General features: G+C 72.5%; 51 protein-coding genes and 1 pseudogene (1 of these 52 only partly in view). 30 read left to right on the top strand and 22 right to left on the bottom strand.

Going from position 1 to position 56,370, the window contains the following annotated elements; all coding sequences use genetic code 11:
* Positions 1-83: 83 nt before the first annotated feature.
* Positions 84-1,574: an MFS transporter gene (locus tag ACZ7HQ_RS16670; protein ID WP_470989961.1), complete on the bottom strand. Its 1,491-nt coding sequence runs from the start codon at positions 1,572-1,574 to the stop codon at positions 84-86.
* Positions 1,575-1,659: 85 nt separating this feature from the next.
* On the opposite strand from ACZ7HQ_RS16670, the gene ACZ7HQ_RS16675 reads away from it, so the two are divergent.
* Positions 1,660-2,055, top strand: coding sequence for a MarR family winged helix-turn-helix transcriptional regulator (locus ACZ7HQ_RS16675; RefSeq protein ID WP_470989964.1), 396 nt, complete (start codon positions 1,660-1,662; stop codon positions 2,053-2,055).
* Between the two features lie 7 nt (positions 2,056-2,062).
* On the opposite strand, the gene ACZ7HQ_RS16680 is transcribed toward ACZ7HQ_RS16675, so the two are convergent.
* Together ACZ7HQ_RS16680 and ACZ7HQ_RS16685 are read right to left on the bottom strand one after the other, a co-directional pair.
* Complete coding sequence (locus tag ACZ7HQ_RS16680) at positions 2,063-2,803, bottom strand: maleylpyruvate isomerase family mycothiol-dependent enzyme (protein WP_470989966.1); 741 nt, start codon at positions 2,801-2,803, stop codon at positions 2,063-2,065.
* A 53-nt stretch (positions 2,804-2,856) separates the two neighbouring features.
* The gene (locus ACZ7HQ_RS16685; RefSeq protein WP_470989969.1) at positions 2,857-3,108 is read right to left on the bottom strand and encodes a hypothetical protein; all 252 of its coding nucleotides are present in this window, start codon (positions 3,106-3,108) and stop codon (positions 2,857-2,859) included.
* A gap of 40 nt (positions 3,109-3,148) precedes the next feature.
* Between ACZ7HQ_RS16685 and ACZ7HQ_RS16690 the strand changes: the two genes are divergently transcribed.
* Entirely contained in the window at positions 3,149-3,379 is a 231-nt protein-coding gene (locus tag ACZ7HQ_RS16690) for a hypothetical protein (protein ID WP_470989971.1), read from the top strand.
* Between the two features lie 355 nt (positions 3,380-3,734).
* Here the strand turns inward: ACZ7HQ_RS16690 and ACZ7HQ_RS16695 are convergent, their stop codons facing one another.
* A complete protein-coding gene (locus ACZ7HQ_RS16695) occupies positions 3,735-4,913 on the bottom strand; it encodes an MFS transporter (protein ID WP_470989973.1) in 1,179 nt (392 codons plus the stop codon).
* A 119-nt stretch (positions 4,914-5,032) separates the two neighbouring features.
* The gene (locus ACZ7HQ_RS16700; protein WP_470989976.1) at positions 5,033-5,566 is read right to left on the bottom strand and encodes a helix-turn-helix transcriptional regulator; all 534 of its coding nucleotides are present in this window, start codon (positions 5,564-5,566) and stop codon (positions 5,033-5,035) included.
* A gap of 194 nt (positions 5,567-5,760) precedes the next feature.
* Here ACZ7HQ_RS16700 and ACZ7HQ_RS16705 point away from each other — a divergent pair, with 194 nt between their 5' ends.
* The 8 genes from ACZ7HQ_RS16705 (at position 5,761) to ACZ7HQ_RS16740 (ending at position 14,690) form a co-directional block, all read left to right on the top strand.
* Positions 5,761-7,005 carry a hypothetical protein gene (locus tag ACZ7HQ_RS16705; RefSeq protein WP_470989978.1) on the top strand — a complete coding sequence of 415 codons (1,245 nt, stop codon included), beginning with the start codon at positions 5,761-5,763 and terminating at the stop codon, positions 7,003-7,005.
* Positions 7,006-7,051: 46 nt separating this feature from the next.
* Entirely contained in the window at positions 7,052-7,861 is an 810-nt protein-coding gene (locus tag ACZ7HQ_RS16710; RefSeq protein ID WP_470989980.1) for a hypothetical protein, read from the top strand.
* On the top strand, positions 7,848-9,251 hold the full coding sequence (locus ACZ7HQ_RS16715) for a hypothetical protein (protein ID WP_470989982.1): 1,404 nt from the start codon (positions 7,848-7,850) through the stop codon (positions 9,249-9,251). The genes ACZ7HQ_RS16710 and ACZ7HQ_RS16715 overlap by 14 nt, the downstream gene beginning before the upstream one ends.
* 4 nt (positions 9,252-9,255) lie before the next feature.
* Positions 9,256-9,513 carry a hypothetical protein gene (locus ACZ7HQ_RS16720; RefSeq protein WP_470989985.1) on the top strand — a complete coding sequence of 86 codons (258 nt, stop codon included), beginning with the start codon at positions 9,256-9,258 and terminating at the stop codon, positions 9,511-9,513.
* A gap of 18 nt (positions 9,514-9,531) precedes the next feature.
* On the top strand, positions 9,532-11,226 hold the full coding sequence (locus ACZ7HQ_RS16725; protein ID WP_470989987.1) for a hypothetical protein: 1,695 nt from the start codon (positions 9,532-9,534) through the stop codon (positions 11,224-11,226).
* 101 nt (positions 11,227-11,327) lie between these two features.
* A complete protein-coding gene (locus ACZ7HQ_RS16730; protein ID WP_470989990.1) occupies positions 11,328-12,554 on the top strand; it encodes a hypothetical protein in 1,227 nt (408 codons plus the stop codon).
* 13 nt (positions 12,555-12,567) lie between these two features.
* Positions 12,568-14,100: a M20/M25/M40 family metallo-hydrolase gene (locus tag ACZ7HQ_RS16735; RefSeq protein WP_470989992.1), complete on the top strand. Its 1,533-nt coding sequence runs from the start codon at positions 12,568-12,570 to the stop codon at positions 14,098-14,100.
* Positions 14,101-14,294: 194 nt separating this feature from the next.
* Entirely contained in the window at positions 14,295-14,690 is a 396-nt protein-coding gene (locus tag ACZ7HQ_RS16740) for a luciferase domain-containing protein (protein ID WP_470989994.1), read from the top strand.
* Positions 14,691-14,725: 35 nt separating this feature from the next.
* On the opposite strand, the gene ACZ7HQ_RS16745 is transcribed toward ACZ7HQ_RS16740, so the two are convergent.
* A complete protein-coding gene (locus tag ACZ7HQ_RS16745; protein ID WP_470989996.1) occupies positions 14,726-15,505 on the bottom strand; it encodes a DeoR/GlpR family DNA-binding transcription regulator in 780 nt (259 codons plus the stop codon).
* Positions 15,506-15,623: 118 nt separating this feature from the next.
* Here ACZ7HQ_RS16745 and ACZ7HQ_RS16750 point away from each other — a divergent pair, with 118 nt between their 5' ends.
* On the top strand, positions 15,624-16,505 hold the full coding sequence (locus tag ACZ7HQ_RS16750) for an SIS domain-containing protein (RefSeq protein WP_470989999.1): 882 nt from the start codon (positions 15,624-15,626) through the stop codon (positions 16,503-16,505).
* Between the two features lie 24 nt (positions 16,506-16,529).
* Entirely contained in the window at positions 16,530-17,390 is an 861-nt protein-coding gene (locus ACZ7HQ_RS16755; RefSeq protein WP_470990001.1) for a class II fructose-bisphosphate aldolase, read from the top strand.
* Here ACZ7HQ_RS16755 and ACZ7HQ_RS16760 read toward each other — a convergent pair whose 3' ends face one another.
* Both ACZ7HQ_RS16760 and ACZ7HQ_RS16765 read right to left on the bottom strand, forming a co-directional pair.
* Positions 17,391-17,723: a transposase gene (locus ACZ7HQ_RS16760; RefSeq protein ID WP_470990004.1), complete on the bottom strand. Its 333-nt coding sequence runs from the start codon at positions 17,721-17,723 to the stop codon at positions 17,391-17,393. It abuts the gene before it with no gap.
* Between the two features lie 145 nt (positions 17,724-17,868).
* Positions 17,869-19,002 (bottom strand): methyltransferase, encoded by a 1,134-nt coding sequence (locus ACZ7HQ_RS16765; RefSeq protein WP_470990689.1) that lies wholly within the window; start codon positions 19,000-19,002, stop codon positions 17,869-17,871.
* A gap of 80 nt (positions 19,003-19,082) precedes the next feature.
* Between ACZ7HQ_RS16765 and ACZ7HQ_RS16770 the strand changes: the two genes are divergently transcribed.
* The 5 genes from ACZ7HQ_RS16770 to xdhC all read left to right on the top strand — a co-directional run bounded on the left by ACZ7HQ_RS16770 (position 19,083) and on the right by xdhC (position 26,610).
* Positions 19,083-19,727 carry an alpha-ketoglutarate-dependent dioxygenase AlkB family protein gene (locus ACZ7HQ_RS16770; RefSeq protein ID WP_470990006.1) on the top strand — a complete coding sequence of 215 codons (645 nt, stop codon included), beginning with the start codon at positions 19,083-19,085 and terminating at the stop codon, positions 19,725-19,727.
* A 36-nt stretch (positions 19,728-19,763) separates the two neighbouring features.
* Positions 19,764-21,002, top strand: a complete 1,239-nt coding sequence (locus ACZ7HQ_RS16775; RefSeq protein ID WP_470990009.1) for an ROK family protein — start codon at positions 19,764-19,766, stop codon at positions 21,000-21,002.
* An 883-nt stretch (positions 21,003-21,885) separates the two neighbouring features.
* Entirely contained in the window at positions 21,886-23,355 is a 1,470-nt protein-coding gene (locus ACZ7HQ_RS16780) for a xanthine dehydrogenase small subunit (RefSeq protein WP_470990011.1), read from the top strand.
* Complete coding sequence (xdhB, locus tag ACZ7HQ_RS16785; RefSeq protein ID WP_470990013.1) at positions 23,352-25,799, top strand: xanthine dehydrogenase molybdopterin binding subunit; 2,448 nt, start codon at positions 23,352-23,354, stop codon at positions 25,797-25,799. Before ACZ7HQ_RS16780 ends, xdhB begins: the two co-directional genes overlap by 4 nt.
* Position 25,800: 1 nt before the next feature.
* On the top strand, positions 25,801-26,610 hold the full coding sequence (gene xdhC / locus ACZ7HQ_RS16790) for a xanthine dehydrogenase accessory protein XdhC (RefSeq protein WP_470990015.1): 810 nt from the start codon (positions 25,801-25,803) through the stop codon (positions 26,608-26,610).
* Positions 26,611-26,687: 77 nt separating this feature from the next.
* On the opposite strand, the gene ACZ7HQ_RS16795 is transcribed toward xdhC, so the two are convergent.
* The 3 genes from ACZ7HQ_RS16795 to ACZ7HQ_RS16805 are packed head-to-tail and all read right to left on the bottom strand — an operon-like array spanning position 26,688 to position 28,809.
* Positions 26,688-27,599, bottom strand: a complete 912-nt coding sequence (locus ACZ7HQ_RS16795; protein WP_470990018.1) for a phosphotriesterase family protein — start codon at positions 27,597-27,599, stop codon at positions 26,688-26,690.
* Positions 27,596-28,180, bottom strand: coding sequence for a DUF4865 family protein (locus ACZ7HQ_RS16800; protein ID WP_470990020.1), 585 nt, complete (start codon positions 28,178-28,180; stop codon positions 27,596-27,598). Before ACZ7HQ_RS16800 ends, ACZ7HQ_RS16795 begins: the two co-directional genes overlap by 4 nt.
* A gap of 29 nt (positions 28,181-28,209) precedes the next feature.
* Positions 28,210-28,809 (bottom strand): TetR/AcrR family transcriptional regulator, encoded by a 600-nt coding sequence (locus tag ACZ7HQ_RS16805; RefSeq protein WP_470990022.1) that lies wholly within the window; start codon positions 28,807-28,809, stop codon positions 28,210-28,212.
* 167 nt (positions 28,810-28,976) lie between these two features.
* Between ACZ7HQ_RS16805 and ACZ7HQ_RS16810 the strand changes: the two genes are divergently transcribed.
* Genes ACZ7HQ_RS16810 through ACZ7HQ_RS16820 form a run of 3 tightly spaced genes read left to right on the top strand, consistent with a single transcriptional unit; the run spans position 28,977 to position 32,571 of the window.
* Positions 28,977-29,267 carry an SHOCT domain-containing protein gene (locus tag ACZ7HQ_RS16810; RefSeq protein ID WP_470990690.1) on the top strand — a complete coding sequence of 97 codons (291 nt, stop codon included), beginning with the start codon at positions 28,977-28,979 and terminating at the stop codon, positions 29,265-29,267.
* A complete protein-coding gene (locus ACZ7HQ_RS16815) occupies positions 29,264-30,013 on the top strand; it encodes an ABC transporter ATP-binding protein (RefSeq protein WP_470990025.1) in 750 nt (249 codons plus the stop codon). The genes ACZ7HQ_RS16810 and ACZ7HQ_RS16815 overlap by 4 nt, the downstream gene beginning before the upstream one ends.
* Positions 30,010-32,571 carry an ABC transporter permease gene (locus tag ACZ7HQ_RS16820; RefSeq protein WP_470990027.1) on the top strand — a complete coding sequence of 854 codons (2,562 nt, stop codon included), beginning with the start codon at positions 30,010-30,012 and terminating at the stop codon, positions 32,569-32,571. The genes ACZ7HQ_RS16815 and ACZ7HQ_RS16820 overlap by 4 nt, the downstream gene beginning before the upstream one ends.
* 136 nt (positions 32,572-32,707) lie before the next feature.
* Here the strand turns inward: ACZ7HQ_RS16820 and ACZ7HQ_RS16825 are convergent, their stop codons facing one another.
* Both ACZ7HQ_RS16825 and ACZ7HQ_RS16830 read right to left on the bottom strand, forming a co-directional pair.
* The gene (locus tag ACZ7HQ_RS16825; protein ID WP_470990031.1) at positions 32,708-33,307 is read right to left on the bottom strand and encodes an ATP-binding protein; all 600 of its coding nucleotides are present in this window, start codon (positions 33,305-33,307) and stop codon (positions 32,708-32,710) included.
* Between the two features lie 228 nt (positions 33,308-33,535).
* A complete protein-coding gene (locus ACZ7HQ_RS16830; RefSeq protein ID WP_470990034.1) occupies positions 33,536-33,859 on the bottom strand; it encodes a hypothetical protein in 324 nt (107 codons plus the stop codon).
* 366 nt (positions 33,860-34,225) lie between these two features.
* Between ACZ7HQ_RS16830 and cds1 the strand changes: the two genes are divergently transcribed.
* Positions 34,226-35,350: an L-cysteine desulfhydrase Cds1 gene (cds1, locus tag ACZ7HQ_RS16835; RefSeq protein WP_470990037.1), complete on the top strand. Its 1,125-nt coding sequence runs from the start codon at positions 34,226-34,228 to the stop codon at positions 35,348-35,350.
* Positions 35,351-35,362: 12 nt separating this feature from the next.
* On the opposite strand, the gene ACZ7HQ_RS16840 is transcribed toward cds1, so the two are convergent.
* On the bottom strand, positions 35,363-35,824 hold the full coding sequence (locus ACZ7HQ_RS16840; RefSeq protein WP_470990039.1) for an SRPBCC family protein: 462 nt from the start codon (positions 35,822-35,824) through the stop codon (positions 35,363-35,365).
* Between the two features lie 68 nt (positions 35,825-35,892).
* Positions 35,893-36,735 (bottom strand): DeoR/GlpR family DNA-binding transcription regulator, encoded by an 843-nt coding sequence (locus ACZ7HQ_RS16845; RefSeq protein ID WP_470990042.1) that lies wholly within the window; start codon positions 36,733-36,735, stop codon positions 35,893-35,895.
* 292 nt (positions 36,736-37,027) lie between these two features.
* On the opposite strand from ACZ7HQ_RS16845, the pseudogene ACZ7HQ_RS16850 reads away from it, so the two are divergent.
* Both ACZ7HQ_RS16850 and ACZ7HQ_RS16855 read left to right on the top strand, forming a co-directional pair.
* Positions 37,028-39,401: pseudogene (locus tag ACZ7HQ_RS16850) on the top strand (hypothetical protein).
* Positions 39,402-39,585: 184 nt separating this feature from the next.
* Complete coding sequence (locus ACZ7HQ_RS16855) at positions 39,586-40,257, top strand: DUF4097 family beta strand repeat-containing protein (protein ID WP_470990045.1); 672 nt, start codon at positions 39,586-39,588, stop codon at positions 40,255-40,257.
* A 28-nt stretch (positions 40,258-40,285) separates the two neighbouring features.
* Here the strand turns inward: ACZ7HQ_RS16855 and ACZ7HQ_RS16860 are convergent, their stop codons facing one another.
* The 4 genes from ACZ7HQ_RS16860 to ACZ7HQ_RS16875 all read right to left on the bottom strand — a co-directional run bounded on the left by ACZ7HQ_RS16860 (position 40,286) and on the right by ACZ7HQ_RS16875 (position 45,046).
* Complete coding sequence (locus tag ACZ7HQ_RS16860; RefSeq protein WP_470990048.1) at positions 40,286-42,724, bottom strand: right-handed parallel beta-helix repeat-containing protein; 2,439 nt, start codon at positions 42,722-42,724, stop codon at positions 40,286-40,288.
* Positions 42,725-42,949: 225 nt separating this feature from the next.
* Positions 42,950-43,555, bottom strand: coding sequence for an Rv1733c family protein (locus tag ACZ7HQ_RS16865; RefSeq protein ID WP_470990051.1), 606 nt, complete (start codon positions 43,553-43,555; stop codon positions 42,950-42,952).
* A 110-nt stretch (positions 43,556-43,665) separates the two neighbouring features.
* Positions 43,666-44,565, bottom strand: a complete 900-nt coding sequence (locus tag ACZ7HQ_RS16870; protein WP_470990054.1) for an MOSC domain-containing protein — start codon at positions 44,563-44,565, stop codon at positions 43,666-43,668.
* A 43-nt stretch (positions 44,566-44,608) separates the two neighbouring features.
* Positions 44,609-45,046 carry a DUF6643 family protein gene (locus ACZ7HQ_RS16875; RefSeq protein ID WP_470990057.1) on the bottom strand — a complete coding sequence of 146 codons (438 nt, stop codon included), beginning with the start codon at positions 45,044-45,046 and terminating at the stop codon, positions 44,609-44,611.
* Between the two features lie 277 nt (positions 45,047-45,323).
* On the opposite strand from ACZ7HQ_RS16875, the gene ACZ7HQ_RS16880 reads away from it, so the two are divergent.
* On the top strand, positions 45,324-46,643 hold the full coding sequence (locus ACZ7HQ_RS16880; protein WP_470990060.1) for a TerD family protein: 1,320 nt from the start codon (positions 45,324-45,326) through the stop codon (positions 46,641-46,643).
* 6 nt (positions 46,644-46,649) lie between these two features.
* Here ACZ7HQ_RS16880 and ACZ7HQ_RS16885 read toward each other — a convergent pair whose 3' ends face one another.
* Complete coding sequence (locus tag ACZ7HQ_RS16885; RefSeq protein ID WP_470990692.1) at positions 46,650-47,813, bottom strand: glycosyltransferase; 1,164 nt, start codon at positions 47,811-47,813, stop codon at positions 46,650-46,652.
* Positions 47,814-47,882: 69 nt separating this feature from the next.
* On the opposite strand from ACZ7HQ_RS16885, the gene ACZ7HQ_RS16890 reads away from it, so the two are divergent.
* On the top strand, positions 47,883-48,671 hold the full coding sequence (locus ACZ7HQ_RS16890) for a glutamate racemase (protein ID WP_470990063.1): 789 nt from the start codon (positions 47,883-47,885) through the stop codon (positions 48,669-48,671).
* 106 nt (positions 48,672-48,777) lie between these two features.
* Complete coding sequence (locus ACZ7HQ_RS16895; RefSeq protein WP_470990066.1) at positions 48,778-49,323, top strand: hypothetical protein; 546 nt, start codon at positions 48,778-48,780, stop codon at positions 49,321-49,323.
* 111 nt (positions 49,324-49,434) lie between these two features.
* Here ACZ7HQ_RS16895 and ACZ7HQ_RS16900 read toward each other — a convergent pair whose 3' ends face one another.
* Positions 49,435-50,406 carry an O-antigen ligase family protein gene (locus tag ACZ7HQ_RS16900; RefSeq protein WP_470990069.1) on the bottom strand — a complete coding sequence of 324 codons (972 nt, stop codon included), beginning with the start codon at positions 50,404-50,406 and terminating at the stop codon, positions 49,435-49,437.
* A 402-nt stretch (positions 50,407-50,808) separates the two neighbouring features.
* Between ACZ7HQ_RS16900 and lnt the strand changes: the two genes are divergently transcribed.
* From lnt to ACZ7HQ_RS16920, 4 genes are all read left to right on the top strand, one after another.
* On the top strand, positions 50,809-52,419 hold the full coding sequence (gene lnt, locus ACZ7HQ_RS16905) for an apolipoprotein N-acyltransferase (RefSeq protein WP_470990072.1): 1,611 nt from the start codon (positions 50,809-50,811) through the stop codon (positions 52,417-52,419).
* Positions 52,420-52,551: 132 nt separating this feature from the next.
* Complete coding sequence (locus ACZ7HQ_RS16910; RefSeq protein WP_470990074.1) at positions 52,552-53,031, top strand: NUDIX hydrolase; 480 nt, start codon at positions 52,552-52,554, stop codon at positions 53,029-53,031.
* A gap of 54 nt (positions 53,032-53,085) precedes the next feature.
* Positions 53,086-53,901, top strand: coding sequence for a 3-hydroxybutyrate dehydrogenase (locus ACZ7HQ_RS16915; protein WP_470990077.1), 816 nt, complete (start codon positions 53,086-53,088; stop codon positions 53,899-53,901).
* 100 nt (positions 53,902-54,001) lie between these two features.
* Positions 54,002-55,921, top strand: a complete 1,920-nt coding sequence (locus ACZ7HQ_RS16920) for a helix-turn-helix domain-containing protein (protein ID WP_470990080.1) — start codon at positions 54,002-54,004, stop codon at positions 55,919-55,921.
* Between the two features lie 48 nt (positions 55,922-55,969).
* On the opposite strand, the gene ACZ7HQ_RS16925 is transcribed toward ACZ7HQ_RS16920, so the two are convergent.
* Positions 55,970-56,370 carry the end of an MFS transporter gene (locus ACZ7HQ_RS16925; RefSeq protein WP_470990084.1) on the bottom strand. The gene runs 976 nt beyond the window's last position, so 401 of the gene's 1,377 nt are visible here — the last part of the coding sequence; its start codon lies beyond the right edge, outside the window; it ends in the stop codon at positions 55,970-55,972.

The following is a 56,370-nucleotide window of genomic DNA, read 5'->3' on the forward strand; positions in this document are numbered from 1 at the left end:
TGCCGCTGCGCCCCCCCCCCCCCCCCCCCCCCCCCCCCCCCCCCACCCCCCCCCCCCCCCCCCCCGCCGTTGGAGGCTTCCCCCTAGTCACGGACCGCCACGCGCTCCGCTTCCGCCTCCTCCACGGTGGACCTGGCGACCACGAGGGACCGCTGGATACGCCGGCCGCGCAGGCCGGTCAGGGTGATCAGCAGGCCGACCCCCGCGATGCCCGTGACGACCAGGAAGCCGGGCCGGTAGCTGTCGAGGACGGCCTGCGGGGTGGCGTGGGCGGGAGCGCCCGCGGTCACCACGGCCGTGACCACCGCCAGGAAGATCGCGCCGCCCACCTGGACCGAGGTGTTGAGCAACCCGGAGACCATGCCCTGCTCGTGGTCCTCGACCCCGTTGGTCGCCTGGATGTTGAGCGACGGGAAGACCAGCGCGCAGGCCGCGCCGATCAGCAGCATGGACGGCAGGACCACGGCCGCGTACACCGGGTCGAGGTCGACCCGCAGGAACAGCGCGTACCCGAGGACCATGAAGGCGAAGCCCGCCGCGATCAGGCGCGGGGTGCCGAACCGGTCGACGATCCCGCCGACCTTCGTGGAGGACACCGCCACCAGCGCGCCCGCCGGCAGGAACGCCAGTGCCGTGTGCAGCGCGGACCAGCCGAGCAGCGACTGCATGTAGAGCGTCGTCAGGAACTGGAAGCCCACGTACGAGCCGAAGAACGCGACCGCGCCCAGCTGGGCCCGGACCTGGCTGCCCGAGCGCAGGACGCCCAGCCGGATCAGCGGGCTCGGCGAACGCCGCTCGACCAGGACGAACGCGGTCAGCAGGAGGGCGGCGGCGAGGAAGGACAGCAGCGTGCGGGCCGAGGCCCAGCCGGCCTCGGGGGCCTGGACGACGGTGAAGACCAGCAGGAGCATCGACGCGGTGCCGAGGACGGCGCCGGGGATGTCGTAGCCGTCGTGGTTCTTCTCGCGGGAGCTGCGCGGCAGCAGGCGCAGCCCGGCGAGCAGCGCGAAGAGTGCGATCGGCGCGGGCAGCAGCATGGTGAACCGCCAGCTGGCCTCGGTGAGCAGGCCCGAGAGCACCAGGCCCATGGAGAAGCCGGTGGCGGCGCAGGTGGTGTAGATGGACAGGGCGCGGTTGCGCAGCGGGCCCTCCGGGAACGTGGTGGTGATGATCGACAGGCCGGCCGGTGCCGTGAAGGCCGCGCTCAGGCCCTTGATGAAGCGGCTGGCGATGAGCAGCGGACCCGAGTCCACGAGTCCGCCGAGCAGCGAGGCGAGCGCGAAGACGCCGAGGGCGACGAGGAACACCTGACGCCGGCCGAGCAGGTCGGCGGTGCGGCCGCCGAGCAGGAGCAGTCCGCCGTAGCCCAGGATGTAGCCGCTGACGATCCACTGCAGCGTCGACGTGGACAGGTGGAGGTCGGAACCGATGGACGGCAGCGCGACGCCGACCATGGACACGTCCAGGGCGTCCAGGAACATCGCCGCGCAGAGCACCAGCAGGGTGCCCCACAGCCGGGGGGTCCAGCGCACCGCCGGGGACGGGGACGTGGAGGTGGTGAGCGGAGAGGTCATGCCGACGACACTACATGCATGTGCATGAGATGCAAACGCATTTAATTCCGATGCAATAATCTCGTTCCTCTGCTACGGTGCGCTCATGGCGTCGAACAGGGCCGAGCAGGCGCTCGTGGAGCAGTGGCGGGACATCCTCGCCCTGCATGCGCACACCCAGTGCGAGCTGGACCGGGCACTGGGCGGACACGGCCTGTGCGCCAGCGACTTCGAGGTTCTCGACCTGCTGGCCGAGGGTGCCGCGGACGGCGGCTGTGCCTACCGCGTGCAGGAGATCTCCGAGCGTGTCCACCTCAGCCAGAGCGCGCTGTCCCGGCTGATCGGCCGCCTGGAGAAGGACGGCCTGGTCGAGCGCGCCATGTGCGCCGAGGACCGGCGCGGAGTGCGCGTGGCGCTCACGGCGAAGGGGCGCGCGCTCCACGGCGAGGTGCAGCCGCTGCAGCGCGCGGTGCTGGCCCGGATGCTGGCCGACACCGACTGATCCAGCGTCAGATACCGCCCTTGTCCCGCCACAGCGCGGCGAGCGAGTGATCACCGGACACGCACGGCACGGGCCTCCGGTTCCACAGGGCAAGGTACAACTCGTCGGCAGCACCGGACAGTTCGGCCTCGCCCTGCCTGCTCTCCGCCCGCAGGGTCACCGGCGGCCCCGCCGTGAGCCGTACGGTCCACACCGCCTCCGGCCCCGCGTCCAGCGCCCGTATCCGCAGCACGCGCGGCTCCTCGGTGCGCAGGCGACTCCGGGAGCGGGCGTGGAAACCGCGCAGCAACTCGTCGATGCCGTCCACCGCGAAGTCCGGCGCGATCGGCGACGCCGTACCGCCGCCCGCGGACTCGGCGTCGTAGCGGTGGACGGTCGTCTCGTGCGCCTGCCGGCGGGTCCAGAACGCCAGCGGCGAAGGGCTGGGTGCCGGATGGAAGGTCCAGCAGCGTACGTCGGCGGGCGCGGCGGCCAGGGTGTCGACGAGCAGGCGGTGACTGTCCCGGTACCAGTCCACCAGCCCGGCGCCGTCGAGGTCCGGTGGGTCGAGGAGGGGGCGAGGGTCCGGGTGCCCGTCGGCGACGAAGGCCGCGGCCCAGCGGTGCACCGCGCCGGTGTGCCGCAGCAGGTCGCGCACCTTCCACTCCGGGCAGGCCGGCACCCCGGCCTCCGTCCCCGCCGCCGCGGCGGCCGCCGCGAGCAGCCGGCCCTCCCGGTCCAGGGTCTGAAGGAAGGCGGCAGTGTCCACGGGACCGAGCATGCCGGACGAAGTGGTCTCGCGTCCCGCCTTTTGCGGAGCCTTCAGTAACGCTGCGCCTTGACGAGGACGGGCGTCAGTTTCGGCTCCGGCGGCTCGTGACTGAAGGCGATGGGCTGTTCCTTCTTCCCGGGCCCGAGGTGTTCCGCGCCGACGAACCGTGTCTCGACCGCCTTGCCGGCTGAGTTCTCGAAGTCGACCTGTACGGCGTACGAGGCCGCGCTGCTGGTCTTGTTGGTGATCGTGACCAGGACAGCGAGCACTCCGCCGGTCTGCGCTCTCGGCAGCCCTGTCATGGAGACCTCGGAAAGGGCGTTGCCCCGGCCTTTGACCTGTTTGAGCTCCTTCTCCGCCGCCGCGCTTCGGCGCTGGGTCTCGGCGTCCACCGAAGCTTCGAACTCGGAGGCGCGGGCCGAGGCGGACGATGCCGCCGCGGAGGCGGAGGCCCGGGCCGAGCTGATCGCCGCCGAGGCCGAGGACGCCATGGCCGACGGCGGTGTGCCGGAGAACGACGAGGCATTCGGCGTACTGGTGGTGCCGGCCGGTGGCGTGGTGGCGGTGCTCTGACCGCTTCCACTGCCGCAGGCGGCCAGCCCACCGGAAAGGAGGAGACCGCCGAGTGCGCTTGCCAGCACGGTCTGGCGGCGGGCCCTTCCAAGGCCCCGGAGTCGGGTCGAAGGCATGGTGCCGTCCAAGGGGTCGATGGTCCTGTTCAGTCATCGTCACGTCCCGGTTCGGCGTGCGCGAGTCGGCAGGCCCTCGTGGCCATATGGCGCGGAGGGTCGCGCCCAGGCTGCCGACCTGCGGGGACGGGACCTCGCGGTTCGCCGGCTCACATCCCCCCGCGCTGGCGCACCCGTCCCCGGTCCCTGATGCGGAAGGGGGTGGATCCCGTGGCCCGGGCGCCGTTCAGGCTGCCGCCTCAGGCACCCATCGGCCGTCGTGTGGACACGCCGATGACCGCGGCGACGGCGGCCAGCACCGCGACGCTGGTGAGCGCGGCCGGGAGGGAGAACCAGTCGGCCATGAACCCGATCGCGGGCGGCCCGAGGAGCATGCCGCCGTACCCCAGGGTCGACGCGACGGCCACACCGGACGGACCGGTCAGCGCGCCGGCCCGCTCCACGGCGACCGGGAAGAGGTTGGCCAGCCCGAGACCGGTGACGGCGAAGCCGATCAGGGCGGCCCACACAGAGGGTGCGAGCGAGCCGAGCAGCATGCCCGCCGCGGCGACGCTGCCGCCGGCGATCACCGTACGGGCGCGGCCGAGACGCTCCAGCAGGGTCGTGCCGGTCGCCCGGCCGATGGTCATGGCCAGCGCGAAACAGGCGTACCCGGCCGCCGCCACACCGGACGACGCCGCGAGATCCTGCTGGAGGTGGAGCGCGCCCCAGTCGGCCATGGCGCCTTCACCGTAGGCGGTGCACAGCGCGACCAGCCCGAAGACGACGACCAGACCGCGACCGCCCGTCCGCTGCGGCGCGGCAGGGTCCTGCGCCGCCCGCGCTGAGGGGAGCCGGTCCGCCGGCGCGGGCGGTTCCTGGCGCAGCAGGGTGCGTCCGGCGACGGTCGTGACGAGCAGGCCGGTCACGGTGAGGCCGAGCAGGTGCCGCGTGGGCGAGAGGGCACCGGCGACCAGTCCGCCGAGGCCGGCGCCGATCATGCCGCCGAGGCTGAACGCGGCGTGAAACGTGGGCATGACCGGCCGCCGCAACGCGGCCACCAGGTCCACGGCGGCGCTGTTGAAGGCCACGTTGATGCCGCCGTAGGCGGCGCCGAAGAGGAGGAGTACGGCGCCGAGGGCGGGTGCCGAACGGGTCAGCGGCGGGAGGCTGACGCTCAGGGAGAGCAGGACCGCGCAGGCCACGGTGACCGGATGACTGCCGTAGCGGCGGCAGAGGCGCCCGATGAGGGTCATGGTGACGACGGCACCGGCGGAGACGCCGAGCAGGGCCAGACCCAGATCGCCGGCGGAGGCGCCGGTCTGCTGCTTGATGTCGGGGATGCGGACGACCCACCCCGCGAAGATGAATCCGTCGAGGGCGAAGAAGGCCGTGAGGGCGATACGCAGGCGGCCGAGGCCGGGGCTGTCACCCGGCACGACGCTGTGCGAACGGGTTTTGTTTATTTGCGGCACAAACTCAGGTTAGGGGTGTCCGCCGAGCGGAGCAAGGGGATTGACGGTTGCCTCGGGCACTCGAGGCGCCGGTCCCGGCCTGCCTAGCTCTCCAGTTCGGCCGAGAGGGCGGCCACCATGGCCGCGCGCGTCGAGACGCCGAGCTTCGCGAAGATCCTTCGAAGGTGGGTCGAGACGGTGTAGAGACTGATGTCGAGAACGACCGCGATGGTCTTGTTGGTGTGTCCTGCCCCGACCAGCCGCACGATCTCGATCTCCCGCGGACTCAGCCGCGGGGCGGCACCGCACCGGTCCTCGCCCGGCGGTGCGCACGCGCCGTCCTCGCGCGGCTCGACCGCCGGCGGCGGCTGCCCCCCGTCGCCGCCCGGCGAAAGCTGGGTCAGGACGCAGCGGACCTCCCCCACTTGGACGTCCAGGAGGGTTCCGGAGGTCGCTGCGGCCGTCCGGTGGAACAGCGCCCCCTGCCGGGCCAGCTCCAGCACCAGCGTGCGGACCAGCACGTCCGACTCCGGAAGGGGCGTGTCCGGCACCCCCTGCCCGGGCGTCCCGCCTGCGCCGGCGCCGGTGCCGCGGGGGCCTGGGCGCGTCCGGTGCGGTCCGGTCGCCATGTCGGTCATGGAGCCTCCGTTGCTGCGGTACCCCCTGCTGCGATGACCGTGCCTTTGTAACCGAATACGGCTCCTCCCGCATGACCATGACGAACCGACACGGGCGAGGTAGCACGAACACGGTACGGAGAAGGTGCGACTACCTGAGCGCGTCGGCGTGCTGTGCACTGGTGGTGAGATCGCCACTACAGGAAGGCAACACCATGGCGCGATACCACGACGGCATGGCCCACCCCGAAGGCGAGGAGTTCCTCGGCGAGGCGATGTCCGGCATCGGCCTGTTGGGCGAGGGTGAGGAGGAACTCGCCTACGCGCACGAGGGCGAGGAGGAGGACGAGTTCGAGACCGAGGCCGAGGACGAACTCGAAGGCGCCTACGAGGGCGAGTTCGAGGACGAACTCGAGTCCCTCATGGAGAGCGAGACGGAGTGCGAGGACGAGGGTGAGGGCGAGGAGTTCCTCGGCGACCTGGTCCGCGCGGCGACCGGCCTGCTGGGCGAGGGCGAGGAGGAGGCCTACTCCGCCGAGTCGGAGGACGAGGGCGAGGAGTTCTTCGGGAAGATCGGCGGATTTCTGCGTAAGGCCGCACCCCTGCTGAAGACCATAGCCAAGACCGCCGGACCGCTGATCGCCACGGCCGTGGGCGGGCCGGCCGCCGGCCTCGCCGCCCGTGCCATCACCTCCCAGCTGGAGGGCGAGGACGAGGCCGAGGGGGAGTACGAGATCGCCCACCGCGAAGCGGCCGGTCGTACCCTGACGTCCGGTCAGGCGGCGGCGGAACTGATGGCCGCTCAAGCGGCTGCCATGGCCTCCGAGGCCGAGGCCGAGGCACTCATCGGCGCGGCGGCCGTGCGAGCTCTCTCGCCCAGGGACCGCGCGGCCCTCGAGGCACTCGTCCCGTCCATGGTGCGCGGAGCCGCCGTTCTCACCCGGCTGCTGTACGGCTCCCGTGGTACCCGGCCCTTCATCCGCGTCGTGCCGACCGTGGTGGACGGCACCGCCCGCAGTCTCATGCGCCAGGCCCGCCACGGCGGCAGCATCACACCGGTGACCGCGGCCCGGACCATGGCCGTTCATGCCCGCCGGGTACTCGGCGACACCCGCCGCTGCCGCCAGGCGCTGCATCGCAACCGGCGGGGCATCGGCAGGGTCCGGCGGTACGCACCCGGCCGGATCCAGGGCTCGTACCGCCGCGAACCGGGCGGGTACACCCGCGGGGTGCCGGTGCGCACCCGCACGTACCCCTCCTCCTACGGCGGCCCGACGCCCCGACGCGGCGTCACGACCATGCGTCTGGTGACCCCCGTGCGGGTGCCCGGCAGCGACGGCCGCCCCAGTCGGCTGGTCCGCGTCGTGACCGACGTCCGGGTACCGCGGGGCGCGGTCCCGGCCCGGCGCACGGCCACTGTCGTCCGCGGACCGCGCCTCACACCGCGGTCGGCGTACTGAGCGCTGCCGCACGCCTGCGTGCCGTGGTGACCCGAGGAGGAGCCTCATGAGCAGGAACCGGTATCCGGCAGTGGAGGGGGAAGCGGCGTTCGAGGACGAGCTCGAGGCGGAGTTCGCCCACGGCGCCGAAGGAGAGTGGGAGCACGAGGGCGAGGGGGAGTGGGAACTGGAGGGCGAGGGGGAGTGGGAGCAGGAGGGCGAGGGAGAGTGGGAACTGGAGGGCCTGGCCGAGGACGAGCTCGGTGGCTGGGGCGCGGGAGCGCCGGGGCGCGAATTCGACTTCGAGGCCGAGGCAGAGGCCGAGATGAAGAGCGAGGCCGAGGACGAGTCGGAGGGCTTCGTCAATCCGATCCGGCGGATCTATCCCGACGCCGAGCTGATGGCCCACCTGGGACGCGCCGCGAGCGCGGCTGAGAGCGAGGCGGAGGCGGAGGCGTTCATCGGAGCCCTGGTGCCTCTCGCGGCCAAGATCATTCCTCGCGCGGCCCAACTGGTGGGGCGGGTGGCCCCCCAGTTGATCCGGGGCGCCACCCGGGTCACCCGGCAGCTCAGGCGCGACCCGGCGACCCGGAAGCTGGTGGAGGCCGTGCCGGTGATCCTCCAGCGCACCGCTCAGAGCATCGCCGACCAGGTCGACGACGGCCGCCCCCTCACCGGCGACATGGCCCTGCGCACCCTGGGCCGCATGACGACACGCGTCCTCGCCACCCCCGCCTCCCGCAACCGCGCGCGGCACGCGATCCGGGTCTTCGACGAACGCAGGCACAGCAGGATCCGCCACGCCCAGGCACCGGCCACCGTCACCCCGCCGGTCCACCGGCGCACGCCCCACAGGTGCCACTGTGTCTGCCGCTGAGCGCCTCCACCCGCCCCCCGGCCTCGGCGCAGGCCGCCACCGGGAACGGCGCCGGACCGGGACTCCGTGGGCCGGCGCCACGACGCGCCACCGCCCGGCCAGGAGAACGACCCCCGTCCGGATACGGCCGCCCGGCCCCACCGCCCTACGCCCTTGGCTGCTCAGCCAGGCCACCAACGTCGAGCGGCACTGCGAGGCGCTGCGGCCCTTCACCCAGGAGGAGTTCGGCACCGGTGACCAGGCGCCGAGCCCGGGCCACATCCAGGCCGTGAACGACCTCCTGGAACAGCTGCGCCGGCCCCTCGCGAACATCACCGGGGCGGTGCGTCTGGTCGCCGAGGCGGCCGCCGACCAGCCCACCACCGAGCGACTGCACGAACTGCTGACCCTCAAATCGAGGGCACACGACTGGGTGCGGGCCACCGAGAAGGTCTGGGACTTCTATCTGGAGCTGTTCGGCCAGCGGCAGTCACGCTACGGAGAGTGGCTGCTGGGCTGCGACCGGATCGCCCTGGACTGCTACCAGTACGCCTACCTCGGCCTGGGCACGGCCCGCTCGATCCCGGCCCCGCCGCCCTTCAGCTACATGCGCACCGGGTTCTCCCCGGCGACCTTCCGCCGGGGCATCCCACTGCGCCGGCTCGGCCGGAGACTCAATCCGTTCCCCCTGGTCCAGCTGCCGTACCACCGGCTCGTGAACCCCTGGACGCTCGGCGCGGTACTGCACGAAATCAGCCACAACCTGCAGAACGACCTCGGCCTGCAGCGCGCGGTACCGCGCGAGATCGCGGCACAGCTGAGTGCGGCAGGCTGCCCGCCGTCCGTGACCGCGACCTGGACCCGCTGGAACCGCGAGGTCTACGCCGACCTGTCCGGGCTGCTGCTCGGCGGCCCCGAGTTCGTCGGCTCGCTCTTCGACGTGGTGGGCCGCTCGCCCGAGCTGTCCCTCGGATACGTCCCGGACGGCGTCCACCCGACGCCGTACCTGCGCGGATTCCTGGCCACGCACATGCTGGACCGCATGGGCTTCCCCGACCGGGCCCAGCAGTACGAGCGCACGTGGCGGCGCCTCTACCCGGACGCCCGCGGTTCGGACATCCCGGCCCCGCTGCTGCGTACGGCCGCCACCGCCCTCCCGGTGGTGGTGAACGCCGTGTGCCACACCCCCTTTCCCTCACTGGGCAACCGCACGCTCGCGGCCGTGCTGCGCTTCGAGCCGAAGGAACAGACGATGGTGGAGGAAGCCGCCGATCGGCTGGCCCGCGGAGTGGACCCGGGCGTGGTGCCGGAACGCTTCCTCATCGGAGCTGTGCGATTCGCGGCGGACCACGGGATGGCGGGCCACGAGCAGCTGATGCGGAACTTCTTCAGCGAACTGGCGAGGCGGTGATCCCATGAGCCTGGCCCGGGAGATGAACGCCCTGAGCGGCGAGGCGCGGTGGTTGCACGCCCCACGCTGGGACGGGGAGCCGGCGGAGGCCGGTGCGCTGCTCTGCGATTCCGCCCTCGCGGTGAGCGCCGTGCCGCGGGCCGTGCACGGCATCGGGGGCCCTGAGCGCCGCCACGACCGGCAGGCGTGGACGCGGAGCGACAGCGGTGCCGCGATGTGCGTGGGGGAGCCGGGGGATGCGTGCCGTGAGGCAGCGGCCTGATGTCTTGAGGAGGTTTCGATGGACCCGTACCCGGAAGAGTCGAATCAGGAGAGCCAGGAGCGTCAAGAGAGGCAAGAGCGCCAAGAGAGCCAGGAGCGTCAAGCGAGGCAAGAGCGCCAGGAGTGTCAAGAGAGGCGAGAGAGCCAGGAGCGCCAGGAGAGGCAGGAGTGCCGGCCGGTCCTGCCGAACGGCTCCAAGGAGGTCAGCTTTCGCCTCGGCGAGGCCGAGTCCCCCTTCCCGGTGCTCACCCAGGAGTTCGCCCCCGCTCCGGCCGCGAGCCGCGCCGACAGTGACCCCGGCCGGCTCGTCGCCCAGACCATCAGCGAAGTGCTCGGCTGGCGCACCCGGAGCCAGGACGCCGACGGATTCATGGCGGCCCTCGCGGGCAGTTTCGACATCAGCCGGGTCGAGGGTCACAGCGAGGTCCGGTGGACGCCGCGCGGATATTCGGCCCAGGCCGACCTCGGCCTGGTGACGGGTGGGCAGGCGTCCCTCGCCGCCCGCGCTCAGACAGTGGTGCGGGACGCGCTTCCGCTGCTCGATTCACTGGTGCCGCTGCGTGTGGACCCCGATCTGCAGGACGCCGAGGCGTTCCGTGGCCTCGTGCGCCACTGTCTGGAAGAGGTCCTCACGGAGCTGCGGTCGCCCGTCGTCCGGCCCGATCGAGTCGACATTCTCTTCGACCAGCTGACCGGCGGTTCGTTCACCGCCGCCCCCACCGGTCCGGACGACGTGGCCGGGCACCTCGGCGCACTGCGCGACCAGTTCGGTCTGACCCGGGAGAACGTCAACACCATCGATGAGGAGCGCGTCCAGACGAGCTTCTTCACCCTGGCCGACTGGGTGCTGTCGTTGGAGTCCAGCTGGCGTCAGCAGAAGGACGGGATCTCCCTCGTGGACGGCGGCCGCGGTTTCCTCGGGACGACACTGGTCCGCCTGTCGCAGGAACTCGCCGTGGTGTCCCGCCAGGTGGAGGCGGTGTGGGCAGTCTTGGACTCGGTGTTCGTCACCGCCGCCGAGCGCCAGACCATGCGGCTCACCAAGGACCGCTCCATGACCATCGAGGGACTCCTCGACTGGATTCACGGCCTGGCCGTTCACGAGATTCCGAAGATGATCCAAAGCGGTGGCAAGGACGCCGTCGAACGCGCCGTCACTCCCTTCCTGAGCAGGGTGGAGCAGCTGCTGCTGGACAACCTGCTGAGTATGCTCCCCACCCCTGTGGGCACCATCGTGCTCAGGAGGAGGGACAGTCTCGCCCTGCCGCCGGGCCTCAGCACCGCACGGGTGCAGGTGGCGGTCTACGAGCTGTTCAACCAGGTGCAGCAGGTGCGCAGGACGGCCCAGCGGGTGCACCGCCACTTCCAGGTCGCCATCACCGATGTCCAGCCCTTCATCCTGTCGCCCAGAGGCGATCAGCAGTTGACCGTACACGGTTCGGGACTTCGGCCGGAGGACCACACAGGCGTTCTCCTCGGGTCGCGCGGTGAGGTCGTCAGACCACAGCTGCCGGACGAGGACTACTGCGGTGAGACCCGGCAGCTGGACCTCAGGTTCGTGCACGAACACGCCGGGGAGGGCGTTTGGAAGCTGGCCATCGTACGGCGCGAGGACATCATGAAGTCCTACGACGATCTGTTCCTGAAGCGGCTGGACCACACCTATGTCTTCGTCCAGCCGGACCGTGAGACCTCGGGTGCCACGGCACTGTGACCGATCAGCCGCCAGACTGACCACCCCGCAACGGGCCAGCGCCGCTCCAGCCGCCCTGACCCCCACCCCCCACCCCGTGTGCCCGGGAAGGAGAACCCCCGATGGCCACCGAGCAGCAGTACCGTGATCTCTACGACCGCGTCGCCGCCCTGCGTCAGCAGGTCGCCGGCCGGCTCGGCAGTGAACTCACCGTCAACCCCCAGCTCGGCGACGCTGTGGTCAAACAGCTCGACGAGCTTCTCGAGAGCGTCGAAAAGGCTGAGCGGGCCAGACCCGTGCCGCCCGACGGCGGCCTGGCCGAGTTGGCGGGGCTCGGTCCGCAGGCCGCCCAAGAGCTCGGCCGTACCCGGATGCCGGCCGGCGTCGAGGCCTACGATGAGACGGTCGCGTCCGAGCGGATCCTCGCCGTCGGCGACCTCTACTACTGCTACCAGCACGAACGCGTAGGCGTCTTCCGGGTGGTGCAGAAGCTCCAGGAGCTGTTCCAGGGCGGCGCGCTGCGGCTGTCCGACGGCCCCGGTGCGTTCGGGCTGTACAAGTTCGACCGGCGTGACGTTCTGCGCTACACCCGCGGGGACCGGTTGGCGGCCTATCGGCGCATTCTGGGCTACGGCCGAGGCAGAGGGGCGGCAGGCTCACGCCCGAACACCGACTTCCACACGCTGTTCACCCACTTCAACAACCAGGTGGCACTGTTCTGGCGGGACAAGCGCATCTCGGACGTGATCCGCATGCGCGCCTACGACCCGAGCTTCGGAAGCATCGCGATCGTCCGCCGAGCGGGCCTCGATCTGCGCAACAACCTGAAGTTCACCTCGTACGGCCACCTCAACGTGCTGCGCGTCGAGGTCATGCAGCTGCTCGACGAGGCCTTCCGCATCCTCGGTGCCGACGACGTGAAGAAGCTGTTCGGCGCGGACAACGCGTGGGACGTGGTGGACGAAGTCCTCATCCGCTACTTCGACCAGCGGCTGGTCACCTCACCGCGGCAGCGCATGGCGGTGACCGGGCAGAAGGTGCTGCGCTGGCTCGCTGCCCCGCACATCCTGGAGGCGACGCGGGCCGAGTTCGAGACACTGCTGCTGGACATCGCCGAGGACGCGGAGGAGTGGATCACCTCCGCGCAGTCCCTGGGCCTGGCTGAGCGCACCGAGGCCGAGCGCGTCCTGCCCTGGGACCGGCACCGTCCGGTGGGCGTGGCCGTGCGCCGCCAGGCGTCCCGGCAGAGTGTCTGCCCGCCTGGCTACAGCCGTCGCGGCGGACTTGGGACCTACCGCGGAAGCGGGGTGCCGCTGGACGGGCGGTCGGGCAGCCGCCTGTCCGGATAGGAGCCCACCCGTCATGGTCCCGCCGGCCCTGCCGCCAGGGGTTCCGGTCCGTGCCCGGCCGGGCCCGCGCTACGCCGCAGCTGGGCAAAGGCCCCCGCGAACACGCCCGGCCGGCCCGCCAAGTGAAGGCTTCCCGAGCAGGACGCCTGCGCTGGACGCCGCGCTCCGGTACGCCCACCGTCACCAAGGCCGGTTCCTGCGCGAGGTGTGCGAGCTGGCCGCCGTCCCCAGCGTCAGCTCCCGGCCCGGGCATCGCCGGGACGTCGTACGGGCGGCCCGCTGGCTGGTACGCAGACTGCGCCGAGCCGGCCTGGGCGACGCACGGATCGTGCCGACGAACGGGCATCCGCTGGTGACCGCCGGCTGGGGCCGCTCTCCCGACCGTCCCACCCTGCTCATCTACGGTCACTATGACGTTCAGCCGGCGGATCCCGTCGCGGCCTGGAGCAGTCCTCCGTTCCGGCCGACCCGGTCCGGCGGGCTGGTGGTGGGCCGGGGCGTGTCGGACGACAAGGGGCAGCTGCTGGCCCACGTCGCCGCCCTGGAGAGCTGGCTGGTGACGACAGGCCGGCTGCCCGTGAACGTCCGGGTGATCCTCGACGGTGAAGAAGAGATCGGCAGTCCGCACCTTGCCGGATTCCTCGACCGCAACTGGTGCCGCCTGAGTCCGGACTTCGCGGTGGTGAGCGACACCCGGATGCGCAACGCCCGCACCCCCGCCCTCGTCGTGTCCCTGCGCGGCACGCTCGACCTGCAACTGGTCGTCACCGGGGCACCTGCGCCCGTGCACTCGGGCACCTTCGGCGGTGCGCTCGCCGACCCCGCCCGCGAACTGTGCCGGCTCCTCGCGGGACTGCACGAACCCGACGGCACGCCGATCCCGGCGCTCCGGCTCGGCGCTCCGGCTTCGGCCCCCAGCACTTCCTGGACCGCCGCGGCGTTCTCCGGACCCACGGACGCCGAACTGCTCGGCCTGGCCCGTGCCCGCCGGCCCGGCAGCGGCACCGTCGAGCCCGGCTGGTCCGCATACGAACGCACCACGATCCGCCCCGCCTGCGTCATCACGGGACTGCGGTCCGGTCGCACGGGCGTCGGCCGGCTGAACGCCGTGCCGGCCACCGCCGCCGCCGGCCTCACCGTGCGGCTCGCCCCGGGCCAGCACCCCGCGGCCGTCGAAGCGGCGTTGCTCAGCCATCTCCGTTCCTCGGCAAGGGGCGGTGTACGCGTTCGCGTACGACGTCTGTCCGCCACGCCTCCCGTCCAACTGCCCACGCACGGGCCGGCCGTGGAGGCCGCCGTGGCCGCCTGCCGGCGAGGCTTCGGGCGTCGGCCTGTTCTCATGCGATCGGGCGGCACGATCCCCGCCGTCGCCGAACTGGCCCACCGGTCCGTGCCGGTCGTCCTGATGGGGTTCGCCCTCCCCGACGACCGCATGCACGCACCGAACGAACGTCTGGCCGTGACCTCCTTCGTCCACGGGACGCGCACGGCTGTCGCGTTCCTGCACGAGCTGGCGTACGCGAGGTCAGACCGGTGGCACCCCTGAAAATGCCATGAGCTGCAGGTACTTGCGGCTCCGTGCGGTTCGCGCCGGGGGGGGGCCGGGGGCGACACGGCACCCGCGGGGTCCTGTTCGAGGTGGGTGCACACGTGCGGGCTTCCCGTGCGGCGGCGGAAACAGATCGGTTAATGCTTGCTCACGAGCTGGTTGCCGACGGGTGAGCGGTCCATGATGGGCCCATGACGTTGGCCTCGCGCGCGCTCGCGCAACTGGCGACCTGGCCCGACCTGAGACAGGCGGTCCCGAGCTGCGGCCTGGGACAGGCGGTGAGTTCGGCCCAGGGCGAGGTCGCCCACTTCCACTCGGAGCGCGACGTCGATCTGCGGCTGACCGACCGGGCGGTCCGGCGGTTCGCCAAGGACTTGAGGGACTCCGGCGCGATCAGGATCGTGCCCGGCTCGCAGTGGGTGACCCTGCGCCTCGACGCGGCGAGCGACGTCGACCTGCTGCTGACCCTGGTGAGCGTCGCGCTCCAGGCCCATCAGGCCTGGCCCGATCCGCTCGACCGGCCCCCGACCGGCTGCAACGACCAGCGGGGCGCGGGGTTCGTGAAGGCCGACCTCGGCCGCATCTGAACCGGTCTCGCCCTCTCCGGACTCCTCATCCGCCGTTACACGGTCAGCACCTGAACACCCGCCTCCTCGAAGCGGCGTACCGTCTCCTGTGGCACCGCCGTGTCCGTCACCAGCGTGTTCACCAGTTCCGCCCCGCAGATCCGGGCGAACGCCCGCTGGCCCAGCTTGCTGGAGTCCGCGGCGACCACCACCCGCTCGGCGCGCTCGCACAGCAGCCGGTTGATCGCGGCTTCCGCCTCGTCATGGGCGGCCGCGCCGTGCGTGACGTCGAAGGCGACGACACCGAGCACCGCCACGTCGAGCGTGATCTGCCCGAGCACCCCGTCCGCGAGCGGGCCGATGAGCTCGTACGACTGCGGGCGCGCCACCCCGCCCGTCACCACGATCTTGAACTGGGGCCGAACGGCGAGCTCGTTGGCGATGTTGAGGGCGTTGGTGACGACGGTCAGCGCGGGCGAGCCGGTCGACAGATCGCCGCGTACGGCGAGGGCGCGGGCCACCTCCGTGGTGGTCGTACCGCCGGTCAGCCCCACCGCCTCGCCCGGCGCGACGAGTTCGGCCACGGCCTTGGCGATGCGCTGCTTCTCCGAGGCGCGGCGGGCCGTCTTGTAGCGCAGGGGGAGTTCGTACGACACCCCGTGCACCACCGCGCCGCCCCGGGTGCGCACCAGCATCTGCTGCTCGGCGAGCTGGTCGAAGTCCCGGCGGATCGTCGCCGCGGACACCTCCAGCTCGGCCGCCGCCTCCTCGACCTCCAGCCGGCCGCGCTCGACGAGCAGTTCCAGCAGCGCCTTCCAGCGGGCGTCCCGGGACATCCGCACCTCCGTTCTCCCCCCGCGACCCTAGCGCACCCACTCCACGCCCGAATGCTTGATTATGCTCGAAAGCTCGCTATATCTTGCAGGAACAATCAACAAGGGGGAGGGTGTGGACATGACGTATGTCGACGACGAGCTGAACAGCCAGCCGGAGTGCTGGACCCGGGCGGCCGAGGAGGCGGCGCGGTACCGGGCGGCGCTGCCCCGGCCGGGGGAGCGGCTGGCGGTCGTGGGGTGCGGGACCTCGTACTTCATGGCGCAGGCGGTGGCCGGTCTGCGGGAGGGCGCCGGCCAGGGCGAGACCGACGCGTTCGCGGCCTCCGAGTTCCCGCACGGGCGGTCGTACGACCGGGTCGTGGCCCTCACCCGCTCCGGCACCACCACCGAAATACTGGAGCTGCTCGCGCAGTTGAAGGGCAGGACGCGGACCACGGCCGTCACCGGCGACCCGGCCGCTCCGGTCATGGCCGCCGCCGACGACCTCGTCGTGCTCGGCTTCGCCGACGAACGCTCCGTCGTGCAGACCCGGTTCGCCACCACCGCCCTCACCCTCCTGCGCGCCCATCTCGGCCTGCACACCGACTCCGTGGTCGCCGACGCGCGCACGGCCCTCGTCACTCCTCTTCCCGAAGCACTGGTCGCCTGCACCCAGTTCACGTTCCTCGGGCGCGGTTGGACCGTCGGGCTCGCCCACGAGGCCGGGCTGAAGATGCGCGAGGCCTCGCTGTCCTGGACCGAGGCGTATCCGGCGATGGAGTACCGGCACGGCCCGATCAGCATCACCACCGAGGGCACGGCCACCTGGATGCTCGGCCAGGCCCCCGAGGGGCTCGCCGAACAGGTCCGCGCCACGGGTGGGCTGTGGCTGGACGGCGGGCTCGACCCGCTCGCAGAACTCGTCCGAATCCAGCGGCTCGCGCTCGCCGTCGCCGCCGCCCGCGGCCTCGACCCCGACCAGCCGCGCCATCTCACCCGCTCGGTGATCCTGGCCCCCTGACCAGCGCCCGGAAGGACACCTCACGTGCCCCTCGCATCCACCGGCGAACTGGTCGCCGCCGCCGTCGGCACCCGCTCCGCCGTCGCCGCGTTCAACGTCATCACCCTGGAACACGTCGAGGCCGTCGTCGCCGGCGCCGAGTCGGCCGGCGCGCCCGTCGTCCTCCAGGTCAGCGAGAACGCCGTCAAGTACCGCTACGGGCGGCTGCTGCCGCTGGCCCGGGCGGCCGTCGCCGTCGCCGAACGCGCCGCCGTACCCGTCGCACTGCACCTGGACCACGTACAGAGCGACCACCTGCTGCGGCAGGCGCCCGACGCCGGGTTCACCTCGGTGATGTACGACGCGGCCCGGCTGCCGTACGCCGACAACCTCTCCGCCACCCGCGCCGCCGCCGACTGGGCCCACGCCCAAGGGCTCTGGATCGAGGCGGAGTTGGGCCAGATCGGCGGCAAGGACGGCAGGTCTGCGCTGGACGCCCACGCACCGGGGGCCCGCACCGACCCGGACCAGGCGCACGACTTCGTGACCGGCACGGGTGTCGACGCGCTCGCCGTCGCCATCGGCAGTGTGCACGCGATGACCACCCGCACCGCCACCCTCGACCACGGCCTGCTCAAACGCCTGTCCGCCGCGCTGTCCGTCCCGCTCGTGCTGCACGGTTCCTCCGGCGTACCGGACGAGGGACTGGTCACGGCGGTCGCCGGCGGCATCGCCAAGGTCAACGTCGGCACGGCGCTCAACGTGGCCATGACCGGCGCCATCCGGGGATTCCTCGCGGCCAACCCGGAGGCCGTCGACTCGCGCAAGTACCTGAGTGTGGGCAGGGAGGCGATGGCGTCCGAGGTGCGGCGGATCATCGGGGTCCTCACCGGGACCGGGGGCTGATCAGCAGAGGAGGCGGTCGGCTCGGTCGCCTTCGGCGAGGCGGTCTCGGAAGTCGGCCGGCACGCTGGGGTGGAAGCCGGGGTCGTCCAGCTCCATGGCCATGGCGTACTCGAAGCCGATGCGGCAGCGGACCGCCTCGGCGGCCTGCCGGTCCGACAGGCCGAGCAGGAGCTGCGGGACACAGACGGTGGCCAGTTGAGCAGGCGAGAGACCCGGACGCCCATCACGCGGGTACCAGTCGGCGAAGTCCTCGTCACACCACAGTCCATCCAGCCGGTCGCGCACCCATATGGCCGTCGTGCCACCCGGGTTACCCGCCCGCGCGACCCGCACGGTCAGAGGCGGGACACGCTCACCGGAACGCGGGCGCAGGGACAACGGGCACCTCGACAACCGCATCGGTCATCGGAACCACCCGAGCATGCCCGTTGACCATGTTGCCGCACCGCGAGACTCCAAGATCCCCGACAGAGTCGGGCTAGGCCCTCTTGACCGCCCTCAGCACCACGAACTTCGGATCGCTCGCCACCAGTTCACTGTTGCCGAACAACCGCTTCAGCTTCACGTGGTACCCCAGGTGACGGTTCCCGATCACCCACAGCTCACCCCCCGGCCGAAGCGAGCGCAGCGCCCCCGTGAACATGCGCCACGCCGTCGCGTCGGTCGTCGCCTGGTGGGAGTGGAACGGCGGGTTGTTCAGGACCAGGTCCACACTGCCCGGCGCCACCCCGGCCAGCCCGTCCCCGACCCGGAACTCCGCGTGCCCGGGCACCCCGTTCGCCTTGTACGTCGCCTCCGCCGAGGCCACCGCCTGGAACGACTCGTCCACGAACAGCACTTCGGCCGCCGGGTCCGCCAGCGCCACGGCCGTACCGACGACGCCGTTGCCGCAGCCGAGGTCCACCACGCGGCCCGCACCCGGTCCGGGCAGGTGCTGGAGGAAGAACCGGGTGCCGATGTCGAGGCGGTCGGCGCAGAAGACGCCCGCGTGGTTGACGACCGTGCCACCGGAGGCCGCCCCGATGCCGTCCGGGAGCGCGTAGCCGTACGGCCACGGGTTCGCCGGCCGGTGCAGCGCGGGGTCCGGGGTGCAGAAGATCAGGCGGGCCTTCTGCCGGGCCAGCGAGGTCCGGGTCGGCCCGAGGATCCGCTCGAACAACTGGAGCGTGGAGGTGTGGATCTCCTTCACCATGCCCGCGCCGACCACCACCGTGCCCGCGTGCACGGCGGGCGCCAGCCGCAGCAGTTGGTCCTCCAGCAGCGCCAGGCTCTTCGGCACCCGCACCAGCAGCACGTCCACCCGCTCCGGCGGCGGATCCTGGGTGGTCGACAGCCGGACCGCACCGGGCTCGACACCGGCCCGCGCCAGATTCGCCCGGGTCGCCTCCTGGCTCAGGAAGGAGTCGGTGATCTGCGTCGGCCGGTGCTCCGCGAGCGCCGTGACCAGCGCACCCCAGCGGTCCCCGAGCACCACGACCGAGCCCGTGAGCGGCACCTCCTCCTCGGCCAGGTGACGCAGCAGATACGCGTCGGAGGCGTCCCAGGCGCGCAGCCGGTCGCGGGGACCCTCGGGGAAGCGGGACAGCTCGATCTCGCCCCACGGTGTCGTCATACGGTCGCTCATCGTGCCTCCCAGGCTAGCCGAGCCGCAGCTCAGGGATGGTGGGGCGGACCTGCGGCACGATGGAGCGTGTGGACGCGGAGCTGTTTCCCAGGGAGCGCGCACAGGTCGCGCCGGGCGCCGTGCACGTCCCGGACTGGCTGGACACGGGCCGGCAGCGCGAGCTGCTCGCCGCCTGCCGCCAGTGGGCGCGGCCGCCGGCCGGGCTGCGCACCGTCCGCACACCGGGCGGCGGCACGATGACCGCCCGGCAGGTCTGCCTGGGCTGGCACTGGTACCCCTACGCCTACGCCCGTACGGTCGTCGACGGCGACGGCGCGCCCGTGAAACCGTTCCCGGCCTGGCTCGGTGAGCTGGGCCGGCGCGCAGCCGTCGCCGCGCTGGGCCCGCAGGAGCCGTACGCGTACGACATCGCGCTGATCAACTTCTACGACCGCGACGCCCGCATGGGCATGCACCGGGACAGCGACGAGCACGCGGACGCGCCGGTGGTGTCGCTGAGCCTGGGCGACACCTGTGTCTTCCGGTTCGGGAACACCGGGACCCGGGCCAAGCCCTACACGGATGTCGAGCTGCGCAGCGGCGACCTGTTCGTGTTCGGCGGGCCCTCGCGGCTCGCCTACCACGGGGTGCCGCGGGTGTACGGGGGCACCGCGCCGACCGGGTTGGGCCTGTCCGGACGTCTCAACATCACGCTTCGGGTCAGCGGCCTGTAGGCCGCCGCACCTGCGGATCATGGGAGACTCGCCCTCATGAGCGGCAACGCGGAGCCCCGGACGGCGGGGGAGAGGACCACCTCGAGGGCGCGGCTGGACCGGGGGCGCGGTGCGCTCGGACCCGCGCTGGAGCTGGTGCACACCGGGCGGGCGCCGACCCGGGCCGTGCTCACCGCGGAGCTCGGGGTCACCCGGGCGACGGCGGGGGCGGTGGCCGCCGAGCTGGAGGCGCTCGGGCTGATCCGGGTCGACGCACGGCCGGGCGCCCCGGCCGGCTCCCAGGGCCGTCCCTCGCACCGGCTGGAGGTCGCCGAGGACGGCCCGGTGGCGCTCGCCGCGCAGGTCCACTCCGACGGCTTCCGGGCCGCGCTGGTCGGCCTCGGCGGGAGGATCGTGGCGACCGCGCCCGGCTGCGAGACCGTCGACGCCGACCCGGCGAAGGTGCTGCGCTCGGTCGTCGAGGCGGGCGCCGAACTGCTCCGCACGACCGGCCGCCGCTGTGTCGGGGCCGGCCTCGCCGTACCGTCCGCCGTGGCCGAACCCGAGGGCCTCGCCCTCAACCCCCTCCACCTGGCCTGGCCCGTCGGCGCCCCCGTCCGCCGGATCTTCGCGGAGTGCGTCCGCGGCGCGGGCATCACCGGCCCGGCGTTCGCGGGCAACGACGTCAACCTCGCCGCGCTCGCCGAACACCGGCACGGCGCCGGGCGGGGCGCCCGCGACCTGCTGTGCGTGGCCACGGGGCACCGGGGCGTGGGCGGGGCGCTGGTCCTGGACGGCCGTCTGCACACGGGCAGTTCGGGTCTCGCCCTGGAGGTCGGTCACCTGACCGTCAACCCGGAGGGCCGCCCCTGCCACTGCGGCAGCCGCGGCTGTCTGGACGTCGAGGCCGACCCGCTGGCGCTGCTCGTCGAGGCCGGCCGCGAGCCGGGCCCCGAGGTGTCACTGCTCCAGCAGGCCGACGACCTGCTGCGCACCCAGTACGCCGACCCGGCCGTCCGTACGGCCGCCGAGGCCCTGATCGACCGCCTCGGCCTGGGCCTGGCCGGCCTGGTCAACATCCTCAACCCCGACCGCATCATCCTCGGCGGCCTCCACCGCACCCTCCTGGACGCCGACCCCGCCCGGCTCCGCGCGGTCGTCGCCGACCGCAGCCTGTGGGGCCAGAGCGGCGGCGTACCGATCCTGCCCTGCACGCTCGACCACAACAGCCTCGTCGGCGCGGCCGAGCTGGCCTGGCAGCCGGTGCTGGACGATCCGCTGGGTGCGCTGCGGTAACCGCTCGTGGCGGTGATCCCCTGCCCGCGGGGGCGCGTCCGCCTGGTCGAGTCGGGGGTGCCGGAGCTGTGGGGCCGGCATGGCTCGGCGAGGGACCGGTGCCGGAGCGTCATGGTTCCGTGACGGACCGGGTCCGGGGGAGGCGATTCGAGCGAGTACGGCCCGCGGCGGGCGCGAACCGGCCGGGCGGCCGGGTGCGGCACGATCCGCGGGGGTGCGTCCGCCTGGTCGAGTCGGTGACGCCGGAGCTGTCGGGCGGCCGTCGTTCGGCGAACGGGTCAGGGAGTCCTGCGCCAGATGCCCGATGCTCTCGGGAGGCCCGTCACTCTTCGTGTCCGTGCTGCAGCCGGCCCGCGGCGGGCGGCTGATCGTGGGCCGGATGGCGCCCCCGACAGGCGGCCCCGGGCCGCTGGCGGCTGCCCGGCGGCACCGCCCAACGACCTGACGCCGAGGTCGCGTTGCACCTGATGCGCGGCCCGCCGAGTGGGTGCGGGGCGAGGATGCGGCGCCCTGGCTGATCCTCCCATAGAGACCGAGGCCAACCTCTTGACCTCGGTGGTCGCACCCACTATTTTGCGATGGAAGTCGACCCATAACTACCGGAAGGAGGCGACCAGCAGATGTACATCAGCTCTGATCTTGGTCGCCTCGCCCACAGCACCGTCTGGGTTCCGGGTCGGATCGCGCACGGCTGCTGAGCACGCCGTCCTGATGTGCCCGTCCGTGGCACTCTCCGGGTTTCCCGTCACCACCTTCTGGCACGGCGCTGTCGCGTGCCGTTTTGCGCCCGCTTCTGTCACGTGGCGCGTCTGAACACAGAAAGCTGCCTGAAATTGGCGAACATGATGAATCGATCGATCGCGCTCCGAAACGAAGGCCCGTCATGGTAGGCGCGCGGATCACGGTCAATGGGAAAGAAACACCGATTTCACCGGCTGCGCCCCACACCACGGCACTGGATTTTCTGCGCGACCGTGGCCTCACCGGCACCAAGGAGGGCTGCGCCGAGGGTGAGTGCGGCGCCTGTTCGATCCTGGTGGCCCGCCCCGGGGTGAACAAGCCCACCGACTGGGTGGCGGTCAACGCCTGCCTGATCCCGGCCGCGGCACTCGACGGCCAGGAGGTCATCACCTCCGAGGGCCTCGCCACGCCCGGCGAACCCGGCACGCCGCCGACCCTGCACCCGGTGCAGGAGGAGATGGCGGTCCGCGGCGGCTCCCAGTGCGGGTACTGCACGCCGGGATTCGTCTGCAGCATGGCCTCCGAGTACTACCGGCCCGACCGCTGCGCGCACACGGACTCGGACTCGGCCCACGGTGCTGACGCCGAACACGGCCCGAACGGTTTCGACCTGCACTCGCTGAGCGGAAACCTGTGCCGCTGCACCGGTTACCGCCCGATCCGCGATGCCGCGTTCGCCGTCGGTGAGCCCACGGACGAGGACCCGCTGGCGCGGCGTCGCGAAGAGGCCCCGCCCGCACCGGTGGCCACCGAGTACACCCAGGACGACAGCACGTTCCTGCGGAAGGAAACCCTGGCCGAAACGCTGCAGCTGCTGCGCGAGCGGCCCGACGCGGTGGTGGTCGCCGGCTCCACCGACTACGGCGTCGAGGTGAACATCCGCTCCCGCCGGGCCGAGTGCGTGGTCGCCATCGACCGGCTGCCCGAACTCCGTGAGCTGCGCGTCGAGTCCGACCACATCGAGATCGGGGCGGCGGTGACGCTCACCGAGATCGAGCGCCGCCTCGACGGTGACGTCCCGCTCCTTGCGGAGCTGTTCCCGCAGTTCGCCTCCCGGCTCATCCGCAACAGCGGGACGCTCGGCGGCAACCTGGGTACCGGCTCGCCCATCGGTGACAGCCCGCCGGTGCTGCTCGCCCTCGAGGCGTCGCTGGTGCTCGCCGACGCCGACGGTGAGCGCGTGGTCCCGTTGGCCGAGTACTTCACCGGATACCGGCAGAGCGTGCGCCGTCCCGGCGAGCTGATCCGCGCGGTGCGCATCCCGCTGCCGCTGTCGCCGGTCACGGCCTTCCACAAGATCGCCAAGCGGCGCTTCGACGACATCTCCAGCGTCGCGGTCGGCTTCGCGCTCGACATCGAGGACGGGATCGTCCGCAAGGCGCGCATCGGCCTGGGCGGCGTGGCCGCCACCCCGATCCGCGCGCTCGCCACCGAGGCCGCCCTGGAGGGCAAGCCGTGGTCGGCGGAGATCGTCGAGGCCGCGGCCCGGGTGCTGCGGGGCGAGGGCACACCGATGGACGATCATCGCGCCAGCTCCCTCTACCGCTCCGCGATGCTCGGCCAGAGCCTGCTGAAGCTGCACGCACAGACCACCGAGGCGGTGTCGTCATGAGTCATCTGTCCGAGCGCCCCGAGAAGCCCGTCGTCGGCGTCTCGATGCCGCACGAGAGTGCCTTCCTGCACGTCACCGGCACCGCGCTCTACACCGACGACCTGGTCCAGCGCACCAAGGACGTGCTGCACGCCTACCCGGTCCAGGTCATGAAGGCCCGCGGCCGGATCACCGCGCTGCGCACCGAGCCCGCGCTCGCCGTGCCCGGGGTGGTGCGAGTCCTCACCGGTGCCGACGTGCCCGGCGTCAACGACGCCGGTATGAAGCACGACGAGCCGCTGTTTCCCGACGAGGTCATGTTCCACGGCCACGCGGTCGCCTGGGTGCTCGGTGAGACCCTGGAGGCGGCCCGGCTCGGTGCGGCGGCCGTCGAGGTGGAACTCGAGGAACTGCCGTCCGTGGTCACGCTGAAGGAGGCCATCGCGGCGGGCAGCTATCACGGCGCCCAGCCCCTGATGGTGCACGGCGACGTCGACGCGGGCTTCGCCGACTCCACGCACGTGTTCACCGGCGAGTTCCAGTTCTCGGGCCAGGAGCACTTCTACCTCGAGACGCACGCGGCGCTGGCCCAGGTCGACGAGAACGGGCAGGTGTTCATCCAGAGCAGCACCCAGCACCCGTCGGAGACCCAGGAGATCGTCTCGCACGTGCTCGGTGTCCCCGCCCACGAGGTGACCGTGCAGTGCCTGAGGATGGGCGGCGGCTTCGGCGGCAAGGAGATGCAGCCGCACGGTTTCGCGGCCGTGGCGGCGCTCGGCGCCAAGCTGACCGGTCGGCCGGTCCGGTTCCGGCTCAACCGGACCCAGGACCTGACCATGTCCGGGAAGCGTCACGGGTTCCACGCCACGTGGAAGATCGGCTTCGACGCGGACGGCCGTATCCAGGCCCTGGACGCCACCCTGGTCGCGGACGGCGGCTGGAGCCTGGACCTGTCCGAGCCGGTCCTGGCCCGCGCGCTGTGCCACATCGACAACACGTACTGGATCCCCAACGCGCGCGTCGCCGGTCGCATCGCCAAGACCAACACGGTCTCCAACACCGCGTTCCGCGGCTTCGGCGGACCGCAGGGCATGCTGGTGATCGAGGACATCCTGGGCCGCTGCGCGCCGCAGCTCGGCCTGGACCCCATGGAGCTGCGGGAACGCAACTTCTACCGGCCGGGCCAGGGGCAGACGACGCCGTACGGACAGCCGGTCACGCAGGCCGAACGGATCTCCGCCATCTGGCAGCAGGTGCAGGACGACGCCGGCATCGCCGACCGCAAGCGCGAGATCGCCGCCTTCAACGCCGCGCACCCGCACACCAAGCGGGCCCTTGCGGTCACCGGCATCAAGTTCGGTATCTCGTTCAACCTCACCGCCTTCAACCAGGGCGGCGCGCTGGTGCTGATCTACAAGGACGGCTCCGTCCTGATCAACCACGGCGGCACCGAGATGGGCCAGGGCCTGCACACCAAGATGATGCAGGTGGCCGCGACCACGCTGGGCATCCCGCTGCACAAGGTGCGCCTCGCCCCGACGCGTACCGACAAGGTGCCCAACACCTCGGCCACCGCCGCCAGTTCCGGTGCGGACCTCAACGGTGGGGCGATCAAGAACGCCTGTGAGCAGTTGCGCGGGCGGCTGCTGCAGGTGGCCGCCACCCAGCTGGGCGCGAACGCCTCGGACGTGCGCATCGTCGAGGGCGTCGCGCGTGCCCTGGGCAGCGACAAGGAGCTGGCCTGGGACGACCTGGTGCACACCGCGTACTTCCAGCGGGTCCAGCTGTCGGCGTCCGGTTTCTACCGGACCGAGGGGCTGCACTGGGACGCGAAGACGTTCCGGGGCTCGCCGTTCAAGTACTTCGCCCACGGCGCCGCGGCGACCGAGGTGGAGGTCGACGGCTTCACCGGCGCGTACCGGATCCGGCGCGTGGACATCGTGCACGACGTCGGCGACAGCCTCTCCCCGATGATCGACATCGGTCAGGTCGAGGGCGGCTTCGTACAGGGCGCGGGCTGGCTGACGCTCGAGGACCTGCGCTGGGACACCAGTGACGGGCCGCACCGCGGCCGGCTGCAGACTCAGGCGGCGAGCACCTACAAGCTGCCGAGCTTCTCGGAGATGCCCGAGGAGTTCAACGTCACGCTCATGGAGAACGCCACCGAAGAGGGCGCGGTCTACGGGTCCAAGGCGGTGGGTGAGCCTCCGCTGATGCTGGCGTTCTCGGTGCGAGAAGCGCTGCGGCAGGCCGCCGCGGCGTTCGGGCCGAGCGGGGTCAGCGTCGACCTGGCCTCGCCCGCGACGCCGGAGGCGGTGTACTGGGCGATCCAGGCGGCTCGCCAGGGCGACGCCTCGCAGAACGGTCACGCCGTGAACGGGTCTGCCGCCAACGGCCAGGCCGGGAACGGGAACGCCGCCAACGGCAGGATCCGCACCGACGCAAAAGCGCTGAGCGGTGCCTGACATGACGTGGGTCGCCGCGGTCGCACGGTTGCGAGCACGCCGGGAGTCCGGCGTGCTGGTGACCGTCGCGACCGTGCGCGGCCACGCCCCGCGCGACGCCGGTGCGAAGCTCGTCGTGGGGGAGAGCGAGACATGGGGCTCGATCGGTGGCGGCAATGTCGAGGCCGTCGCCATCGACCGGGCCCGGGAGATGATCGCCGCGTCCAAGCCGGAGCCGGAGCTGATCGATTTCGCCCTGAACGACAAGGTCACCAACCAGCACGGCGTGCAGTGCTGCGGCGGCACGGTCTCGGTGCTGCTCGAACCACTGCCGGTGGTACGGGCGGTGGCGATCTTCGGCGTCGGACACGTCGGTCTGGAACTCGCGCGCATCCTGGCACGTCAGGACCTCGACCTCCATCTGACCGACTCCCGCTCCGACGTCCTCGCCGAGAAGCGGCTCGACGTGCTGGCGGACGCGGTGGCACAGGTGCACGTGCATCACACGCCGCTGCTGCCGGAGGAGGTACTGGAGGAGTTGCCGCGCGGCACCCACATCCTGATCATGACCCATGATCACGCCGAGGACGCCGCCCTGTGCGACGCCGCCCTGCGCACCGCCCATCTCGGCTCCATCGGACTGATCGGGTCGGCGGCCAAGTGGGTGCGGTTCCGCAAGCGCCTGGCCACCGAGGGCGGCCACGACGAGGCCACCATCGACCGGATCAAGACCCCGATCGGGCTGGCCGACATCACCGGCAAGGAACCCGCGACCATCGCGGTGAGCGTCGCGGCCGATCTGCTGCGCACGTTCGAAACCGAGGGGAACTGACGCCCCGAACGGATCGACAGGGGTGCCCCGCGCTCGTGCGAACGCACACGCGGGGCACCCCTTCGGTTTCCTGGCGCTCACGCCCAGTCGACCGCGAACGCACGCCCCGGATTCTCCGTGAGGATCCGGTCCACCGACTCCGCGCCCAACTCGGCCACCAGCCGCGGCCGGACCCTGCGCAGCAGGTACGGCATCCCCGGTCCGCCGTCCGCCGAGCGGGCCCCGGCGACCACGGTGTCCCCGCCGAGCAGCAGCCGGTCGCCGAAGCCGGCCGCCGCCAGCGCCCGTACCGCCTCCGGCATCCGCCAGTCGGTGGCGTGGTGGGCGCGGGAGGGACCGTCGAAGGCCAGCCAGCAGCCCGAGTCGGCGGCCTGCCGCTGCACCGCCGGGTCGGGGAAGCGGTTGAGATGGCCGAGGATCACCCGCTCACCGGGCACGCCCAGCTCGCCGCACAGCAGGTCGAGCACGTCCAGCGCGTCGGTGCCCAGCTCCAGGTGCACGGCGATGGGCGCGCCCGTGGCGTGGTGCGCCTCGGCCGCCGCCGTCATGGTCCACCGGGCGTGCGCGTCGAGCGCGTGGAAGCCGCCCGCCACCTTGATCAGACCGGCCCGCACCCCGGTCGTACCGATGCCGTCGGACAGCTCGGACACGAACAGCCCGGCGAGGTCGGCGCCGCGCAGTCTCCCGAGCAACTCGGTGTCGTAGTGCGCTGCTTGGTGCAGTCCTGTGGCGCAGACCAGCCGTACACCGGTGGCCCGGGACAGCTCCGGCAGGTCGGCGGCCCGCCGTCCCATGCCGTACGGCGTCCACTGCACGACGGCCGCTCCGCCCGCCGCCCGGAACGCGGTCAGTTCGGCTCGCGCCGCCGCGAGGTCGTTCAGCTCCTGGCCGGGCAACTGCGGGCTGTGCAGGAAGAGATGGTCGTGCGCGTCGCACACGCCCAGCTCCTCGGGAAGGAGGTCACCGAGGACCGTACGGACGCGGCTCACCAGTGCCGCCCGCGCGGGAGCCGGTCCCGGCCGGGCGCGGACAGGTGCAGCACCTGGAAGAGATCACCTTCGGCCCTGGGCGCGTCGTGCTCCCAGAGCGAGAAGTGGACCAGCTCCCACGCGCGCGTGTCCACGGCCGCCGCCGCGAGGACCGCGCCGTCCTGTGCCGCCAACTGCCCGGTCTCGGCCGCCGCGTCCGCCATGTACGCCGCCAACTCCACGCCCTCCGGGACGGGTTGGCGTCGGCGCACGGCGAAGGCGGGCGCGGATCCGGACGCGGCGCCCTCCTCGAACGCCAGGCCCGTCCACTGCCGGATCGCCGGCCGCCCGAAGTCGTCGACCGGTCCCTGGAAGGCACCTCCCCACAGGAAGCTGTTCATGCCCTCCGTCGTGTTCCAGAGGTAGAACGGCCCGTACTGGTTCACCGGCGAGCCGTGCACCCCGCGCTCGCGCAGCACGTACGTCTTGATCCCGAGGCCGTCCCAGTCGTCGAGCAGAGGGGCGACCCGGGCGACGCGGGAGCGGATGACGCCCATGTCGTAGTCCGCGGGCAGGGTGAACTCGTACTGCATGGCGTGCATCAGGCGGTCCTTCCGTGTGGCCGGGCCGGTCAGGACCGGGATTCGACGGCTCCGCCCGTGCGGGGCGCGAGCAGGGAGAGCAGGCCCCGGACGCCCGCGTCGAAGGCGGTGGGGGAGCCGGAGGCGCGGGCGAGGACGTAGCCGCCCTGTACGGTCGCGAGGACGGCCGCGCCGATCTCCTCGCCGTCCAGCGAGGGCGCGAACTGCCCCTGCCGCTTGCCCTCTTCGACGATCCCGGCGATCCGCTTCCGGATCCACCCGATCGTCTCGTCCACCGGCGCGCGCAGTTCGTCGCTGGTGATCACATCCGGGTCCATGGTCAGCCGGCCGATCGGGCAGCCGCGCAGCACGTCACGTTCGCGCAGCAGATACGCCTCGATCCGCTCGTACGGCGTGCCCGGTCCGCCGAGGACGCGCTCCGCCGTGGCGCGCAACTCGTCGGCGGTACGCCGGATCGCCGCCAGGGCGAGGTCCGGCTTGCCCTTGAAGTGGTGGTACATGCTGCCCTGGCCCGCGCCCGCGCGCTCCAGGATCGCCTTGGGGCTCGTGCCCACGTATCCGCGCTCCCACAGCAGCTCGCGGGTGGACTCGATCAGTCGTTCCGGGGTGCTCATACCGCTACTGTACATACTAGTAGTTACAGCTCGCCGGTCCCGGAGGAGCAGCCGACACCCACCGCCGTACTCCCGGGGAGGTACGCGCACTGCCGCCGGCCGCACGACGACCCGGACCCCCTGCCGGCGGGAGTCTCGTGGCATCACCGAAGACCGGGACGACCAACGGAGATGACCCCGAGATGCAGACCCTGGCGAACTGGGACGGCGGGCCCGGCCCGTGGATCCTCTTCTTCCCGCTGATCTGGGCGGCCGTCGTGATCGGCGCCGTCACCTTCCTGCGCCGCACCGCCCGGCGCGGCCGCGGCGGCCCCTGGCGGCTCATGGACTGCGGACGCCCGGCGGGCGACTCGCCGCTCGCGGTGCTCGGCCGGCGCTTCGCCTCCGGCGAGATCGACGAGGACGAGTACTGGCGCCGCATGTCCGTCCTGGAGGAGCAGTTCGGCCGCCCCGGCAAGGGAGGCGCGGCATGACCACGACGACCGCACCGCGGGCGGCGGCCCGCGTGGTGGACGCGGTCAAGGTGTACGGCGGTGGCGGCACCGCCGTACGCGCCCTGGACGGCGTCGACGTCTCCTTTCCCGCCGGGCGCTTCACCGCGATCATGGGCCCCTCGGGTTCCGGCAAGTCCACCCTCCTGCACTGCGCGGCCGGCCTCGACACGCTCACCTCCGGCACCGCCCACATCGGCGACACCGAACTCGGCGCCCTCGACGACCGCCGCCTGACACTGCTGCGCCGCGACCGGCTCGGCTTCGTCTTCCAGGCGTTCAACCTGGTGCCGACGCTGACCGTCGCCGAGAACATCACCCTGCCGCTGGACCTGGCCGGGAGGCGCGGCGACCAGGAGTGGATCGACACGCTCGTCGACGTCGTCGGACTGCGCGACCGGCTGCACCACCGCCCCTCCGAGCTCTCCGGCGGCCAGCAGCAACGGGTCGCCGTGGCACGGGCGTTCGCCGGGCGGCCCGACGTGGTCTTCGCCGACGAGCCGACCGGAAACCTCGACTCCCGCTCCGGCGCCGAGGTCCTGATCCTCCTCGGCTCCGCCGTACGGGAGACGGACCGTACCGTCGTCATGGTCACGCACGACCCGGTGGCCGCCGCGCACGCCGACGAGGTGCTCTTCCTCGCCGACGGCCGTCTGGTCGACCGCATCCAGTCGCCCACCGCGGACCGGGTCCTGGACCGCATGAAGGCATTCGAGGTGCGGACATGAACGCATCGCTCCGGCTCGGCCTCACCTCCCTGCGCGCGCACCGGCGCCGGTTCGCCGGCACCTTCCTCGCCGTGTTCCTCGGCGTCGCGTTCCTGACCGGCACCCTCGTCATGGGGGACACGCTGCGGGCGAGCTTCGGCAGCATGTTCGGCGAGGCCACCAGCGGCACGGACGCCGTCGTACGCGGCGCCGACGCCATCACCACACCCGGCGAGGCCCAGGGCGTACGGCGGCCCGTGGACACCTCGCTGGTGAAGACCATCGAGCGGGTCCCCGGCGTGGCCGCTGCCGCCCCGGACATCCAGGGCGCCGGCCAGCTCGTCGGCTCCGACGGACGACCCGTCGGCGGGCAGGGACCGCCGACTCTCGCCGGCAACTGGATCACGGACCCACGGCTCAACCCGTACCGGATCGCCGAGGGCCGCGCCCCCGGCGCGCCGGGCGAGGTCGTCGTGAACCGGGGCGCCGCGAAGAAGGGCGGCCTGAAGATCGGTGACACCACCGTCCTGCGCACCCCGGACCCGGTGAAGGTCACCGTCGTGGGGCTCGCCACCTTCGGCGGCCAGGACGGCATGGCCCAGGTGACGTTCACCGGCATGACCGAGGCGGACGCCCAGAAGTACCTGACCGCGCGGCCCGGACAGGCGGCGAGCATCGCGGTGCGGGCCGGTCCCGGGGTCAGCCAGCAGGACCTGGTCCGCCGGCTGGCCCCGGTGCTGCCCGAGGGCGTCGAGGCCATCACCGGTCAGCAGTCGGCGCAGGAGAACACCGACATGATCTCCAGCCAGTTCCTGACCGTCTTCACCACCCTCCTTCTCGTCTTCTCCGGTGTCGCGCTGCTCGTCGCCACCTTCTCCATCCACAACACGTTCGCGATCGTGGTCGCCCAACGCACCCGCGAGAACGCACTGTTGCGCGCCCTCGGCGCGGCCCGGCGCCAGGTGACCGCCACCGCACTCGCCGAGGCCTGCCTCGTCGCGCTCACCGCGTCCCTCACCGGACTCGCGGGCGGCATCGGCATCGCAGCAGGCCTCCAGGCGCTGTTCCCGGCGATCGGATTCCCGTTCCCGGACGGGGACCTGGTCGTCACGACCCTGTCGATGCTGCTGCCGCTCGCGGTGGGCCTCGTGGTCTGCTTGGGCTCGGCGCTCCTGCCGGCCCTGCGCGCCGGACGCACCGCGCCGCTCGCCGCCCTGCGCGAGACGGCCGTCGACGCCTCGGGCGCCTCCCGCGTCCGTGCGATCGCCGGGGGTGTCCTCGGTGCGGCGGCGCTCACCGCGAGCCTCGCCGGCGTGCTCGTCACACCGTCCGTGTGGCTGGCGGGGCTGGGCGCACTGCTCGCCCTGGCGGCGTTCGTCGTCCTCGGCCCGGTCGCCGCCACCACGGCCGTACGACTGCTCGGCGTGCCCCTGGACCGGCTGCGCGGGGTGACCGGCTCGCTGGCCCGGCGCAACGCCCTGCGCAGCCCGAAGCGGACAGCGGCCACCGCGAGCGCGCTGATGATCGGTGTGGCCGTGGTGTCGCTGTTCACCGTCTTCGGTGCCTCGCTGAAGGCCACGATGGACCAGACGGTCGCCCGCTCCTTCGCCGGTGACGTCGCCGTCAGCAGCCCGTCCTTCGGCGCGGGCGGCAGCGGGCTCAGCCCCCGGCTCGCTCCCGCCCTCCAACGGCTGCCCGAGGTGGACACGGCCGTGGGACTCGGCCGCGGGGTGGCGGAAGTCGACGGCAAGGGGAGGGCGTTGACCGTCACCGATCCGGCGGCACTCGCCCGCACCTTCGACCTCGGCACGGTCACCGGCTCCCTGCGCGACCTCGGCGCCGACGGCATGGCGATCACCCGGACGGAGGCCGACCGGCAGCATCTGCGCACCGGCGACACCGCCCGCCTGACCTTCACCGACGGAAGGAGCGAAAACTTCACCGTCCGGGCCGTGTACGGCCAGTCGGAACTCGCCGGAGACTACGTCATCACCCGCGCCGCCTGGGCTCCGCACCGCACCCAGGACGCGGACACGCTCGTCGCCGTCACCTTCAAGCCCGGGGTGAGCGCCGAGGCGGGCAAGGCGGCGGTGCGCGAGGTCGCCGACCGGTACGGCAAACCCGAGGTGCAGACCCGCGACGAGTACGCGCAGTCGTCGGCCGGCGGCATCGACATGATGCTCACCCTCGTCTACGCGCTGCTCGCCCTGGCTGTGCTCATCGCCCTGCTCGGCATCGCGAACACGCTGACCCTCGCGCTGCACGAACGCACCAGGGAACTCGGCCTGTTGCGGGCCGTCGGCCAGACCCGCGCCCAGCTGCGGGCCATGGTCCGCTGGGAGTCGGTCCTGGTCGCCGCGTTCGGCACGGCCGGCGGACTCGGACTGGGTGCCTTCCTGGGCTGGGTCCTGGTCAAGGCCTCGGACGGTGCGAGCGACACCGCGTTCGCCTTCGCCCTCCCGCCCGCGCGGCTGGCGGTGGTGGCCCTCGTCGGCCTCGCCGCCGGGGCTCTCGCGGGCCTGCGCCCCGCACGCCGTGCGGCCCGGCTGGACGTGCTGCGGGCCATCGCGACGGAGTGACCGCGTCGCGACGGCCGGGGCGCCCGCCCGCCGGGTCGGTGGGGACCGGGTGCGGGTGCGCGGGTGGCCGGCCGCGTCCACGCTGCGGAGCCGCGGGTCCGCCCGACCGGCTCGGAACGGCCGACTCGGCGGGAGCCTAGGTCCCGGTCACGCCCGACACGTGCGCCACCGCGGGAGCGGGAGCCGCGGTACCGACCGGAGTTCCGGAGGCGACGGGCGCCGCGGCGGCCACGGGTACCGTGGCGCGGACCGGGACGGGTTTGGTCGTCGGCCGTGTCTGCGCCGCGCGGCGCGGCACGCCGGCCGGATGCGGCCGTACGACCGCCGGGGCGGGCAGCGTGAACCAGACGACCTTGCCGTTCTCGCCGTCCGGCCGGGCTCCCCAGCTCTCGCTCACCGCCGCCACCATCGCCAGCCCCCGCCCGCAGGTGGCGAGCGGCGTGGCGTCGGGCGTGCGTGCGGCGTCGGCCAGCACCGGAAGCCGTGGATCGTTGTCCCGCACCGAGACCGTGAGCCGGTCCGGCGCCAGCTCCAGCTCGACCGTGCACGACTTGTCGGGCCTCGCGTGCCGGTGGACGTTGCTCAGCAACTCCGTCACACCGAGGGCGGCCCGGTCTATCAACGCGTCCATGTGCCAGTAGCGCAACTGCGCAGATACGATTCTGCGGACCTGGCCGATCCGCGACGGCAGGGCCTGGAGCTCCACCGTGCAGTGCCTGCTCGGGTGACTGATCACGGCTGCGACTCCCCGATGTAGAGGTCCGAACGGACCGGAAGAACACGGAGAACAACGGATCCAGCAGGGTGCTTGCGTCCAAACGTCCGCCTGCTGTCATGGCCGGCGGGCTGGTTCGCAGCGTTATCGCCGGTAAACCCAGAGTGACGTGAGACCAGCGTGACGCAGCGGATGCGCTCCCGCAACTCGCCGCTACCGGCCGCTGCTCGGGGTGTGCGACGTACGTCCTCAGCCGCCGCGCCCGGCGGCGCGCCGCACCGCCTCGATGAACCGCCGGGCCGCGGGCGGCCCGGGTTCGCCCGGAGCGGGATCCTGCCCGCCCAGCGTCAGCAGGTACCGCTTGCCGTTGAGGTCGGCCAACGCCTTGTCCTCCGGCCCGAACCACGGCTTGGAGGCACGCACCGCCTGCACCGGAGCGCTGTCGATCTCGCTGCCGTAGCTGGTGAGCAACTCCAGTCTGCCGTCGTTGATCCGGACCTGCCCGGCCCGGGTGAGCGAACGCAGCCGCTTGCCGATCCGCACGCCCTTGGCCGTGAACTCAGGCTCCGCCATCCTTCGCCGCCCCCTTGCCCGTGTGCTGTCGCGATCCAGTGTGCGCCCTCGTCAGGGCCTGCCCGCCGACTCCCGTCCGCCCCGCGTCGCCCGGCGGGCTCGCCACGGCCCCGGGGCCGACCGTCCCCACGCGTGCAGTCTGCCCCCATGCGTCCGGGAGCACCAGTACACGCGGGGCGCCTGGGACAGTTGCCCGGAGCACTCCCGCCAAATGCGCCCCCGAATACCTCGCACGCCCGTGCCCCAGGGCGGCTTTGGGTGGCTCAAAGATGCGTTTATGCAGGTGGGAAGCGGTGTAAAAGATGCCTATGCTCGAGTTGCCGGCCGCGTGAGGCGTCGTCGGCGCCCAGCGTAAGGAGCACCGCCGTGAGCACCACCCACCAGACCCGGACCGGCGCGACCCTCGACGTCGACCGCACCGACGCCACCTACCGTGACTGGCTGAAAGAAGCCGTCCGCAAGGTCCAGGCCGACGCCAACCGGTCGGCCGACACCCATCTCCTGCGCTTCCCGCTCCCCGAGCACTGGGGCATCGACCTCTACCTGAAGGACGAGTCGACGCACCCCACCGGCAGCCTCAAGCACCGCCTCGCCCGCTCCCTCTTCCTCTACGGCCTCTGCAATGGCTGGATCCGTCCCGGCCGGCCGGTCATCGAGGCCTCCAGCGGCTCGACCGCCGTCTCGGAGGCCTACTTCGCAAAGCTGATCGGGGTGCCCTTCATCGCGGTCATGCCCCGTACGACCAGCGCCGAGAAGTGCCGACTCATCGAGTTCCACGGCGGCCGATGTCACTTCGTGGACGACTCCCGAAAGATGTACGAGGAGTCCGCCCGCCTCGCGGTGGAGACCGGCGGCCACTACATGGACCAGTTCACCTACGCCGAGCGCGCCACCGACTGGCGCGGGAACAACAACATCGCCGAATCCATCTTCCGCCAGCTGGAGTTGGAGCGGTTCCCGGAGCCGGCGTGGATCGTCGCCACGGCGGGCACCGGCGGCACCTCCGCGACCCTCGCCCGCTATGTCCACTACATGCAGTACGACACCCGCATCTGCGTCGCCGACCCGGACAACTCCTGCTTCTTCGAGGGCTGGACCACCGGCGATCCGGACGTCACCTGCGACTGCGGCTCCCGGATCGAGGGCATCGGACGCCCGCGCATGGAGCCGAGCTTCGTGCCCGGCGCGATCGACCGGATGATGAAGGTCCCTGACGCGGCCAGCGTCGCCGCCGTACGCGCCCTGGAGCGGGCCATCGGCCGCAAGGCAGGCGGCTCCACGGGTACCGGTCTGTGGAGCGCGCTGAAGATCGTCTCGGAGATGGTGGCCGAGGGCCGCCGGGGCAGCGTCGTCACCCTGCTGTGCGACCCGGGCGACCGCTACCTCGACAAGTACTACTCCGACGCCTGGCTCGCGGAGCAGGGCCTGGACATCACGCCGTACACGGTGGCCATCGAGACCCTGCTGGCGACGGGGGTGTGGCCGGACTGAGCGGGCGGCGGGTCAGCCGAGGCGCCGGTCCAGTTTCCCGACCGCGTCGCGGAAGGCGCGGCCCACGCCCGGGCGGGCCAGGGTCCACAACAGGCGGAACGCCGCCGTCCCGTCGAGGGCGAAGGTCATCCGTACCCGGGTTCCGGTGCCGGCCGGGGCGAGCCGCCACTCCTCGATCCAGGCCCGGGCTCCCGGCATGTTCGTCACATCGACGCGGTAGGCGTAGATCTCCGGTGCCCTGGCAGCGATCACCGACTCCTCGAAGCGGGCGCCGCCGCGCAGCCGGACCGCGCGCCCGGTGCCGGCCGGACGGACGGAGGACACCCCGGGGAACCACTCCGACCAGCCGGTCAGGTCCTCGGCGAGCGAGTGGAAGATCCTGTCGGGAGCCGCGGCCGCCTCCCGGACGAAGGTCAGCCGCACCGGTGCGGTACCGACGAAGTCGAGGCCGACCGGTCGCAGACGACGAGCCATGGTGCGAACCCCCTCGTGAGATCCCTTCAGGGAACGGGTGTTGCTCCGCAAGCCTATCTGACGTGTTGTCAGATGTCGTCGGCGTCCTGTTCGTCCTCGTCCGTCTCGCCCGCCACCAGCAGCCGCGGCAGGTGCTCCGAGATCTCCGCGCGGGCCTCGGCCGGCAGACCCGCGTCGGTGACGAGCGTGTCCACCTGTTCCAGCGTGGCGAACGAACTCAGGCCCACCGTGCCCCACTTGGTGTGGTCGGCGACCACCACCACGCGGCGCGCCGAGTGCACCAGCCGCCGGTTCGTCTCCGCCTCCGCGAGGTTCGGCGTGGACAGACCGGCCTCGACCGATATGCCGTGCACACCGAGGAACAGCAGATCGAAGTGGAGGGCGGCGATCGCCTGGTCGGCGACCGGTCCCACCAGGGAGTCGGACGGGGTGCGCACACCGCCGGTCAGCACCACCGTGGCCGTCCCCTGCCGCTGGCCCGAGGTGCGCTGTGCCGCGTGGAAGACGTCCGCCACCCGCACCGAGTTCGTCACCACGGTCAGGTCGGGCACCTCCAGCAGGTGCTGCGCGAGCGCGTAGGTCGTCGTACCGCCGGACAGCGCGATCGCCGTACCCGGCGTGACCAGCTTCGCGGCGGCGCGCGCGATGTCCTCCTTGGCGGTCAGCTCCAGACCCGACTTGGCCTCGAAGCCCGGCTCGTGGGTGCTCGCCTCGACCACGGGCACCGCGCCGCCGTGCACCTTCTCCAGCACACCCTGGCGGGCCAGGGCGTCCAGGTCACGGCGCACCGTCATGTCCGACACGCCGAGCTTGCGGGTCAGCTCGTTGACCCGCACACCGCCCCGGCGCCGGACCTCGTCCAGGATCAGGGCGCGGCGCTGCTCCGCGAGGAGGTTCTGATTCTCACTCACGTACGCTCCGGTCCTTTCGCCGTCATCCGTCCGACACGCCCGGCGCACCGCCCTCGACCAGGAAGGTTCCGTCGGGCCGGAGCTGCGCGGGCGTCCCATCCTTTCACGGGTCGGTACCGGTTGCGCCACCACCTGTCACGACCCGCACGCGCCCCGTGTGCCACCGCCGTCCCGGCCTCCGTCACCGGATCGGGGCGATTCCATGACGAGTGGTGCACACCGGCGTCCGGAGCGGTGATCCTGAACCCGCATCGGCACAGGCCGTCCGGCGCGTCACGGGGGTGCGAGAACAGTGGACCGCGAGCAGGAACGCCCCGGCGGGCAGCAGATGGACGCGGTGGCAGGGCCGGAGCACGGCCGGACGGACCCGGTTCCCGAGCTGGAGCTGCTGGTGCACGGCGTGGGCGGGACCACCCCCGAGAGGATGCTCGGCGACCCGCGTACCGTCCGGATCACCGGCGACGACACGGCCGCCGTCTTCCCGCGCGCCCGGGACACCGGGGACACGGAGGCCCGGAAAGGACCCCGGGACGAGCCCGTCCAGGAGGCGTACGTCTGGTGCAACCTCACCTCCGGCGACGGCAGCCGCGCCCTGTGGCTGTTGCTGCTGCCGTTCATGGTGGTCAACCTCGCCCACTGGATGCGGCCCGCTGCAGCAGGGCGGCATCGCACCGTCCGCCTGTACGGTCTTCTGGTGCGGCTGGCCGCCCTCACCCTGACCGTGCTGCTGGTGGCGGCCGTCTGCGAGGTGGCCCTGGACCTGGTGGCCTGGCAGTGCGCCGGCGTCCATGACTGCGCCCGACGCCACTGCTGGCTCACCTTCCTCGCCGCCCGGCCATCCGTGGTCCCCGGCGGGTACGGCAACTGGTGGAGCCTGCCCGGCCGCCGGCTCGCCCTCGCCGCGCTGGTGCCGGCCGCGCTGACCGGCCTGCTCTGGTACCTCTCGCACCGCACCTGGAGCGCGTACGAGTCCCACCAGCCGCTGTCCCACGATCCCGAGCCGGACGCCGACGGCAGCGCGCTGGCCCTGCCCGGCTTCTGGTACGGGCGCCGCCTCGTGGCCCGGCTGCGCGCCGCACACCGCCGCGGCCCTGCTGACCGTCGCGGCGGCGCTGGCGATCCCGGCGGCCCGTTTCGACCACCGGCCAGGCGGCCCCGCGGTCCTGGACACCCTGGGCTGGCTGCTCCCCGCAGCCCTGGTGGTCTGGGCCGCGGCGGTGACGGGCGTCGTCTGCCGCCGGGGCCGCAGCGAGAACCGCCTCGACCAGCGCGTCGACCGGCACCTCGTACGACTCCTGCCACTCGGCGCGCTCGGCCTGCTGCTGCTCAGCGCCGTGTACGCCGGCTGGGCCAGGTCCGGCTGGCGGTCCACCGGGCGACTGCCGGGCGACCCCGCCTTCGGCGCCCTCATGCTGACCCAGGGGCTGCTGGTCCTCGCGCTCGCCGTGGTCGCCCGGCGCCTGCACCGGCGCACTCCCGATCCGCGCGCCGGGATGCGCGGTCTCGGCGGACCGGCCGTCGCGCTGCTCGCCTGCGCGCTGGGCGGTGTGATGTCCGGCGGGCTCGCCCAGCGCGTGGCCGACTGGCTCGACGGCACCCGCTCCCTGCTCCCCGGGCCGCCTCTCCTGCTGACCTGGCAGGCGTCCACGATCCCGCCGGCCCTCGCGGTCCTGCTGCTGCTCGCCGCCGGGCTGGGGACGCACACCGCCAGGCTGGCCCGCGCCGAACGCGACCGCGTCCGCCACGAGCATCCCGGCGAGCCCGAGGACCCGGGCCGTACCCGTGCCATCGCCCATGTCCGCGCGATGGCCGCCCTCACCGACCGGGCACCCCTCGTCGTCGGCGTGCTCGCCGTCACCACCCTGCTGCTCGGTGCCGTGGCGCTGGCCGGCGCGCTGACCACGAGGGAGACACCCGACGGAGCGGCCCGCCGCACCTACGACGCCCTCCAGGCCATCGCCGAGACCTCGCAGGCGCTGGGCTCCTGGCTGGCCGGCCTCGGCTTCGTGCTCTTCGTGACCTGGGGCAGGCGCGCCTACAAGGACGCCTCCGCGCGGCGCACCATCGGCATCCTCTGGGACGTCGGCACCTTCTGGCCACGGGCCGCGCACCCCTTCGCGCCGCCCTGCTACGCCGAGCGCGCGGTGCCGGACCTGACCTGGCGGGTGGCCACCTGGACACACCGCACCGGCGGCCGCCTGGTCGTGTCCGGCCATTCCCAGGGCAGCGTCCTGGCCGCGGCCGCCGCCTGGCAGCTGCCCCCGTCCGTGCGCCGCCGGACCGCGCTGCTGACCTACGGCTCCCCGCTGGAACGCCTCTACGGCCGCTGGTTCCCGGCCCACTTCGGACCGCCCGCGCTCGCCGCCCTGCACCGCGATGTCGCCTGCTGGGGCAACCTCTACCGCCGTACCGACCCCATCGGCGGTCCCGTCCGCGTCCCCGACGACGCAACCCCCGAGGTCGACCACGCTCCGCTGCGGGATCCGCTCGCCTACGGCCGCACGCCCGAGCATCCGCTGCCGGCGCCCGTCCTTGGCCACTCCGACTACCAGGCGGACCCGGCCTTCACCCGTGAACGCGCCCGCCTGCTGAGCCGGCTGCGTCCCGACGTGCCGGGACCACGCCCGGAGCCGGGCGCGGATTCCTGTCCCGGGCCGTCGAAGTAGCGTTCACTCCCCATCCATGCAACGACCAAGTGGTTCTCGTTGCGTTAAATCTCAATCGGTTGCAACGATATGTGAGCCTCTACCTGCTCTGATACTGATCGTGCCCACCCAGTTGATTGCGAAATCTGTAAATGCAACGTAGCGTTTCCGATGTCAGAAACAACAAACGCAGGAGGAGAGCACGATGCAGAAGTTCGCCACCCCCACCCCGATCTCCGCCGTCCTCGACATCCCCGCGGGCCGGGTCCAGTTCATCGCCGCCGAACAGACCGACACCACGGTCGAGGTCCTGCCGGTGAACGCCTCCAAGGGCCGCGACGTGAAGGCGGCGGAGCAGACCAAGGTCGAATGTCACGACGGCGTCCTGCGGATCTCGGCCCCGCAGGGGAAGCACGAGATCCTCGGAAGCTCCGGATTCCTGGACGTGACCATCCAGCTGCCCGCCGGTTCCGAGGTGGAGGTGAAAGCCGCCGCCACCGAGTTCCGGGCCATCGGACGGTTGGGCGACGTCACCTTCGACGGCGCCCACGGCGCGATCGAGCTCGACGAGGCCGCGAGCGTCCGTCTGACCGTCCAGGCCGGTGACGTCATGGTCGGCCGCTTGGGCGGCCCCGCGGAGATCAGCACACAAAAGGGGGACATCCGGATCGCCGAGGCCGTGCGCGGCACGGTCGTGCTGCACACCCGGATGGGCGATGTGTCGGTCGGCGCCGCCGCCGGAGTCTCCGCCACCCTGGACGCCGGCACCGGCTACGGCCGGATCCACAACGCGCTCAGGAACACCGAAGGTGCCGCGGCCGACCTGAACATCCGCGTGACCACCGAGTACGGCAACATCGACGCCCGCAGCCTCTGAGCGGCCCCGGCACCGATGCCGAAGAAGGTCACGGAAGGTCCGGCAGGTCCTCCGCGAACAGCAGGGTCAGGTCGTCCGTGCTCGGGTTCTCCAACTGGGCGACACGACCCGCGTGCCGCTCCACCATCGCCTCGAAGGTCTGCCGAGCGGTGCGGCCGTTGCCGAACGCCGGGCCCTTCGGGAGGACCGTGAAGTACTTCAGCAGCGCCTCGGACGTGCCCGGCGCCAGCCGGTACTCGTGCTCGTCGGCCTGCTGCTCCACGATCCTGAGCAGCTCCTCGGGGCCGTAGTCGCCGAAGGTGATGGTGCGGGAGAAGCGGGAGGCGACACCGGGGTTGACGGACAGGAAGCGCTCCATCTCCGCCGTGTAGCCGGCGACGATCACCACCACCGCGTCCCGGTGGTCCTCCATCAGCTTCACCAGCGTGTCGATGGCCTCCTTGCCGAAGTCACGCCCGCCGTCCTCCGGGGACAGCGCGTACGCCTCGTCGATGAACAGCACACCGCCGCGCGCCTTCTCGAACGCCTCCTGGGTGCGGATCGCCGTGGAGCCGATGTGCTCACCGACCAGGTCCACCCGGGACACCTCGACGAGATGACCCTTCTCCAGCACGCCGAGCGAGGCGAGGATCTCGCCGTAGAGCCGGGCGACCGTCGTCTTGCCGGTGCCGGGGGAGCCGGTGAAGACCAGATGCCGCTTGACCGACGCCGCCTTCAGCCCCGCCCGCCGCCGGCGGCGGCCCACCTCGATCATGTCGGTCAGCGCCCGCACCTCCCGCTTGACGCTCTCCAGGCCCACCAGCGCGTCGAGTTCCCCGAGCACGTCCTTCGAGGTGCGCGCCGCCTTGTCCGGCGTGGCGGCGCCGATCAGCGGCTCCTGCTCCGTGCTGCGCTGCCCGGGGATCGACCCGAGCAGCCCGGAGGAGTGCGACATCGTCTGTACGGCGCTATCGCGGACCGGCGACGGCCGCACACCACCGCTCTCGTCGCTGGTGCAGTCCTCCACCACCGGGCCCGTCCCGGACGCGGCGTCGGGGCCGGCGTCGGCGAACTCGTAACCGCCGCGCGCGCAGCGCTCCGTACGGCACTTGCGCAGCGTCGCCCGGCAGCCGTCGATCACATGGAAGCCGTATCCCGAACTGCCGCTGACCCGGCAGTTCAGGAAACTGCCGCGTCCGCCCGCGGAGACGTAGAAGCCGGCCTCGGCGGGGGAGTCGACCGTGCAGCGCTCGATGGTGGGGTCGGCGCCCTTGGTGACGATCACGCCGGTCTGGGTGCCGTCCAGCGTGCAGTTGTTCAGCGTGCCGCCGCTGCCGTGGTCGCGGAACCACGCTCCGGTCGCCGCCTCCCGGATCCGGCAGTCGTCGAGCTGTGCGGTGGCCCCGTCGCTCACCGACACCGCCGTGTTGCGCACCTGGGACAGGTCGCTGTCCACGACGTCCGCACGCGAACCGCGGTCCAGCACGAACAGGGCGTCCGGCACGTCGTGCACCCGGCAGGAGTCGAGGACGGCGGTGGCGCCGTCGCTGACCCACACCGCCGGGTAGTCGCCGGTGCTGTCGAAGATCTCGCACTGGTTGGCGTCCACCCGGGTCCCGGGGTCCCACACCGACAGGCCGTTGCGCCCGAACTGACGGACCGTCGTCCGGGTCAGCGTGAGCACCGAACGGGAGCGCAGGTCGACGGCGTTCTCGGGGATGTCGTGGATGTGGCAGTCGGCCAGCGTGAGCACCGCGTCCGTGTCCAGCGTGATGCCGTCGGTGGTCGTGCGGTGCACAACGCAGTCGGTCAGGTGAGCCGTCGCCCGCTGGGTGACCTGGACGCCGGCCCCGCGGACCTCGTAGATCTCACAACCCACGGCCTCCAGCGACGAGTTCTCGCCGGTCGCGGTCAGCCCGGTGCCCGAGGCATGGTGCACCCGGCAGCGCTCCAGGCGCGGGCGCGCGCCGCCGCGCACGGCCACCCCCGCCTGCCCGGCCGCGACGACCTCGCACTCCTCGAACACCCCACTCGCGCCGTCGAGTACGACGATGCCGATGCCGGCCGGGTTGTCGACCGTGCAGCGGCGCACGGTGGGACGGGCACCGCCGCGCACCTCGATGCCCGCCGCGGACCGGGCGACGATCCGCACGTCCAGCAGCTCGGGCATGCCCTCCTCGACCAGCAGCGCGGGCGCCGCCGCGTCCTGGCCCTCCACATGCAGGTCCTGCACCACGGCCGAGGCGCGCACGGTGAGCGGCACCCCGTCCACGGGCGCGATCCGCACGGAGCCGGGGGAACCCTCGGGGCCACGGAGCGTCACCTCCCGCTGGACCACGAGGTTTTCCCGGTAGGTCCCCGGGGCGATGGTGAGGACGTCGCCGTCCGTGGCGGCCTCCAGGGCGGCGGCGAGCGATGCGTACTCGCCCGTGCGGCGCCGCCACCGCGACGTACCGCTGTGCGTCACCTGGACCGTGCCCTGTGCCATGGTGTTGCTGTGCCCCCACCTCGTCGTACTGACGGCTCGCTCCCGTAGTCGCGCCGCCGGTGCCGGGACCGCGACCGTGCTCAGCCCCTGGGGCCGGTGCGCGTTCGTGCTCCCGAAGCCGCGTGCCTCTGCGGTTCGCTCGTCCGCGGGTTGTCGCCGAAAGCGCTTCGGCCGGTCCACCGTAGCGTGTGCGTGCAGGGTGGGCTGACCAGAGCGGGAAGGCCGTCAGCTGCCGGTGCCCGCCTTGCCCCAGTCCGGGCCGGCCCGGTCCCAGGCCTGGTCCCAGCGTGCGTAACGCCGGTGGACGATGCGCCAGACGGTCAGCCGCCGGGCGGCCTCGACCAGGCCCGCGGCCAGCAGGGCCGCGCCGATCCCGGCGAGCACCGCGTGTGTCGTCGCGGTCGGGGAGTCCAGTGGGCGGGTCGTTATTCGGCCCTGCGGATCCGTCCAGAGCGTGAAGCGGTCTCCCGTGTGCGGGGACTTGAGGTCCGCCAGGGTCGGGCCGTGCCGGTGGTCGCCGTCCGGCGCGGTCCAGTCCGCGAGAACACGCCGGTGGGCCCGGCGGGTCGTCGAGGTGTCGGGGTCGGTCTCCAGCGGGGCCTCACCCAGGTCACGCACGACCGTGGCCGTGACGAGGTGGCGCGTGTGGCGCTGTTCGCGTACGGACCGCTGCAGCGAGTCCTCGGCGGCGGCGCCGACCAGGCAGCCGGTCACGGGCGCGACCACGGCCATCAGCACGAGCGCCGCGAGGGCCACCCACGCCTCGACCAGATCGGTCGCGCGGCGCAGCGGATTGCGCCGCCAGCGCCACAAACCACTGATCGCCCGCATACCCCACCCCCTTCCGCTCCGTCATAACCCCCGGCGCGGGCGCGCATCCGCAGCCAGGAGCAAGAGAGAGCGACATCACGTCCACCGCGCACGCTCACGCACGCGGTTTCTCATGAATCTCTCATCCCCTCCCAACGACCGGGACCCGCCTCTGGTTCCCCGGCCGCCGCGCGTTCGTCGGGGCGCTGCTCGAGCACCCGGACCGGGTCACCGACCCTGATCGTGCCGCGCGAGAGGGGCACGACGTTCTGGCCGAAGAGCAGACTCGACCCGACCCTGCGGTGAAGTGCCAGGGTGCGCAGGGGCTCCCGGCCGCGCACGGCGGTCTCCTGGTCGACGGTGGTGACGACACAGCGTCCGCTCGCCTTCGCCACCCGGAAGACCACCTCGCCGACGGCGATCCGCGACCAGCGGTCCTCCGCCCAGGCCTCGGTGCCGGCGACGACGACGTTGGGCCGGAAGCGGTTCATCGGCAGCGGACCCTCGTGAGCGTGCGCGCCCTCGGCCATCAGGGAGTTCAGGGCGTCGAGGGAGGCGGTCGTGGTGATCAGCAGCGGGTACCCGTCGGCGAAGCTCACCGTCTCGCCGGGCAGGGCGTAGTCGGGATCGACCGGGCGGCGGGTGGCCGGATCGTCCATGTGCACCAGACGGACGTCCGTGCCCAGATAGGCGCTGCACCAGGCGTGCGCGGCCTGATCCGCCGGGACCGCCTCGACCTTCGTGCCGAAGACGTTCACCGGCACGGTGCCGGCCGGCTCGGGCACGGACACCGTCAGCGGCGTGTGACCGGGCCCGGACAGACGAACGCCGCCGCCGGGCAGCAGCTCGGCGGCGGCCAGCGCCAGACGTGGCTGTTCGCGTTGCGTGACGACCTTGCCCCCGTCGTCGATCAGTGTCCAGCGCCGGTCTCCGGCCAGGCCCCAGGGCTCCACCACGGCCTCCCGGGTCGCATGGCCCCGGAACGCCTTGACGGGATGGACGTGAATCGACTGCACTTCGGCGTTCTCCATGACGCCATCGTGCCAGGAGGCACCGACGGCGTCGGCGCGCCGATCAGTAGCCGCGGTACTGCTGGTTGTTGTACGGGTCCTGGTAGGGAGCCGGAGCGGGCCGCGGCGCGGCCGGACGCATCGCCTCGTATCCCGTGCCCATCCCCATCGGGCGCTGCTGCTGCGGGGCCTGGGGGCCGGGATAACCCCGCGGGGCGCTCGCCTGCTGCGGGATGTAGGCCGTGGGCGCCTGCTGCAGCGGCGCGGGCTGCGGTGTCTGCGGATAGCCGTAGGCGGGGACCTGCGGGGAGGGGCCCGCCGGGAGGGCGGGCAGAGCCGACGGCAGGGCGGGCAGGCTGCTGCCCGTGTCGTAGGCGGCGGGGACCCGGATCGGGGCGATCTGCGGGGTGCCCCGCTCGGCCACGAGGGAGTCGTAGATCGGGGTGTCCGGGAAGGAGGCGGAGTAGTAGCCGCCACCATAAGTGGAGCGGGGGGAGGTCATGGCACATAAGTTAAGCCCACGATGTGCTCGTTGGGGAGACCGATAAGAGGGTTGTTTTCCGTGCCTGGAGTGACCGGGGATCCCCAATCCGAGCGAACTTGGCAAAAAAGGACGTCCGTCGACGTTTCCATCGTGTAAAGAGCGAGCTCCTGGGGTGTTACCGCCAGTTGACCGGTGATCTTCCGGCGCCGGTCATGGGACTTCGACGCACCCCGGAATAGGTTGTGCGGGTAGGGATGACCGGGGCGACCCCCGGGGTGCCCGGAAACCGACACGGATGGGGGCGGACATGTCAATGCCGAAAGGGTCGAACACGCCGGTGCCGACCACGGCCCTGCGCGTCGAACTGGGCTGGCGCACCGGGGCCGGGGTGCCCGACGCGGACGCCTCCGCGCTGCTGCTCGCCACCGGCAAGGTCCGCTCCGACACCGACTTCGTCTTCTACAACCAACCCGCCCACCCTTCCGGTGCCGTGCGCCACGAGGGCAAGAGGACGGCCGGCGCGGGCGTCACCGACAGCCTCTCCGTCGACCTCGCGCGCGTGGAGGCCACGATCGAGCGCATCGTCCTGGCCGCATCCGCCGACGGCGGGACCTTCGGGCAGGTCCCCGGCCTCTACATCGAGGTGACCGACGCCGTGACCGGACAGACGGTCGCGCGCTTCGACAGCCCGGGCGCGACCGTCGAGACGGCCTTTGTGCTCGGCGAGTTCTACCGCCGCCAGGGCGCGTGGAAGTTCCGTGCCGTCGGCCAGGGCTACAGCAGCGGGCTCGAAGGTCTGGCAACGGACTTCGGCATCACCGTGGACGAGCCCCAGCACACCGCACCGCCCGCCGCGGCGGCCCCGGTGACGCCGCCCCCGCCGGCCCCCGCAGCGCCGCCCGCGCCCGCCGTCCCTCCCACGGCTCCGCCGGCCCCCAGGCCCCCCACCCCTCCCACGGTCCCGCCGGCCCCCGCGCCCCAGCCCGTCCGCCTGTCCAAGGTCACCCTCACCAAGGCCGCGCCCTCCGTCTCGCTCGCCAAACAGGGCGGCACCTCCGGAGCGATGCGGGTGAACCTCAACTGGCAGGTGCGCAAACAGCTTTCCGGCTGGGGCGGCCGATGGGGAGGCGGGCAGGGAGACCTCGACCTCGACCTGTGCGCCCTGTACGAACTCGCCGACGGCCGCAAAGGCGTCGTCCAGGCTCTCGGCAACGCCTTCGGATCGCTGCACCGGCCGCCGTACATCCACCTCGACGGCGACGACCGCACCGGTGCGGTGGCGAGCGGCGAGAACCTCACCATCAACCTCGACCACACCCGGGACTTCCGGCGCATCCTCGTCTTCGTCACCATCTACGAGGGCGCCACCTCCTTCGCCGATCTGCATGCCACCGTCACCCTCCAGCCGCAGTACGGCGCCGCGATCGACTTCTCGCTGGACGAGTGCACCGTCCCCTCCACGGTCTGCGCGCTCGCCCTGATCACCAACACGGGCGGCGACCTCCTCGTACAGCGCGAGGCGCGGTACCTGGTGCCGCAGCGCGGAGTGAGCCCGCAGCGGACCATAGACCGCGCCTACGACTGGGGCATGAACTGGACGCCCGGCCGCAAGTGAGCGGGCTCAGCCCTCGTCGGGCACGGCGCCGGGACGCGCGTACGTGCGGCCCTTCCATGCGGCCCCGCGGCCCCGGTAGTGCTGCACGGCCGAGTCGACCGTCATCAACAGGTACAGCAGCGCGGTGAACGGCAGCAGCGGCGCGAGCCCCAGGGGCTGGCCGTAGTAGCACAGCATCGGCAGATACGTCCCCGCCATCACCGCCCACGCCACGGCGCCGGTGACCGCCGTCGCCGTACCGCCGCCCGCCGCACCCACGACCACCGCGGCGGGCGGCACCAGGTACAGCAGCGCGAGCCCGGCGACCGTACCGAGGAGCAGCAGCGGGTTGTGGCGCAGCTGGGCGTAGGCACTGCGCGAGACCATCCGCCACAGGTCGTGCAGCCGGGGGTACGGCCGCACGCTGTCCACCCGGTCGGCCAGGCCCAGCCAGACGTGCCCGCCGGCGGCCTTCACCGCACGCGCGAGCGCCACGTCGTCGATCACGGCGTGCCGGATGGCTTCCGGGATGCGCGCCTTCTCGGCCATCCCCGTCCGCAGCAGGACACAGCCGCCCGCCGCCGCGGCCGTACGCGAGCCCTTCCGGCCGATCCACCGGAAGGGATACAGCTGCGCGAAGAAGTACACGAACGCCGGGACCACCAGCCGCTCCCACAGGCTCTCCACCCGCAGCCGCGCCATCTGCGACACGACGTCGAAGCCGCCGGCACGGGCCGCCGACACCAGTGCGCGCAGGCTGTCCGGCGCGTGCGCGATGTCGGCGTCCGTCAGCAGCAGGTACTCGGGGTCACGCGCGCGTGCCAGGCCGACACCGTGCCGCACCGCCCACAGCTTGCCCGTCCAGCCTGCCGGCGGCTCGCCGGGCGAGCCCACGGTCAGCGGCAGCCCGCCGTGCCGCCGGGCCAGCTCGCGCGCCAGCTCCCCGGTGCCGTCGGTGCTCCCGTCGTCCACCAGGAAGACCTCGGCCCGGCCCGGATAGTCCTGCGTCAGCAGCGACGGCAGGCTCGCGGGCAGCACGGCGGCCTCGTCGCGCGCCGGTACGACCACGCAGACCGACGGCCACTCTTCCGGTTCCCGGTGGGGCGGCAGCCGGACATCGGTACGCCAGAAGAAGCCCTGGCACAGCAGCAGCCAGCACCAGGCGGCCAGCGACACGACGGTGATCCACATCAGGGCGCTCACTCCGGCAGTCTGCCCCACCCGTCAGTCCCGCAAGGCCCCATCGTCTATCGTGGCCGGGTGAAGATCGCGCTCATGGACTCCGGAATCGGCCTGCTCCCCGCCGCCGCCGCGGTACGGCGGCTGCGTCCCGACGCGGATCTCGTGCTCTCCTGGGACCCGGACGGGATGCCCTGGGGGCCGCGCACTCCGGAGGACATCACGCAGCGGGCCATCGCCGTGGCCGAGGCCGCAGCGGCCCACCGGCCCGACGTCCTGATCGTCGCCTGCAACACCGCGTCCGTGCACTCCCTGCCGCAGATGCGGGCCCGCTTCGAGCCGGATCTCCCGGTCATCGGCACCGTTCCGGCGATCAAGCCGGCCGCGGCCGGCGGCGGCCATGTCGCGATCTGGGCCACCCCCGCCACCACGGGCAGCGCCTACCAGCGGAACCTGATCGAGCAGTTCGCCACCGGCGTGGCGGTCACCGAGGTGGCCTGCCCGGGTCTCGCGGACGCGGTGCACCACGCGGACGAGGCCGCCATCGAGGCAGCCATCGCCTCGGCCGCCGCGCGCACTCCCGAGGACGTGACCACCGTCGTCCTGGGCTGTACCAACTACGAGTTGGTCGGCGAGCGCATCCGGGCAGCCGTCCAGCGGCCCGGCCGTCCGCCGCTCATGCTGCACGGCTCCGCCGGAGCGGTCGCCGCACAGGCGCTGCGCCGGATCGGAGCGGAAGCGGACCCCGCCGCCCTCGTCGCGGACACCACCCTCACGGTGTTGCTCAGCGGTCGCGAGGACACGCTCCCGGACACCGCACTGTCCTATGCGGAAGGCCGGTTCCTGCAGGCGGTCAGCCCCGTCCGCTGACGGCCGGCCCGACGCGTGACGCCCTTCGGGCCGCCCTGGCCCACTCGGGGCAGTCACCCTCCGCCACGCCCTACCCGCGCAGCGAAACCTGAGTAACCTCATAAACATGAGGGACCACCCCCACGCCGATGAGGGCCCGCATCCCGACGTCTGGACGGGGCGCGCCACGAACCGGGTCCAGTGGCTGCTGGCCCTGGTCGGTGCTGCCTGCATGGCGCTCGGTATCGAGCTGGCCGTCGACTCGGCATGGACCTCGGGCGTCGCCCCGCTGGTGATGTCGGTCGTGGGCTGCATCGCCGCCGGTCTGCTGGTCCTCTTCGGCACGCTCGCCTTCGTGCACGTCGACCTCAAGCTCGACAAGGAGTGCGTCGAGGTTCGCTGCGGCCACATAGGGCTGCCGCGCCGCCGTATTCCGCTCTCCCACGTGGCGGGTGCCGACTTCACCGCCCTTGTCACGCCCAGGCAGTGGGGCGGCTGGGGCTACCGGTGGCGGCCCGAGAAGGGGACCGCCGTCGTCGTACGCCGTGGCGAGGGCCTCGTGCTGCGCCTGTGGGACGGCCACACCTTCACGATCACCGTGGACAACGCGGAGTCGGCGGTACGGGTCATCAGGGCCCGGCTGCGGACGTCCGGCCCGGGTTCGGCCCGCTGAGGCCACGGGCCACGCATCGGCGCGGGGCCTGGCAGGCGTGGCAGGGCTCAGGGTCCGGCGAAGCGGGTTCGACACCACTCCGAACCGCGCCGCGGGTGCGCGTGCCACCGGTCAGATCCGGGAGTCCGCGCCGTCGCGCGCCCACGGCCGCGCTGTCGCCCATCCGGCGAGCAGCCCGCCGCCCACGGTCACCGTGGTGAAGCTCAGCGCGTTGCTCACCAGGGCGAACACGGCCAGTGCGGTCAGCGCGGCGCCGGCGGTGAGGGCGACCGGGGTGGAGCGGGGGGAGCGCCACAGTGCGTGCAGCACCCAGCAGAACACGGCGACGACCAGGCACACCCCGACGAGGCCCTGCTCCGCCACCAGCTGGAGCATGGCCGAGTGCGGCTTGCCGTCGGCGGACAGTGTCTGCGGTGCCGAGCCGCCCAGCTCACCGAACCGTCCAGGACCGATCCCGAGGCCCCGGTTCCGGCCTGCCAGCCGCAGGGCGTCCTGCCACAGTGCCACCCTGCGCTCGGTCAGCCGGCCCTCGAGCACCCGGGCGAGCCCGCCCGGCAGCACCTCCGCGGCGAGGGCCCAGACCGTCCCGGCCGCCGAGGCCGCCACCACGGCCAGGCCCAGCAGGCACCCGCCCCGGCGGGACACCGAGCCCGCGGCGAGCGAACACAGCAATACGGCAGCACTCGCCGCGCAACCGGCCGCCGACCCGAGGACCGCGCCGGTCAGTACGATCCCGGCGGCCAGCACCCGCAGCACCAGCCGCAGTCCCGGTACCGGTGTCGACCAGGCGGCACAGCACGCGGCACCCGTGGCCAGCGCCAGCAGAGCGGCGGTGGCGCCGGTGTGTCCGAGCGGGGCGGTGTACCGGGGACCGGCGGAGAGAGCGGGCAGTGCCACGGCCAGCGCGAGCCCGGCCGCCGCACCGGAGCAGGGCGCGGCCACCGGGAGCAGTGCCCCGGACACCCGGCCTGCGGCGTGACCGGCGGCCACGGCGAGCACCGCGAGCAGGACGCCCTCGGGCCGTCCGTCGTGAGTGGCCGCGGTGATCAGTGACCATGCGGCGCAGGCGCCGAGCAGGATCATGCCCGCGCCATCAGAAACGTTTCGTCTGACGTCGGCCGCGTCCACGCCGGTCGCGGGCCTCGTCCCCGTCGCCCCCACTGCCGCCCCTGCCGCCCTTCGTCCCCGACCCCGTCCCAGGCCACGGCCGTGCACGGCACCGGATCCGGCCGCACTGCCGAGGCTGGGCACACCGTAGCGGCTGATGACCGGTTTGGGGACGAGATGCGACGGAACGGTTCTTTCCGCTTGGGTGCGGGAGCCGGTGCAGATCCCCCGCTCCAGGACGGGGGTGGCGGGGACCGCCGCTGCGCACCGGCGGGCGCACGACGCCGACGACCAGGCACGACGGTGTCCGGCCGGAGCAGATGCCGGCCCGCGTACCGTGCTGTCGGCGGCACAGCCCACCGCCGTACACTCACCCGGGTGACCGTCACCGCAACTTCCGTGGACCAGCCGGATCAGCTCCAGCCGCCCGCCTCCGGCGTGCGCGGCAGCCGGCTGCTGCACCGCCTGGTCCCGGCCGTCGCCTCCGCGCTCTGCGGAGTGCTGCTCTACGTCAGTTTCCCGCCGCGCACCCTCTGGTGGCTGGCGCTGCCCGCCTTCGCCGGTTTCGGCTGGCTGCTGCGCGGCCGCGGCTGGAAGGCGGCCCTCGGCCTCGGCTACCTCTTCGGACTGGGCTTCCTGCTGCCGCTGCTGGTGTGGACGGGCGTGGAGGTCGGTCCCGGTCCCTGGCTGGCCCTCGTCGCGATCGAGGGGGTCTTCATCGCGCTGGTCGGTGTGGGGGTCGCCGCCGTCTCCAGGCTCCCCGCCTGGCCGGTGTGGGCGGCCGCCGTCTGGATCGCGGGCGAGGCGGTACGCGCGCGTGTGCCCTTCCGGGGCTTCCCGTGGGGCAAGATCGCGTTCGGGCAGGCGGACGGCGTCTTCCTGCCGCTCGCCGCGGTGGGCGGCACGCCGGTGCTCGGCTTCGCGGTCGTCCTGTGCGGATTCGGCCTGTACGAGGCCGGCCGGCTGATCGCCGAGCGGCGCCGGACGCGTGCCGTGCGGCGCGGGGCCGCGGCCGCCGCGCTGCTGAGCGTGGCCGTCCCGGTGGCGGGCGCGGTCGCCGCCCGGCCGCTGGTCAGCGACAAGGCCGAGGACGGCACCAGGACCGTGGCGGTCATCCAGGGCAACGTGCCGCGTTCCGGGCTGGAGTTCAGCGCCCAGCGGCGGGCCGTCCTGGACTACCACGTGCGCGAGACGCTGAAGCTCGCCGCCGACGTGAAGGCCGGGAAGGCCCCGAAGCCCGACTACGTGCTGTGGCCGGAGAACTCCTCCGACATCGACCCCTTCAGCAACCCCGACGCGGCCGCCGTCATCAACGAGGCGTCCAACGCGGTCGGCGTGCCCATCTCGATCGGGGCCGTCGTCGACAGGCACGGCAAGCTGCTCAACGAACAGGTGCTGTGGGACCCGGCCAAGGGACCGACGCAGACCTACGACAAGCGGCAGATCCAGCCGTTCGGCGAGTACCTCCCGCTGCGCGGGCTCGTCGGGGCGGTCAACAAGAACTGGACCAGCATGGTCCGCCAGGACTTCAGCCGCGGCGGCAAGCCTGGTGTCTTCGACGTCGACGGGGCCAAGGTGGGCCTCGCCACCTGCTACGAGGCCGCGTTCGACTGGGCCGTGCGGGACACGGTCACACACGGCGCGGAGATGATCTCCGTACCGAGCAATAACGCGACCTTCGACCGCAGCGAGATGACGTACCAGCAGCTCGCCATGTCCCGGATCCGTGCCGTCGAGCACAGCCGCACCGTGACCGTTCCGGTGACCAGCGGGGTGAGCGCGATCATCATGCCGGACGGGAAGATCACCCAGAGGACCGGCATGTTCGTGCCCGCCTACCTCGTGCAGAAGGTGCCGCTGCGCACGTCGAAGACTCCGGCGACCGAGCTCGGCATCCTCCCGGAGATCGCCCTGGTGCTGGTGGCCGCGGGCGGTGTCGGCTGGGCGGTCGGGTCCGGGCTGCGCCGTCGGCGCGCCGGTGGCGCGTAGACGTACGACCGGCGTACGTCTCCTGAAAATGGTGCGTACGCCCCCTTGAAAAGGGTGTGTACGCCTCCTGAAACGGTGCCTACGCATCCTGAACCGCCAGGAGACCGCGGGCCCGGCCGTTAGGGTCGGGCCATGGCCACTCCTGACTTCATCCGCACCCTCCGGGCCTCCGCCGGTCACCAGCTGCTCTGGCTCCCCGGGATCACCGCGATCGTCTTCGACGACGAGGGCAGGGTGCTGCTCGGCCGGCGGTCCGACACCCGCAAGTGGTCGGTGATCGGCGGCATCCCGGAGCCGGGTGAGCAGCCTGCGGCCTGTGCCGTGCGGGAGGTCTTCGAGGAGACGGCGGTGCACTGCGTGGCCGAGCGGGTCGTCCTCGTCCAGGCCCTGGAACCGGTCACCTATCCCAACGGCGATCGCTGCCAGTACATGGACATCACCATCCGCTGCCGGGCCGTCGGCGGCGAGGCCCGGGTCAACGACGACGAGTCCCTGGACGTGGGCTGGTTCGAGGTGGACGCGCTGCCCGATCTCCAGGAGTTCGGCCGGTTCCGGATCAAGCAGGCCATGTCCGAGGCACCCACATGGTTTGACCCTACGACCATGGGCTGAAGTATGGGTGGCCACCACATGTGGTGGCCAGTGGGTTCTGCCTAGGGTCGGCACATGACCTCGTCCAGCCTTCCGCCCGGCCTCCGCCCGCAGCCCCTCGCCCTCGACCTGGGCGGCCGCACCGCCCTCGTCACCGGTGCCGCCGGCGGCATCGGCCGCGCCTGCGCCCTGCGCCTCGCCGCCGCCGGTGCGCGGGTGCGCGCCGTCGACCGGGACGAGACCGGCCTGGCCGAACTGGCCCAGCAGGCGGAACGGACCGGCGACCTGGCGGGGACCGTCGTACCGCACGTCGTGGACCTCACCGACCTCGACGCCGCGGAGCGCGCTGCCGCCGGCACCGACGTGCTGGTCAACAACGCCGGACTGCAACTGGTCCGGCCGCTCGAGGAATTCCCGCCCGAGGTCTTCCACACCGTGCTGACCGTGATGCTGGAGGCACCGTTCCGGCTGATCCGCGGCGCGCTGCCGCACATGTACGCGCAGCGCTGGGGCCGGATCGTGAATGTCTCCTCCGTCCATGGGCTACGTGCCTCCGCTTACAAGTCCGCCTATGTGGCCGCCAAACACGGTCTCGAGGGGCTGTCCAAGACGGCCGCCCTGGAAGGCGCCCCCCATGGGGTGACCTCGAACTGTGTGAACCCGGCCTATGTGCGCACGCCCCTGGTGGAGAAGCAGATTGCCGACCAGGCGCAGGCGCACGGCATCCCCGAGGAGCGGGTGCTGTCCGAGGTCCTGCTGAAGGACAGCGCGGTTCAGCGGCTCATCGAACCGGAGGAGGTGGCCGAGGCCGTGGCCTACCTGTGCAGCCCGCAGGCGTCCTTCGTCACCGGCACCTCGCTCGTGCTCGACGGCGGTTGGACAGCACACTGAAGCGGCGGACGGACGGCCCCGTGAAGCGCCCGGCGGCGCCCGGTCCGGGAGTTTTCCACAGGCCTGACGGGCCGGGCGGTCGATGCGGAATCCTGTGACCATGTCCCGCGATCACGTGCAGTCGGCACCCAGCGCCGGCGCCGAGGCCCCGTACCTCGAACTGCTGGCCCGCGACGCCTCCGCGGAGGCCTACGAGCAGCCGGTGCTGCTCGCCCGCGCCGAGGGCAGACCGGCCGAAGCGATCGCCGGGCTGGAGCAGGCCAAGCTGCTGGCCCTGCGCGTCCGGGCCGAGCTGGAAGGGCGCCGGCGGCGCGAGGCCGAGCTGTCCGCGCTGTTCGAGACCGCCCACGACCTCGCCGGCCTGCGCGATCTGGACGCCGTCCTGCAGGCCATCGTGCAGCGAGCCCGCTCCCTGCTCGGCACGGACGTCGCCTACCTCACCCTGAACGACCCGGCGCGCGGCGACACCTACATGCGGGTCACGGAGGGCTCCGTCTCCGCCCGCTTCCAGCAGCTGCGCCTCGGCATGGGCGAAGGGCTCGGCGGACTGGTCGCGCAGTCCACCCGGCCGTACGTCACGGACGACTACTTCAAGGACGCCCGCTTCCAGCACACCCTCACCATCGACGCCGGCGTCCGGGACGAGGGCCTGGTCGCCATCCTCGGCGTCCCCCTCATGCTCGGCCCGCACGTCATCGGGGTCCTCTTCGCCGCCGACCGCAGGGAACGCGTCTTCGAACGCGCGCAGATCGCCCTCCTCGGCTCCTTTGCCGCGCTCGCCGCGGCCGCGATCGACACGGCCAATCTGCTCACCGAGACCCGCTCGGCCCTGGCCGGCCTCGAGCGCGCCAACGAGATCATCCGGGACCGCAGCGCCGTCATCGAGCGCGCCTCCGACGTCCACGACCGGCTCGCCGAACTCGTGCTGCGCGGCGGCGGGGTGCACGACGTGGCCGCCGCCGTCTCCGAAGTCCTCGACAGCACCGTCGAGTTCACGGAAGCGGACGCGGCACCGGCCGAGGCACTGGAGGTGTCGCGCGCCGAGGGGCACGCCGTACGGCACGGCAGCGCCTGGATCGCCGCGGTCGCCGCCGGCGGCGAACTCCTCGGAGCGCTGGTCCTGCGCGGGCACCCGGACCTGGATCCCGTCGACCAGCGCACCCTGGAGCGCGCGGCGATGGTCACCTCGCTCCTGCTGCTGGCTCGCCGCTCCGCGGCCGAGGCCGAACAGCGCGTGCGCGGCGAACTGCTGGACGACCTGCTGGACGCGCGCGACCGGGATCCGCGCCTGCTGCGCGAACGCGCCGCCCGGCTGCACGCCGACCTGGACGCCACCCATGTCGTGCTCGCGGCACGCCTCGACGGCCCGGCGGCCGACGCCGACGAAGAGGCCGCGGCCCGCCGTCGGTTGTGGTCGGCCGCCTCCCACCTCGCCGCGACCCGGCACGGCCTGGCCGCCGCACGCGACGGCGGTACCGTCCTGCTGTTGCCGCTCGCCACCGGCGACACCGCCACGGAGGTGGCCCGCCGCACCGCCCGCCATCTGGGTGCGGCCGTCCACCAGCCCGTCACGGTCGGCGCGTCTGCCCCGGTCACCGACCTCACCGCCCACCCCGAGACGGTGGCCGCCGCCTACGGGGAGGGCCGCCGCTGCCTGGACGCGCTGCACCTGCTGGGCCGGACCGGGGACGGCGCGGCAGCCGAGGACTTCGGCTTCCTCGGTCTGCTCCTCGCGGGCGACCGGGACATCGCCGGCTTCGTCGACCGCACGGTCGGCCCGGTCGTCTCCTACGACGAGCGGCGCGGTACGGACCTGCTGCGCACCCTGGACGCGTACTTCGCCTGCGGAATGAGCCCCGCCCGCACCAAGGACGCCCTGCACGTCCACGTGAACACGGTCGCCCAGCGCCTGGAACGGGTGGGCCGGCTGCTGGGGGAGGACTGGCAGAGTCCCGCCCGTGCCCTTGAGATCCAACTGGCCCTGCGACTGCACCGGTTGGCGGCTCCCGACAGACGCTGACCCCCGTACGGACCTGCCGTACGGGGGTCGGGCTCTCAGGATCCCCGGTCAGACCGTCCGCGCCTGCGCAGCCGCGCTCGCACCGGTGGACTCGCCGTCCTCGGCCTCGACGCGGGCGAGATCCCGGTGCCCCGTCTCCCGCGCCACGCCCACGGCGACCAGCGTCAGCACCGCGGCGGCGATCACATACAGGGCGATCGGCGTCGAGCTGCCGTAGTCCTCGAGCAGTGCGGTGGCGATGAGCGGCGCCGGCGCGCCCGCCGCCACGGACGCGAACTGGGCACCGATCGACGCGCCCGAGTACCGCATCCGGGTCGCGAACATCTCGGCGAAGAAGGCGGCCTGGGGTGCGTACATGGCGCCGTGCAGCACGAGTCCGACGGTCACGGCAAGGACCAGGTACCCGAACGAGCCGCTGTCCGTGAGTGAGAAGAACGGGAACATCCACA

The organism is Streptomyces sp. NPDC037290, from assembly GCF_055603245.1.

Coding starts and splice junctions, on each gene's coding strand:
- xdhC (WP_470990015.1), top strand. CDS start 25,801: ATGACGTGGGTCGCCGCGGTCGCACGGTTGCGAGCACGCCGGGAGTCC.
- ACZ7HQ_RS16870 (WP_470990054.1), bottom strand. CDS start 44,565: ATGGAGAACGCCGAAGTGCAGTCGATTCACGTCCATCCCGTCAAGGCG.
- ACZ7HQ_RS16700 (WP_470989976.1), bottom strand. CDS start 5,566: ATGACCGACATGGCGACCGGACCGCACCGGACGCGCCCAGGCCCCCGC.
- ACZ7HQ_RS16805 (WP_470990022.1), bottom strand. CDS start 28,809: ATGTACAGTAGCGGTATGAGCACCCCGGAACGACTGATCGAGTCCACC.
- ACZ7HQ_RS16765 (WP_470990689.1), bottom strand. CDS start 19,002: ATGACGACACCGTGGGGCGAGATCGAGCTGTCCCGCTTCCCCGAGGGT.
- ACZ7HQ_RS16840 (WP_470990039.1), bottom strand. CDS start 35,824: ATGGCTCGTCGTCTGCGACCGGTCGGCCTCGACTTCGTCGGTACCGCA.
- ACZ7HQ_RS16740 (WP_470989994.1), top strand. CDS start 14,295: ATGACGTTGGCCTCGCGCGCGCTCGCGCAACTGGCGACCTGGCCCGAC.
- ACZ7HQ_RS16855 (WP_470990045.1), top strand. CDS start 39,586: ATGCAGAAGTTCGCCACCCCCACCCCGATCTCCGCCGTCCTCGACATC.
- ACZ7HQ_RS16720 (WP_470989985.1), top strand. CDS start 9,256: ATGAGCCTGGCCCGGGAGATGAACGCCCTGAGCGGCGAGGCGCGGTGG.
- ACZ7HQ_RS16860 (WP_470990048.1), bottom strand. CDS start 42,724: ATGGCACAGGGCACGGTCCAGGTGACGCACAGCGGTACGTCGCGGTGG.
- ACZ7HQ_RS16830 (WP_470990034.1), bottom strand. CDS start 33,859: ATGGCGGAGCCTGAGTTCACGGCCAAGGGCGTGCGGATCGGCAAGCGG.
- ACZ7HQ_RS16920 (WP_470990080.1), top strand. CDS start 54,002: ATGTCCCGCGATCACGTGCAGTCGGCACCCAGCGCCGGCGCCGAGGCC.
- ACZ7HQ_RS16910 (WP_470990074.1), top strand. CDS start 52,552: ATGGCCACTCCTGACTTCATCCGCACCCTCCGGGCCTCCGCCGGTCAC.
- ACZ7HQ_RS16895 (WP_470990066.1), top strand. CDS start 48,778: ATGAGGGACCACCCCCACGCCGATGAGGGCCCGCATCCCGACGTCTGG.
- ACZ7HQ_RS16730 (WP_470989990.1), top strand. CDS start 11,328: ATGGCCACCGAGCAGCAGTACCGTGATCTCTACGACCGCGTCGCCGCC.
- ACZ7HQ_RS16815 (WP_470990025.1), top strand. CDS start 29,264: ATGACCACGACGACCGCACCGCGGGCGGCGGCCCGCGTGGTGGACGCG.
- ACZ7HQ_RS16705 (WP_470989978.1), top strand. CDS start 5,761: ATGGCGCGATACCACGACGGCATGGCCCACCCCGAAGGCGAGGAGTTC.
- ACZ7HQ_RS16820 (WP_470990027.1), top strand. CDS start 30,010: ATGAACGCATCGCTCCGGCTCGGCCTCACCTCCCTGCGCGCGCACCGG.
- ACZ7HQ_RS16780 (WP_470990011.1), top strand. CDS start 21,886: ATGGTAGGCGCGCGGATCACGGTCAATGGGAAAGAAACACCGATTTCA.
- ACZ7HQ_RS16900 (WP_470990069.1), bottom strand. CDS start 50,406: ATGATCCTGCTCGGCGCCTGCGCCGCATGGTCACTGATCACCGCGGCC.
- ACZ7HQ_RS16725 (WP_470989987.1), top strand. CDS start 9,532: ATGGACCCGTACCCGGAAGAGTCGAATCAGGAGAGCCAGGAGCGTCAA.
- ACZ7HQ_RS16865 (WP_470990051.1), bottom strand. CDS start 43,555: ATGCGGGCGATCAGTGGTTTGTGGCGCTGGCGGCGCAATCCGCTGCGC.
- ACZ7HQ_RS16915 (WP_470990077.1), top strand. CDS start 53,086: ATGACCTCGTCCAGCCTTCCGCCCGGCCTCCGCCCGCAGCCCCTCGCC.
- ACZ7HQ_RS16875 (WP_470990057.1), bottom strand. CDS start 45,046: ATGACCTCCCCCCGCTCCACTTATGGTGGCGGCTACTACTCCGCCTCC.
- ACZ7HQ_RS16885 (WP_470990692.1), bottom strand. CDS start 47,813: ATGTGGATCACCGTCGTGTCGCTGGCCGCCTGGTGCTGGCTGCTGCTG.
- ACZ7HQ_RS16675 (WP_470989964.1), top strand. CDS start 1,660: ATGGCGTCGAACAGGGCCGAGCAGGCGCTCGTGGAGCAGTGGCGGGAC.
- ACZ7HQ_RS16810 (WP_470990690.1), top strand. CDS start 28,977: ATGCAGACCCTGGCGAACTGGGACGGCGGGCCCGGCCCGTGGATCCTC.
- ACZ7HQ_RS16880 (WP_470990060.1), top strand. CDS start 45,324: ATGGGGGCGGACATGTCAATGCCGAAAGGGTCGAACACGCCGGTGCCG.
- ACZ7HQ_RS16685 (WP_470989969.1), bottom strand. CDS start 3,108: ATGACAGGGCTGCCGAGAGCGCAGACCGGCGGAGTGCTCGCTGTCCTG.
- ACZ7HQ_RS16775 (WP_470990009.1), top strand. CDS start 19,764: ATGAGCGGCAACGCGGAGCCCCGGACGGCGGGGGAGAGGACCACCTCG.
- ACZ7HQ_RS16750 (WP_470989999.1), top strand. CDS start 15,624: ATGACGTATGTCGACGACGAGCTGAACAGCCAGCCGGAGTGCTGGACC.
- ACZ7HQ_RS16735 (WP_470989992.1), top strand. CDS start 12,568: ATGGTCCCGCCGGCCCTGCCGCCAGGGGTTCCGGTCCGTGCCCGGCCG.
- ACZ7HQ_RS16670 (WP_470989961.1), bottom strand. CDS start 1,574: ATGACCTCTCCGCTCACCACCTCCACGTCCCCGTCCCCGGCGGTGCGC.
- ACZ7HQ_RS16710 (WP_470989980.1), top strand. CDS start 7,052: ATGAGCAGGAACCGGTATCCGGCAGTGGAGGGGGAAGCGGCGTTCGAG.
- xdhB (WP_470990013.1), top strand. CDS start 23,352: ATGAGTCATCTGTCCGAGCGCCCCGAGAAGCCCGTCGTCGGCGTCTCG.
- ACZ7HQ_RS16800 (WP_470990020.1), bottom strand. CDS start 28,180: ATGCACGCCATGCAGTACGAGTTCACCCTGCCCGCGGACTACGACATG.
- ACZ7HQ_RS16745 (WP_470989996.1), bottom strand. CDS start 15,505: ATGTCCCGGGACGCCCGCTGGAAGGCGCTGCTGGAACTGCTCGTCGAG.